The organism is Nonomuraea purpurea (genome assembly GCF_042650645.1).
Classification (GTDB): domain Bacteria; phylum Actinomycetota; class Actinomycetes; order Streptosporangiales; family Streptosporangiaceae; genus Nonomuraea; species Nonomuraea purpurea.
The window spans coordinates 113277-170124 of record NZ_JBHSBI010000012.1 but is presented as its reverse complement, the minus strand read 5'-3'; the positions used below and the strand labels follow the sequence as shown (position 1 = coordinate 170124).

The window sequence follows — 56848 nt, the reverse complement described above, 5'->3', positions numbered from 1 at the left end:
CTATGACGGGCCCTACCGGGAGGCCGTGGTGCGCTCGCTCATCACGTTGAAGGGCCTGACGTACGCGCCGACGGGCGGCATCGTGGCCGCGCCGACCACGTCGCTGCCGGAGGACCTGGGCGGGGTGCGCAACTGGGACTACCGCTTCTGCTGGCTGCGCGACGCGACGATGACGCTCGACGCGCTGATCTCCTCCGGCTACCTGGACGAGGCGGCCGACTGGCGGGCGTGGCTGCTGCGGGCCATCGCGGGCCGCCCCCAGGACCTGCAGATCATGTACGGCGTCAGGGGCGAACGCCGCCTGCCCGAGCTGCGCCTCGACTGGCTCGACGGCTACGAGGACTCCCGGCCCGTCCGCATCGGCAACGAGGCCGTCAAACAGCTCCAGCTCGACGTGTACGGCGAGGTCATGAACTGCCTGTACGTCTCGCGCACCCGCGGCCTGGGCCCCGACGACCGGGCGTGGGCCATCCAGCGCCAGCTTCTCGACTACGTGGCCGAGCACTGGGACGAGCCGGACGAGGGGCTGTGGGAGGTGCGAGGCCCCCGCCGGCACTTCGTGCACTCCAAGGTGATGTGCTGGGCGGCGCTCGACCGGGCCGTCAAGTACGTCGAGGAGTTCGGGCGCACGGGCCCGGTCGAGTCGTGGCGGAGGCTGCGGGACACGATCCACGCCGAGATCTGCGACAAGGGCTACGACGCCGAGCGCAACACCTTCACGCAGTCCTACGGCTCATCAGAGCTGGACGCGGCGCTGCTGGTGATGCCCATGGTGGGGTTCCTGCCCGCCGACGACCCCCGCCTGGTGGGCACCGTGTCGGCGATCGAGAAGGAGCTCATGTCCGACGGGTTCGTGCTGCGGTACCCGCTGGCCGCCGACAACGACGTGGACGGCCTGCCCGGCGGCGAGGGCGCGTTCCTGGCCTGCAGTTTCTGGCTGGTCGAGGTGATGGCCATGCAGGGCCGCAAACAGGAGGCCGAGGATCTGTTCGAGCGGCTGCTGACGCTGCGCAACGACGTCGGGCTGCTGGCCGAGGAGTACGATCCGCGCTACGGCAGGCTTGTCGGGAACTTCCCGCAGGCCTTCAGCCACGTTCCGCTGATCCACGCCGCCCGCGCCCTGTCGTAGGGGCGTCCGCTCACTTCCCCGGGCCGGTCAGGCGGCGTTCGCCGGCCGTGGTGAGGACGAAGACCTGCCAGTTGTAGTAGACGTAGTAGTTCCTGACGTCCCGTTTGATCTGGCGGGCGTGCAGCAGGATCGCATCGACGTAGGCCTGCGACGGGTTGTAGGCGTGCAGGGCCCGCTGGTAGTCGCGCGGCGCGCCGGTGGCGCGCAGGTAGTTGGCCGCCGCCATGATCGCGTCGCGCGGGTCCTGGATGTCGCCGCCCATCCCGTACGCCTTCCAGGTCGCGGGCATGAACTGCATCGGCCCCTGCGCGCCGGCGTGGCTGTCGGACTTGACCCTGCCGAACTTGGTCTCGGCGAACATCACCGCCGCCAGCACCTCCCACTCCACCCCGAAGCGGCGCTCGGCCTTCTTGAAGTGTTTCATGAGCTCGGCCGCCGGGCGGGCCGGCTGGACCTTGAACACGGCCGACGGCTTGATCGGGCGGGCCAGGGCGAGCAGTTCGCGGATGGCGGCCGTGTTGTCCTTGGCCTGCGCGGCCAGGCCGGAGGGCAGGCGGGCGAAGGCGCGGGCGGCCACCTTGGGGTGGCGGGCGGCGTGGCGGTAGGCGCGCTGCTGGTGCAGGGCCAGGAGTTCGACGTTCTCCGGCGGGTCGCCGTCCTTGGGGGTCCAGGCGTCGATGGCGGCGTGCAGGGCCTTGGTGGTCCGCTGGAGGGTTTGCGCGAGCTCACCCGCGTCTTCGGGGATCGGCGCTTCGGGGGCGGGCGGCTTGGCCGCGGACGCCGTCGTGGCGGCAGGCGGCAGGGGCGGCGCGGTGGAGGAGGCGGGGGTCTCGGAGACAGCCGGGGCCGCCGGGGTGCCGCAGGCCGGCGCGCAGACGAGCAGCGCCATGGTCGCCAGGGTCGTGCGGGTGCGGTGTTTCGGGCGTGCCTCCATGGACGGCCAACCTACCCGGAAAGCCGGGCGCCCGCCCTTCGACGGGCCGCCCGGACTGTCAGCCGAGGGGCGTCAGGAACTCCTTCGGCTTCAGGGCTCGCGCGACGATGCGCACGTCGCCGATCCAGCCGTAGTAGCCCTGGCCGTAGCGCAGCGCGAACTGGGTTGCGCCGATCGCGAACGGGCGGCCGAGCGTGGAGATGCCCTTGGACGGCTGCGCCGGGTTGCGGGCGATCTTGGAGCCGTCCACGTACACGGTCGTGCGGCGCGCGTCGTTGACGACCGCCACGTGCGTCCAGCGGCCGACCGGCAGCGCGTGGCTCCACGACGTGGGGTCGGCGTCACGGTCGGTCGGATAGACGACGTACTGCAGGAACCGCTCGGGCGACAGGTTGAGGCTGCAGGTGGGCTCCTCGGGCGACCAGCCGCTGGACTTGCCCGCGTCGCCGCTGCGGCCCTCCCAGCTCAGGATGCCCATCCAGGCGTGGTCGCCCTCGAACGGCTCCGGCAGCTTGATGAACGCCTCGATCGTGTACCCGGACTCGAACTTCATGGCGTTGATCGGCGCGTTCTGGCCGGACCTGAGCACCGCGCCCCGGTCGGGGTTCTTGCCGCCGTCGAAGCGGAGGCTGGCGTGGGCGGGCTGGCCCTCGTGGTGCTCGGCCGACCACTTCAGCGTCTCGGGGGCGCCGGCGTGCAGCAGTTGCACGCTCAGGTCGTTGCCGCCGCCCGTCAGGTCGCGGACCACCGCGCCCGCGGCGACGACCGCGCCGTCGGCGCCCGCGCCGGCGTACCCTTCGGCGTCGAAGCGCCAGTACGCGACCGTGCCCTTCGGCATGACCGCCTTCGCGGGCCTGGACGGGGGCCGGGGGCGCGGGGCGAAGGCGGCGAAGCGCTCGTCGAAGTCGATGTCGATGCTGAAGCGGTCGACGGGTCCTGTCAGTTCGAGGTTCTCGGCCTCCAGCGCGGTGCGCTCCTCCGGGTCGCGCGAGAGCAGCCACGGCGACAGCGTCTCGACGTCGATCACGTTGCGTACCAGGTCGAAGGAGTAGAGGCGGACCATGCCGGCCCCGCCGTAGTAGCGGTCCTGGTAGTTGGCGATGTGCACGTGGACGTCGTGGCCGGCGTCGTTCTTCAGCACCGTGCGTCCCGGCGGCCAGTAGTGGCCGTTCAGGGTCAGGAAGATCTGGTCGTTGCGCCTGATGAGGCCGTCCCACAGCCGCTGCCCGTACTCCGACAGCGCCGCGACCCCGTCGTCGCCGGCCCAGGCCAGGTCGTGGGTGGTGAGGATGGCGGGCAGGCTCTTGTCGGCGTCGAGGACGCCCTGCGCCCACCGCAGGCCCTTGTCGGAGATGCGCCAGTCGAGGGCGAGCACCAGCCAGCGCCGTCCGCCGGCCTCGATCACGTGGTGGCTGTTGTAGCCGTCGGGGGACGCGCCGCGGAAGGTCGGCATCCTGGCGTACCTGGCGGGGCCGAACTCGCGCAGGTACACGGTGTCGCCGCGCTGGTCGTCGCTGCCGGGAACGTCGTGGTTGCCGGCCAGGACGCTGTAGGACAGCCGGCCGTCCAAGGTCTTGAACGCCTCGCCCGCCAGCTTGATCTCGTGTTCGCTGCCGTGCTCGGTGACGTCGCCGAGGTGCGTCATGAACGCGATGTTCCTGCTCTCGCGCTCGCCGGTCAGGAACCTGAACGTCTGGCGCATCGGGGCGGGGTCGGAGCTGTCCTCGTCGAACAGGTACTGCGTGTCGGGCAGCACGCCGATCGTGAAGCGGGGGTTGTCGCGGTCGAATCGGCCGCCGTCCACGGCCGCGTGCGCGGGGGCGGCGGTGATCAGGGGGACCGCGGGCGCGGCGATGGCGGCCTGCAGTAACGTCCTGCGGCCGAGTGCGGGGTTCGTCATGGGTGTGTACTCCGTTTCAGGGTGCCGGGCAGCACCGTGATCGGCGTACGTGGCGGCCTGGTGCCCCGGGCGGTAACGGGCGCCTTCCACCGGCGGAAATCTTGGTCACGGGTGCGCGCGGGCGCGCAGGGCACGGGGTGAGGCGCCCAGTTCTCGCCTGCAGACCTTGTTGAACGCCTGCAGGTCGGAGATCCCCACGGCGGCCGCGATCGCGGGGATGGCCAGCGTCGACTCGCGCAGCAGGTGCAGCGCCCGCGTCATCCGGCGGCGGCGGATGTAGGCGACCACGGTCTGCCCGGTCTGGGCGCGGAAGAGCCGGGTCAGGTGGTTGTGCGAGACCCCGGCGGCGCGCGCGACGGCGGGCACGGTCAGCGGCGCGGCCAGGTCCGCCTCGATGTACTCGATCGCGGCGGCCACGACGGCGTGCGGGCTGCCGGCCACGGGCAGGTTCGCCACCCGCCACAGCACCGTCCACACCTCGGCCGCGGCCCGCGCCCTGGCGCCGGGGACGGCGGCGATGGCCTGGCGCAGCGAGGCGGCGATGATCGGCGCCTGGTCGCCGGCGTCCCGCATCACCGCCACGACGTGCCGGTCGGCGTCGCCGGGCAGGCGGAAGTGCGCGTACAGGTGCTCCGACCGGCCCCGATAGTGGTAGTGGACCTCGGCGCCCGGCGGGATCAGGCTCAGGTGCCCCGGTCTGATCGTGTGCGTGCTGCCTTCGACCACCAGCTCGGCGGCGTAGCCGTACAGGTGGAGCTGCCACAGGTCGGGCAGGCGGAACACGTCGTGGGGCGAGACGACGCCGTGCACGCCGACGCCCGCGCCGCTCACGTACGGGGGTTCCGACAGCGCGATCAGCACCTGGTCCATATGGGGAAAATAGACCAGTAGTAGATGATTCGCGCCCACGACATCGCGCATGTCCGATCTTACGGTGGTCGCATGCGAACCACTCTGCTGACCTCCGTGCAGGTCGCCCGCTTCGTGGCCGCCGGGTACCTGCGGCTCGACGGCGTCATCCCGGACGAGCTCAACGACCAGGCGATCGAGGTGCTGGAGGCGGGCATCCCGCGCCCGCCGTACGGGACGCCGGTCACCCAGGCCTACACCGAGGGGACGTTCGCCCGTCGGCTGATCGAGGTGCCCGAGGTCGCCGGCGCGCTGCGTTCCCTCGTCGGCCCCGACCCCACCGTCGACCACCACGCCGTCCACGTGCGCGAGCCGAAAGGCGGCCACGCCCAGCCGCTGCACGCCGACGCGATCATCGACACCCGCATGGACGCCTTCGACGTGCAGCTCATGTACTACCCGCGCGAGGTGAACGCGGAGATGGGCGGCACGCTGGTGGTGCCGGGCAGCCACCTGCGGCGGACCAACGAGAGCGACACCGGCCGCTACCAGAACCTGCGCGGCCAGACCCGGCTGACCTGTCCCGCCGGGACCGTCATGCTGCTGCACCACGGCATCTGGCACGGCGGGCGGCGCAACGACAGCGATGTGCGGCGGTACATGTTTAAAATCCGCTTCAACCCGACCGTGCCGCAGGTGCGCCTGTGGGACACCTCGGACCTGGACGACCCGGCCGTGGCCGGCGAGCTGGCCCGGCATTTCCCCTGGTACGAGAAGGCCACCGCGCGGCTGGAGGTCCACAACCGGGTGCGGGTGTGGCGGGCGCTGACCGCCGACCCGACCTTCGACATCGACTACTGGACGACTCGCGTGAACAACCGCCCCGGGAGGGTCGCATGAAGCAGCAGGTCCTCGTTCTCTACCTGGCCAGCTCCGCGCTCGACGCCGCGGTGGTCGGCTGGTCCTCCTATGACGGCACCGGCCGGACGAACCCGACCGCGGGCGACGGGGACGAGCCGCCCTACGAGACGGGGGTGGACGCGCTGCGCGACGGCTGGCGGCTGTTCCAGGCCTCGCAGCTCATCCCGCCGTACCCGGGGCACGAATACGACACCTCGTTCCTCAAGCACGAGTTCTTCTTCGAAAAGCTGTCCTGAGCCCTCTCAGCCGGCGACGGCGCGGTCGATGGTGCCGGGTGCGAGTACGTGCTCGACCACCATGACGGCGGCGCCGATGACGCCCGCGCGGTCGCCCAGTTCGCTGGCCCTGATGCCCAGGTGCTGGGTGGCCAGCGGCAGCGACCGGCTGTAGATGGTCTCCCTGACCCCGGCGAGCACCTGCTCGCCCGCCTCGGCGATGTCGCCGCCGATGACGATGACCGAGGGGTTGAAGAAGTTCACGATCGAGGCCATCACGGCGCCGACCTCGCGTCCGGCCTGCCTGATGAGCCGGGTGGCGCGCAGGTCGCCGGCGCGCATCAGCGCCACCACGTCCCTGCTGCCGTGGGCCTCGGTTCCCGCCTCGCGCAGCGCCGCGGCCATGGACGCGCCACCGGCGACCGCCTCCAGGCAGCCGGCGTTGCCGCACCGGCACGGGACGTCGGCGTCGGCCACCCTGATGTGCCCGACGTCCCCGGCGGCTCCCTGCGCGCCACGGTGCAGTTTGCCGCCCGAGATGATGCCGCAGCCGATGCCGGTGCCCATCTTGATGAAGATCAGGTGGTCGACGGCGGGCCCGGCGGCCCAGTGCTCGCCGAGCGCCATGATGTTCACGTCGTTGTCGACCAGCACCGGCGCTTCGAGGCGCGCGCCGAGCCACTCGGGCACGGCGAAGCCGTCCCAGCCGGGCATGATGGGCGGGTTGACCGGCCGCCCCGACCCGTGCTCGACCGGCCCCGGCAGACCGACGCCCGCCCCGCAGACCTGCCCGGGTTCGCGCCCGCTGTCCCGCAGCAGTTCGTCGAACGCGGCCGCGACCGCGCCCAGCGTGCGCTCGGGACCCGCGTCGATGGGCAGCTCCACGGCCCGCTCGGCGAGCACGGTCATGGCCAGGTCGATGACGGCCAGGCGGGCGTGGGTGGCGCCGAGATCGGCCGCGAGCACGACGCGGGCGCCGCCGTTGAAGGTGAACATGGAGGCGGGGCGCCCGCCGGAGGAGATCGCGCCGTCGCCGGCCACGACCCAGCGCTGGTCGATCAGGCCGTCGAGCCGCTGCGACACGGTGGACCTGGACAGCCCCGTGAGCTCGGCCAGTTCGGCCCGGGTGCGGGCGCGCCCGTCCCTGAGGATCGACAACAGGGCTCCCGCCCCCGTGCTGGTCTGGACGTTCGCTCCGGTCGCCATGAGATCAAGCTTACTTCGGACATCGACCGACTTTTGTTGACAAGAATTTGAAGTTGGGAACTTTATTCACGAAATATCCAGGACATATGCCAGAAATCGACATCTGGCACGGCGAGCGGTCGCCCGCCGTGCCGGTCGGTACCGCTCAGCTCCAAAGGTCGCAGTTGTGCTCTGCCTCCATCGTGGCCACCGGCACCGGCGTGGAGCGGCCCCCGGCCCTCAGCGACATCACCAGGGAGGTCCGGTTGAAGTCGGGCCAGCCGGGCTTGCCCGCGCGGGTGAACGAGCCCCAGTACCCCACCATGTCACGCGCCAGCCGCCGCTCCGAGGCGTCGAACGTGGGCGCGATCGGGGTGCCGTTGTCGAAGCTCGGCCACATGTACGCCAGCTCCGCCGCGTGCCCCGCGCCCCATTCGTAGCCGATCGGCTCAGGGGTGAGGCCGGGGCCCGTGCGGTGGTCGAAGCGGTAGCCGTAGACGCGGGTGTGCGCGGACAGCGCCCGCATGAAACGCAGGGTCGGGCAGCCGCCGAGCCCGGCCAGGAAGCCGGAGTCGGTGAAGACGGCCGCCGTCAGGTACGCCGAGGTGAACTGGTCCGGCTCCGCGGGCCACGGGTAGCGGGCCAGGATGGCCTCCGCCCGGTCGGCGAACACGGCGCGGATCCAGCTTTCGTACTGCTCCTTGGTCCAGCCCCTGTTGCCCTGCAGGAACGTGCGGCCCTCGTCGCGGTTGGAGCCCACGACCAGCGGCACCCGCTGGAAGCGGCCCGCGCGCACGGCGGTGTCGGGGTTCTCGGGCAGGGCGGGGGTGTCGTAGAGGAAGGAGGCGAACTGCGGGCCGTCGACCAGCCGGCCGGCAGGCAGCGCCCGCAGGCAGGCGGCGTCGGAGCAGCCGAGGGTGGTCGCGATGTTCGTGCCGGCCTGCTCGCCCTCGGCGTAGGGGCGGCTGGTGCACGAGCCGCTCTGGATGACGGCGCGGGCGAACTGACCGGCGGAGCCGGGGGCGGTCAGGTGGGCGCAGACGGAGAACCCGCCCGCCGACTCGCCGGCGATCGTGACCTGCCGGGGGTCGCCGCCGAACGCGGCGATGTTGCGCCGCGTCCAGTTCAGCGCCGCCTGCTGGTCGAGCAGGCCGTAGTTGCCCGACTGGGCCGCCTCGGCCTTCAGCGACGGGTGGGCCAGGAAGCCGAACACGCCGAGCCGGTAGTTGACGCTGACCACCACGACGTCCTGGCGCTGGGCGATGAACGTGCCGTCGTGCTGGTTGCCCGAGCCGTTCTGCAGGCCGCCGCCGTGGATCCAGAACAGCACGGGCAGCCGGTCGCCCGCCTTGGTGCCGGCCGGGCGGAAGACGTTGAGGTACAGGCAGTCCTCGGCCTCGGAGCGGGGGCCGTTCGAGCCGGCCGCGGCGGGGCAGCGGTTGCCCCAGGTGGCCGCCTCGCGCACGCCCTGCCACGCGGGCGCGGGTCGCGGGGCCCGCCAGCGCAGGTCGCCGACGGGCGGGGCGGCGTACGGGAGGGCGAGGAAGGAGTCGACGCGCTCGGCCCGCGCGCCGCGCACCCATCCGGTGTCGGTACGCGCCGTCGGCCGGTCCCCGGACGCGGACGTGGCCGAGGCGGGTAAGGGCAGCGCGAGTAACGCCATGACCACGATGATCAGGATCCGTCTCATCGGATCGTTACCTCCTGACGTAGCCGAAGATCCCTGGACGAGGAGCCGACCTCCACCGTCCGCCGTCCACCGGCCACCGTCCAGCGGCCGCCGGCCCAGTACTGCAGTGCGCGCCGCGCGACCGTCACGGTGACGCGGCGCCGCTCCCCCGGCGTCAACCGCACCCGGGCGAACCCGGCGAGCTGCCGCCGCGGCATCGGCACCGGCACGTTCCCGGGCGGCGACAGATACACCTGCGCCACCTCCACCCCGGTGTGCCGGCCGGTGTTGGCGAGCGTGAAGGAGACGCTCAGCCCGCCGCCCGACGGGCTCGCCGACAACTCGCCGTAGGCGAAGCCGGTGTAGGACAGCCCGTGCCCGAACGGGAACAGCGGCTCGATGCCGCGGGCGTCGTAGTGGCGGTAGCCGACGAAGACGCCCTCGCTGTGGCGGGCCACGCCGTCCACGCCCGGGTAGCGCTCAGGCCGGGCGGTCGGCGCGTCCTCGGCCCGCCTCGGGAACGTCACCGGCAGCTTGCCGCCCGGGTTGGCGGCGCCGGTCAGCAGCATGGCGGTGGCCTCCGCGCCCTCCTGGCCCGGGTACCACATCTGCAGGATCGACCGCACACGATCCAGCCACGGCATGAGCACCGGGTCGCCGGTGTTGAGGACGACGACGGTACGCGCGTTGGCGGCGGCCACGGCGGAGACGACCGCGTCCTGGGCCTTCGGCAGCGCCAGGGAGGCGCGGTCGGCGGCCTCGGTGCCCTCGTTGAAGGCGAACACCAGCGCGGCCCTGGCCTTGCCCGCCAGTTCCCCGGCCTCCCGCAGCGCCTCCTCACGGCGGGCCGGGGTCACCCAGGCCAGCCTGACCTGCAGCGGCGTGCCGGCCGCGCCGGCGGCGGCCATGGTGATCGGCGTGGCCCGCCCGGCCTCCAGCCGGACGGCCGCGCCGGCGTTGGTCAGGCCGCCCGAGGTCGCGATGAGGCTGCTGTTGCCGCCGAGCAGGGCGCCGACGGAGCCGATCCGGACGCCGTCGAGGGTCAGCGAGATCGACCCGTCGAACTTGGGCACGCCTCCGGCTCCCTGGACGCGCAGGTCGTACTCGCCGCTCTCGGGGGCGGTGATGGTGCCGCTCCAGGTCCAGGACGTGCCGGCGGGCAGGGCGTCCGCGCCGGTGTGGTCCACCTGGGCGACGGCCTGCGGCGTGCCGCCCTGCTGGGTGCGCCGCAGCGACAGGGCGCTCGCGGGCACCGGGACGCCTTCCAGGTCCACACCCGTGGCCCAGCGCACACGGGCGCCGTGCCGGCGCAGGGCGTTCAGCGGGCTGTCCGCGCGGACCGGGATGACGCGGGCGCTGCCCCCGCCGCCGACCAGCGGGCTGGCCGCGGTGGGGCCGATGACCGCCAGGTCGGCCAGGTCGGCGCGGCCCAGCGGCAGCAGGTCGCCCTCGTTACGCAGCAGCACCGCGCCCGCCAGGGCGATCTCCCGCGCGGCCCTGGCGCCGGCCGCGGCATCGAGGAGCGGGCGCGGCCGGCCGGCGCCGAGCAGGCCGAAGCGGTCGAGCTGCGCCAGGATGCGGCGCACGGCGGCGTCGATCACGGATTCGGCCAGCCGTCCCGAGGTGACGGCGGCGACCAGGCCGGAGAAGTTGCCGCCGAAGGGCATCTCCATGTCGAGCCCGGCGGTGACGGCGGGCACGCCGCTGTGCGTGGCGTACCAGTCGGACATCACCCAGCCCCGGTAGCGCCACTGCTCGCGCAGGATCTCGGTGAGCAGGTGCCGGTTCTCCGCGGCGTAGACGCCGTTGACGCGCGGGTAGGCGGCCATGACCGCGCCCGCGCCGGCCGCCACGGCGGCCTCGAACGCCGGCAGGTAGATCTCGCGCAGCGTGCGCTCGTCCACGCGCACGTCCACGGTCTGGCGGTCGTTCTCGAAGTTGTTGGCGGCCAGGTGCTTGACGGTGGCGATGAGGCCCTCGTCCTGGATGCCGCGCACCTCCTCGGCCACGATCGCGGCGGCCAGCAGCGGGTCCTCGCCGAACGTCTCGAAGTTGCGGCCCGCCTGGGGCACCCTGACGATGTTCGTCATCGGCGACAGCAGCACGTCCATGCCCAGCGCTCGGCCCTCGCGCCCGATGACCGCGCCGAAGCTCCTGGCCAGGTCCCCGGCGAAGGTCGAGGCGAGCGCGACGGGGGCGGGCAGCGCGGTGGCGGCGGCGGTCGTCAGGCGCACCCCGGCGGGGCCGTCGGCCAGGCGCAGCTCCGGGATGCCCAGGCGGGGCACGCCCGGCACGTATCCTGCCTGGCCCTTGGAGGCCGGGTCGGGGGTGCCGTGCAGCAGCGAGACCTTCTCCTGCAGCGTCAACCGCCGCAGCAGGTCCTCGACGCCGTCGCGGCGGCCGGCGCCGAGCAGGGGCACGGCGGCGACGGCCGCCCCGAGGAGCTTGGCCGCGTCCCGGCGGGACAGCACGGTGTCGACAGCCATCTGAACAGCTCCTTCGCGGCATTGGTTGCGCCCGACAACATACGAGCGGGACGCGGCTCGCGATAGCGCTTTCACCGCTGAACGGAAGACTTTTGCGCCAAGAACATGAAACGGGCGTCAACGTTGACCCAAGGAGGCAACGGCCATGACCACGACCAGGGGGCACGGGCCGGTCGGTGACCGGCAGGGTGCTCAGCGTCCTGAGCGTGTTCACCGGCGAACGGCCCCGGCCGGTCAGCGCGGCCGTGCGGGACGCGGCCGGGGAGGTGGTGGCGGCGGTTGTGGTGCGGCCGGGCGCGTGGGGTGTCGCGGTGGTGGATGTCCCATCCCGGCATACCGTGATCGATTATGTAATGTCGTGCCGCTTCGTTCTTCGTTTCGAGGAGGCTTTGCGGTGCCGTTCATTGTGGACTTGACCTGCGGGAGCGTGGAGAAGGAGTACCGATCCGCCGAGAAGGGGCATTTCGGCGGGTCGATTATGGGGTTGCGGCTGATGGCGGAGCGGACGCCGGCCGGGCTCAACCCGTTCGATCCAGGGGCGCTGCTGTACGTGGCGGCCGGGATGCTGGGCGGGACGGCGGCCCCCGGGCTGGCCAAGGCGGTGTTCCTGGCCAAGTCGCCGCTGACCGGGGTGGCGGGCGAGGCCCACGCGCTGGGGCCGTTCGCGGCCGGGATGCGGGCGGCGGGGGCAAGGGCGCTGGCCGTCGTCGGGCGGGCCGAGCGGCTGTCGTACCTGCTGGTCGAGGACGGCGAGGTGTCGTGTCACGACGGAGCGGAGCTGCGCGGGCTCGGCGTCGCCGCCACGACCGACGCGCTGCGGGCCCGCCACGGGCAGAGCGCGCACGTCGCGGCGATCGGACCGGCCGGGGAGAACCTGGTCAGGTACGCCAGTGTGATGACGGACTACGCCTTCCCCGCGGGACGGTACGGGCTCGGCGCGGTTTTCGGGGCCAAGAACCTCAAGGCCATCGTGTGCGTCGGCGAGGCCCCCGCGCAGGTCGCCGGCCCCGGCGTGATCGCGGAGCTGGCCGCCGCCTACCGGGACGCGCTGACCACGAACCCGCTTGCCGCGCTGCAGGCGGGCGTGCCCGGATTCGCCGGGTGGGTTGGCGACCCGCTCGACCCCGGCTACGCCGCCGTGCGGAACTTCTCGGTGTCCGGCCCACCGGGACTGCGCGTGCCCGGCGCGGCGGACTACGAGGGGCGGGCGGTGGCGACCACGGGCGGCTGCCCCGGCTGCCCGAACGACTGCCTCAAGGTGTACGCCCCCGCGGGCGCGGCCGAACGCAGGACCGGCGGGCTCGGGCAGGAGGCGTTCCTGTCGCTGGGCTGGAACCTCGGCATCGACGACCTCGACGCCGTCCTCGGCGCCAACGCCCTCTGCCACGACCTGGGCCTCGACCCGGTCTCGTTGGGCGGGACGCTGGCCTTCGCCATGGAGTGCGCCGAGCGCGGCCTGCTGCCGGGCGGGCCCGCGTTCGGGGCCGCCGCCGCGCTGCCCGGCCTGATCAGGGACGTCGCCGCGCGCCCCGGCCCGCTGGGCGACCTTCTCGATGAGGGGTAGGCGCGGGCGGCGGCGAGGCTCGGTCCTGGCGCCGCCGCGTACACGATGACCGTCAAGGGGGCCGAGCTGCCCTGCTTCGACCCGCGCGTGCAGCCGGGCATCGGCCTCGGGTACGCCGTCGCGCCCGGCGGCCCCCGCTACGACGCCATGGAGCACGACCTCGACTTCGACCCCGGCGACGGGCTCCTTTACAGCTTCGCCGAGGCCGAGCGGATCGGGGCGGAGCCCGCGCCGGTCGCCGTGCTGGACGCCGAGCGTGGCCGGCGCAGCGCCCGGCTGCTGCGGTTGTGGAGCGGGCTCGACGCGCTCAACCTGTGCGTCTTCGCCTCCTCCCCCACCAGGCCGCTCACCATCGACCGGCTGAGCGCGCTGGTCGGCGCCGTGCTCGGCACGGAGTTCACCCTGGCGGACCTGCTGGCGGCCGGGCAGGAGCGGCTCGACGCGATGCGGGCCTACGCGGCGCGCGAGGGCGGCGGGCCTGACGAGTTGCCCGCCAGAATGCACGACGAGCCGATCACGGCGGGCCGGCACGCGGGCGCGGTGCTGGAGCGGGAGGCGTTCGAGCGGGCGCGGGCGGCCTTCTACGCCGAACTCGGCTGGCCACCCCGCTGAGCCAAGTTGGGCGAAATTTCCGAATAAAACCGATTGACCTCCCTCTTGTTGGGTTTGTGATGCCGCTGTTATCGTCAAGTCAATCGATTGACCGAACAGAGGGAGACCATCGGGGATGGCTGTCACGATCGACCTGACGGGCCGCACGGCGCTCGTCACGGGCGGTGCGGGAGGTCTCGGATTCGCCTGCGCCCAGGCGCTGGTCGCGGCCGGAGCGGACGTCGTGCTCTCCGACCTGGAGGGCCCTCGGCTCGCCGAGGCGGCGGCCGGGCTGGGCGCGAGCGCGCGGGCGGCCGACCTCACCGACCCGGCCCAGGCGGCGGCGCTGGCCGACGGGCTCGACCGGATCGACGTCCTGGTCAACTGCGCCGGGATCATGCGCACCACCCCCCTGCTCGACATCGAGCCCGCCGAGTGGCTGCGGATCGTGGACGTCAACCTCAACGCCACGTTCTGGCTCACCCAGGCCGTCGGGCGGCGGATGGCGGCGCGGGGCGGCGGCTCGATCGTGACCATCGCCTCGGTCGCCGCCCGCTCGGGCCGCCCCAACGCCGCCCACTACTCGGCCGGCAAGACGGCGCTGCTGTCGCTGACGAAGTCGGCCGCCGAGGCGCTGGCGCCCGTCCGGGTGAACGCGGTCTGCCCCGGCGTCTTCCTCACGGCCATGTGGGACGACATCATCGCCGACCGCGACCGCCGCTTCGGCCCAGGCGCGGGCGCCGCGTACCTGAAGGAGGTCGGCGAGCGCGCGCCGCTGCGGCGGCCGGGGCGGCCCGAGGAGGTCGCCTCGGCGGTGCTGTTCCTGGCCAGCGACCTGGCCTCGTTCGTCACCGGCCAGGCTCTGAACGTCGACGGCGGACTGGAGATGAACTGACCTTGCGCCAGACGTTCAAACTGCTGCCGGAACTGTTCGGCGACACGGCCATGGCCGAGATCTTCTCCGCCGACGCGACCGTGCTGGCCTGGCTGCGCACCGAGGCCGCGCTGGCCCGCGCGCAGGCCGGGGCGGGCCTGATCTCCGAGTCCGACGCGCGGGCCATCGCCGCGGCGTGCGTGCCGGCCTCCGTCGACGTCGAGCGCCTGTGGGAGGAGGCGGTGAACGTCGGCTACCCCATCCTCCCGCTGGTGCGGATGATCGCCGACGCGCTGCCCGACGGCCCCAACGGCCGCGTGCACTACGGCGCGACCACGCAGGACATCATGGACACCGGCCTGGCCCTGCAGATGGGCCAGGCCCTCGACCGGCTGGCGGCGCTGCTCGGCGCGTTCGGCGACGCGCTGGCCCGGCTGGTGTCCGCGCACGCCGGCACCGTCGTCGCCGCCCGCACGCACGCCCAGCAGGCGGTGCCGACGACGTTCGGGGCCAAGACGGCGGTGCTGCTGGCCGAGGTGACGCGCCAGCGTGAGCGGGTCGCGGACGCCGCCCGGCGGGTGCGCGTGGTGTCGCTGTTCGGCGCGGGCGGCACGTCGGCGGCGATGGGCGAGCGCTCCGCCGAGGTGCGCGCGGGCGTGGCGAGCCTGCTGGGCCTGCGCACGACCGCGGTTCCGTGGCACGTGGCCAGGGACGGCGTGGCCGAGTTCGGGGTGAGGTGCGCGTCGCTGGCGGCGACGGCGGCGCGCTTCGCCCGCGAGGTCGTGGACCTGTCGCGGACCGAGGTGGGCGAGGTGCGCGAGGCGGGCGGCCATCACCGGGGCGCGTCCTCGACGATGCCGCAGAAGGCCAACCCGATCGGCTGCGAGGCCGTCATCGGCATGTCGGGCACGGCGGGCGCGCTCAGCTCCGGCCTGTTCCGCGCGATGGAGGCCGGGCACGAGCGGGCGGCCGGCGAGTGGCAGGTCGAGTGGTATGTGGTGCCGCTGCTGGCCGAGCTGGCCGCGGGCGCGCTGGCCACGGCCGCCGACGTCGCCGCCGGGCTGCGGGTCTATCCGGAGGCCATGCGGGCCAACCTGGGCGCGGAGGGCGGCCTGATCATGGCGGAGGCGTACATGATGCGCCTGGCGCCCGCGCTCGGCCGGGAGCGCGCGCACGACCTGGTCTACAAGGCCGCGCACGAGGCCCGCGCGCACGGCAGGGCGCTGGCCGACGCGCTGCGCGACGTGGCAGGGCCCGAGGACCTGGCCGGCCTGGGCGCGCTGCCCATCCCGCCCGAGTCCTACATCGGCGACGCCGAGGCGATCTGCGCCGCGGCTCTGGACGCCTGGAGGAATGAGCGATGAGTGAGAGACGACTGGCGGACCTGCTGGCCATGTGGCGCATCCGCGCCTTTGAAGAAAAGGTGCGCGACCTGCGGGCCGAGGGGCCGATCGTGGGCTCTGTGCACCTGTGCGTCGGGCAGGAGGCCATCCCGGTCGGCGCGTGCGGCGAACTGGAGCCGCACGACGCGCTGTTCGCGACCTACCGGGGGCACGGCTGGGCGCTGGCGCGGGGCGTGCCGGTGCAGCCGCTGTTCGCCGAGCTGATGGGCCGGGCGAGCGGCGTCAACGGGGGCAGGGGCGGCTCGGCCTACTTCACGGCCGCCGAGTACGGCTTCCACGGCGAGAACTCCATCGTGGGCGCGGGCGCGCCGATCGCGTGCGGGGCGGCGCTGGCCGGGCGCTTCGACGGCTCGAACCGGGCGGCGGTGTCGGTGTTCGGCGACGGCGCGATGAACCAGGGCGCGGTGCACGAGGCGATGAACTTCGCCGCCGCCTTCAGCCTGCCGGTGGTGTTCGTCTGCGAGAACAACCGCTACTCGGAGCTGACGCCGATCGCCGACATGGTACGCGGCCCGCGCCTGGCCGACCGCGCGGCGGCGTACGGGATGCCCGGTCACCGGATCGACGGCAACGACGCCGAGGCGGTGCGTTTCCACGTGCGCGACGCCCTGGAGGTCGCCCGCGAGGGCGGCGGCCCGACGCTGCTGGAGTGCATGACCGAGCGGCTGGTCGGCCACTACATCGGCGACGCCGAGGACTACCGGCAGCCCGGTGAGATGGAGCGGATCAGGCGCCGCGAGCCGATCGCCCGGCTGCGCGCGGGCCTGCTCGCCGACGGGGTGTCCGCCGCCGACGTCGACGCGGTGGAGCGCGAGGCGCGCCAGGAGATGGAATCGGCCGCCGCGGCGGCGCTGGAGGCGCCGTTCGCCGACCCCGCGACCGCGAGGGAGCACCTGTATGCGTGAGCTGTCCTACGGCGAGGCCGTCAACGCGGCCCTGCACCGGCTGATGGACGAGTTGCCGCAGACCCTCGTCTACGGCGAGGACGTCGGCGTGCCCGGCGGCGTGTTCGGCGTGACCAGGGGGCTGCGCAAACGGTTCGGCGAGCGCGCGTTCGACACCCCGATCAGCGAGTCGGCCATCCTGGGCAGCGCGGTGGGCGCGGCGATGATGGGCCGCCGCCCGATCGTCGAGATCATGTGGGCCGACTTCTCGCTGGTGGCGCTGGACCAGATCGTCAACCAGGCGGCCAACGTGCGTTACGTGTCAGGCGGGCGGCTGCGCGCGCCGCTGACGATCCGCACCCAGCAGGGCAACGCGCCGGGCGCGTGCGCGCAGCACTCGCAGTGCCTGGAGGCGCTGTTCCTGCACGTGCCGGGGCTGCGGGTGTGCATGCCGAGCACGCCGCAGGACGCCTACGACCTGCTGGTGACGGCCGTGCACTGCGACGATCCCGTGCTGGTGGTCGAGAACCGCACGCTGTACTTCGGCGCCAAGGAGCCGGTCGCGGTGGACGGCCCGGTCCAGCCGATGGGCGGGGCGCGCACCCGCCGCGCGGGCTCCGACGTGACGGTGGTGACCTGGGGCGCGATGACGCACCGGGTGCTGGAGGCGGCGCGGGCGCTGGCGGGTCACGGGATCGAGGCCGAGGTGGTGGAGACGCCGTGGCTCAACCCGTTCGACACCGAGGCCGTCGTGGCGAGCGTGGAGCGCACCCGCAGGCTCGCGGTCGTCCACGAGGCGAACGTCACGGGCGGCTTCGGCGCGGAGGTCGTCGCCCGCGTCGCGGGGGCGGGGGTGCCGCTGCTCGCGCCGCCGATCAGGATCGGCGCGCCGGACGTGCGGATACCGGCCGCGCCGGTGCTGGCGCAGGCCCTGGTGCCGGACGCCGCCCGGATCACCGAAGAAGTCAGACATTTGTCGGGAAAGCCATGAAGGGCGTCTGGCACTTCTCCTTCACGGTCGCCGACCTCGACAGGTCCGTGGCCTTCTACCGCGACCTGCTCGGGTTCGCGCTGGTGCACCGGCAGGTTCAGGACAACGACTACACCCGCAGGCTGGTGGGCTACCCGGACGCCGTCCTGCGCGTCGCCCAGCTCGCCGTGCCCGGACAGCCGCGCGGCGTCTCGACGCACGATCTGGAGCTGGTCGAGTACGTACGCCCGAAGGGCGTCCCCCGCGACCCGGCCCGCCACCTGCCGGGCGCGGCCCACCTGGCGCTCACCGTCGAGGACGCCCGCGCCGAGCACGCCAGGCTGTCGGCGGCCGGGGTGCGTTTCGTCAACCCGCCGGAGGCGATCACGGCGGGCGTCAACAGGGGCGGCTACGCCTGCTACTTCCTCGACCCGGACGAGATCACCCTGGAGCTGGTTCAACCGCCTTTTGACAGGCTCGCCGGGTAGCTCTACCTTGTGCACGCTCAAACGATTGATCAGTGAGGAGGCTGGATGACCGTCGTCGACGCCCACCAGCACTTCTGGAATGTGGAGACGGGCTCGTACCCGTGGCTGACGCCGGAACACGGGCCGATCTTCCGCACCTTCGAGCCGGAGGAGCTGCTCCCCCAGCTCGCGGCGGCGGGGGTCGGCCGCACGGTCCTGGTGCAGGCGATGGACTCCTACGCCGACACCGACGCCATGCTCGCGCAGGCCGACGCCCATGACGTCATCGGCGCGGTGGTCGGCTGGGTGCCGCTGGAGCGGCCCGGCGAGGCGGCCGGGGCGCTGGAACGTTACCGTCGCCACCCCAGGTTCGCGGGGGTGCGGCACCTCATCCACGACGAGCCCGACCCCGACTGGGTGCTGCGCGAGCCGGTGATCGAGGGCCTGAAGCTGCTCGCGGCGGCCGGGCTGCCGTTCGACGTGGTGGCGGTGCTGCCTCGGCACCTGGAGCACGTCCCGGTGCTGGCCGAGCGGGTGCCTGGGCTGCGGATGGTCATCGACCACCTGGCCAAGCCGCCGATCAAGGAGAAGGGCTGGGAGCCGTGGGCGTCGCTGCTGGCCCGTGCGGCCGAGGTCCCTGGGGTGCACGCGAAGGTGTCGGGCCTGAACACGGCGGCCGACGCGGAAACGTGGACGGCCGAGGACCTGCGGCCCTACGTCGAGCACGCGCTGGAGGTCTTCGGGCCCGGGCGGCTGATGTTCGGCAGCGACTGGCCGGTGGCGCTGCTGGCCGGAGACTATGCGAAGGTGTGGCGGGAGACCGGGGCGCTGTTGTCGGGCCTGTCCGCCGCCGACCGGGCTGACGTGCTCGGCGGCACCGCGACCCGTTTCTACGGCATCGGGGAGGATCCGGCGTGATCGACGTGTTCGCGCCCATCGCGGCCGCGGTGGACCTGTCCATCCCGGCCGGGCACCGGCTGCCGATCGCGGTCGTCGGGGCCGGGGCCATCGTGGACGTGGCCCACCTGCCGGCCTACCGGCGGGCGGGCTTGGAGGTGACCGGCCTGTACGACCTCGACGCCGGGCGGGCCGCGCAGGTGGCCGGGCGGCACGGGGTGCCCAGGACGTACGCGACGCTGGAGGAACTGCTGGCCGACGAGCGGGTCGCGGTCGTGGACATCGCCGTCGCGCCCTCGGCGCAGCCCGCCATCGCCCGCGCGGCCCTGTCGGCGGGCAAGCACCTGCTGTGCCAGAAGCCGTTCGCGCCCGACGTGGCCACCGCGCGCGGGATCGTCGACCTGGCCGCGGGCAGCGGGCTCAAGGTCGCGGTCAACCAGCAGCTCCGCTTCGACGAGGGCATCGCCGCCGCCCGCGCCATGGTGCGCGCCGGGTGGATCGGCGAGCCGACGGCGATGACGTTCACCGTCAACATCCTGACCGACTGGAGCGCCTGGGACTGGCTCGTCGCCACAGAACGCCTGGAGATCGTCTACCACTCCATCCACTACCTGGATGCCATCCGCTCGATCCTCGGCGACCCGGAGATCGTCTTCTGCACCGGCAGCCGCACCCCCGGCCAGCTCGCCAAGGGCGAGACCAGGACGATGAGCACGCTCGTCTACCCGGGCGAGCTGCGCGCGCTGGTGCACGCCACCCACGAGAACCGCGCCGGCGACCAGGAGGCGTCCTTCCGCATCGACGGCACGCGAGGGGCCATCAAGGGCACGCTCGGCCTGCTGTACGACTATCCGCACGGCCGCCCCGACACCCTTGAGGTCAACAGCCGGGTGCTGCCGACCGACGGCTGGCTGCCGTACCCGGTGACCGGGCGGTGGCTGCCCGACGCGGTGGCCGGGCCGATGGGCTCGCTGCTGCGGGCGATCGCCGAGGGCGGCGAGCCCGAGACGTCCGGCGCCGACAACCTCGGCACCCTGCGCCTGCTCGACGCGCTCTACCGCTCGATGGACACCGGCGAGAGCCGGCAGCCCGGATCGCCGGCATGAAGCCTCAACGGGTCACCCTCGCCGACGTCGCCGCCATGGCGAGGGTCGACAGGGCCGTCGTCTCGCGCGTCATCAACAAGGACCCCACGCTCAACATCCGGCCGCAGACGCGCGAGCGGGTGCTGGCGGCCATCGACGAGCTCGGCTACCGGCCCAACGTCGCCGCGCGGAGCCTGCGCACCTCCCGCGCGCACATGTTCGGGCTGTTCATCCCCGACTTCGCCAACCCCGTCTACGCCGAGATCATCAAGGGCGCGGAGGCGGAGGCCGCGGCGCAGGGGTACGTGCTGGTCACCGGCAGCGCCTCGGGCACGGGCATGGGGTCGGGCACCGGGCTCGGCGAGTACATGGACCGCATCGGCCAGGGCCGCATCGACGGACTGCTGCTGGCGGGGACGGGCGACGAGCCGGGGCTGATCGAGCAGCTCGACCGGGCGGCCATCCCGTGGCTCATGCTCAACAACCGCAGCAGGGGCGTCAAACGGTACGTCATCCTCGACGACCAGCGGGCCGCCGCGCTCGCCGTGGAGCACCTGGTGCGCCTCGGTCACCGCCGCATCGCCCACCTGGCGGGCCCGTCGAGCGCCGACACGGCCACCCGCAGGTCGGCGGGGTACTCGGCGGCGATGCGTGCCGCGGGCCTGCCGGAGGGCCCGATCACGGCGGCCGACTACACGCCCGCGGGCGGGGCGGCGGCCATGGGCCGGCTGCTGGCCGGGTCAGAGCGGCCGACGGCGGTGTTCGTCGCGAACGTGGCCTCGGCCATCGGCGCGATGGAGGGCGTGCGCTCGGCCGGGCTGGAGATCCCCCGCGACATGTCCATCGTCGCCGTGCACGATCTGCCCCTGGCGAGCTACCTGTATCCGGCGCTGACGACCGTGCGCATGCCGCTGGCCGAGCTCGGCCGCCGCGGGGTGACGCTGCTGGGCAGCCTGAAGCCGGACGACACCGTCGCAGAGGTGATGGCGGGGCCGATCGAGCTGATCCAGCGCCGCTCGACCGCGCCGCCCGGCGAACGGCGATGAGTTGGGGCGTGATCCGCGGTCCATATCTCTGAGCCCTACTCACATGGAGGCGGATGATGAGCAAACTGCTGTATTCGGTGAGCATGTCGGTGGACGGCTTCATCGCCGGGCCGGGCGGCGACATGTCGTGGCTGACGGAGCATCTCGGCCCCAACCCCCTGGTCGACGAGCTCATCGGCGACATTGGGGCGCTGCTGGTGGGCAACCGGACCTTTCGCGGCGATGACCCGCACAAGGACACCGAGAAGGAGGGGAAGGCGTTCGGCGGCGGGTGGAGCGGGCCGCAGTTCATCCTCACCCACCACATCCCGGCCGATTCACCGCCCGGCATCACCTTCGTCGGCGACCTGGCCACCGCCGTCGCCGCCGCCAAGGACGCGGCGGGCGGGAAGTACGTCAACGTGCTCGGGGCGGACGTCGCCCGGCAGTGCCTGGAGGCGGGGCTGCTCGACGAGGTGCTCACGATCGTGGTGCCGGTGATGCTCGGGGACGGGGTCCGGCTCTTCGACCGGCCGGACGGCGCGGGCGTCAGGCTGGAGCGCGTCAGCGTGAGCCACGTGCCGCACGCCACGAACCTCTGGTACCGCGTGACCGGCTGAGCGGTCTCCGCTTGGCCACACAGCGGCGATCACTGCGGCACGGCGGTGAACAGCTCGTAGCTGTGCCCGTTGGGGTCGCGCACGTACACGCCGCGACCGCCGCCGAGGTGGTTGATGTCGCGGTCCCAGCCGTTCATGGGACCGGAGCCGTAGTCGATCGCCGGATCCCGTCTGAGCCGCTCCATGACCGCGTCGAAGGTGTCGTCGTCGACCAGGAACGCGTAGTGGCCGGGCTGGGGCTGGTGGCGGTCGTCGAAGTCGAGGGTGAGGTCGTCGTTGACGCCGACCGGCGCGAACGGCCCGGAGGGCGGGCCGGCTCGCAGGCCCAGCAGGTCGGCGAAGAACGCGGCCGCCTCGTTCCGGTCGGCGGCAGGGACGATCAGGTGGTTCATGAGGATGGCCATGGAGATCCCTTACAACGAAGATGCGTGCGATTCGCACACAATCATATGTGCGTATCGCATGCAAATTGCCGTAGGGTGAGGGCATGAAAGAGCGGCGGGACGACGGAGGGCCCGCGCTGTTCCGCCTGGTGCGCTTCTGGTCACGCAGGTGGGCCGGACGGGCGTCGGAGGAGCTCACCGGCGAGCCGCGCCACATGCAGCACATCCTGGTCGTCGAGGCCGTGGCCACGAACGCGTACCCGGCCGGCGCCGGGGCGCACGAGGCGATCACCGTGGGCACCGTGGCGCACCAGCTCGGGCTCGACCATTCGGGCGCCAGCCGCATGGTGAGAGACACGGTCGAAGCGGGCTACCTCGCCCGCGCCACCTCCGAACACGACCGGCGCCGCGCCTCCCTGCGGCTCACCGAGAGCGGGCAGGAGCTGCTTGCGGGGGCCAGGCGGTGGCAGCGCCAGGCCTTCGAGGAGCTGACCGCTTCCTGGGCCGAGCACGACCGGCGGCAGTTCGCTGGCTATCTCCAGCGCCTGGCCGACGACGTCGGCGCATAGGCGTGCCACGACATGGAACAACTCACCGTGTTGCGATGAGACTGACGCCCCCTGACCATCGATCGTTTGGCCCCACTGTCTATTCATCTTCGATCAGGTTCGATCGGTACGATGGAGATCGGGTATCGAAGGTGGAGGTGTGCGCATGACGGTCTCCGAGGCGCAGGGCCAGTTGCCGGCCGAGCGCCGCGCGCGGCTGATGGAGCTGCTGCGGCGGCGGGGGATCGTGCGCGTGCACGACCTGGCCTCGGAGCTGGCGGTGTCGGCGATCACCATCAGGCGCGACATCACGCTGCTGGCCGAGGAGGGCGTCGTCCGGCGGGTGCGCGGCGGGGCGGCGCTGGCCGAGGAGCCGTCGCGGGCGCCCGCCGTCACCACCGAGGGCGAGGCGGCCGGGCCGATGACCGTGGGCATGGTGGTGCCCTCGCTCGACTACTACTGGCCCGACGTCATCCGCGGGGTGCGCGAGGCCGCCGGGGAGGCCGGGGTGCGGGTGGTGCTGCGCGGGGCCACCTACCAGGTGGCCGACGAGCAGCGGCAGCTCGCCTCGCTGGTCGAGACGGTGGGCGTCGACGGGCTGCTGGTCGCGCCGACGACCGGCAACTCCGAGGGCGAGGCGCTGGTGCGGTGGCTGCAGGCGGCCGGGGTCCCCGTAGTCCTCATCGAACGGGCGGCCGTGGTGGGGCCGTACCGCGAGGCCATGGAGTCCGTGGTCAGCGATCACACGCTGGGGGCGGCGATGGCCGTGCGGCACCTGGCCGAGCTGGGGCATCGCCGCATCGGGGTGATCACCACGCTGACCAGCCCGACGGCGCCGCACGTACGCGCCGGATGGCGGCTGGCCTGCGAGGAACTGGGGCTGGCCACCGACGACGTGCCCGACGTGCGCACCGTCGACCGGCGCGACCCCGGGTGGGCGCGGGCGCTCGACGAGGTGCTCGACGCCTGCGCGGCCTCCGGCGCCACCGCGCTGCTCGTGCACTCCGACCCCGAGGCGATCTCGCTGGTCGAACGGTGCCAGGATCGGGGCATCAGGATCCCCGGCGACCTGGCCGTGGTCACCTACGACGATGAGGTGGCCGAGCTGTGCGACCCGCCGCTCACGGCCATCCGGCCGCCCAAGGCGGCGATCGGGCGGGCGGCGTTCGACCTGCTGACGGCGCGGCTCCACGATCCGAAGCGGCCGGCGCATCGGGTGGTGGTCGGGCCGCAGCTCATCGTCCGGGGGTCGTCATCGTCCTGACGGGGTGAGCAGGGGGCGGACGTCGATGATGTCGGCGGCGCCATCCGGCCAGGTCACCCGGGCGAACGGCCGGGCGGTCGCGGGGTACGGCGGCTCGGTCCCCGTCGCGGCGGGTTCGGTTTCCGTCGTGGCGGGTTCGGTTATCTCGGGGGTGTGCCAGGTGATCGTTGGGGGGCGGCCCTCGTGAGGGTGGCCGGCCAGGTAAACGGCCGCCTCGTACCAGCGGCCCGGCTGCGCCGCCGGGGTCGTCGCACACCAGGGGACGAGCGTCCATGGGGCGAGCGGGGTGGCGTTCTCGGCTGGGGTCACGCCGTGCGCGTCCAGCCCTTCGCCGCCGCGTACCCAGGAGTGGATCCCCTGCTGGAGCTCCGGGGTGGTGGCGGGCAGTGGCCAGCCGCCGATGCGGAGGCGTCCCGTCGCGTCGCCGACCCGGACGAGGCGGACCTCCCACGGGCCGCGTACCAGGCTGGCCACGTGCACCCACGGCCCGAGCCGTACCTCGCCGGCGCGTCCGTTTCCGTGATCGGGCACGTCGGGGTCCGGCTCGACCCAGTGGGCCCGCCAGCGTGACGCCCCGGCGACCGTCCCCGTGTCGAGGCGGTCGAGCAGGAGCGTCTCGAAGCCCGTGCGGTGGCTGGGCACGCCCTGCTCGTCGAGCAGCACCACCGACTGGTCCAGCGGATGGCCGGCGTGTTCTCCGGCGAGCACGGGTGAGGTGGCGGTCGAGTAGCCGAGGCGGGCGTAGAGGGGCGAGTCGGTCAGGTTCGAGCCGGGCAGGGAGTGGTCGGTGCCGTGGTTGGTCACCCGGACGACGCCGTCGTCGCGGGTGCCGCTGACGAGCCAGCCGGGCGCGCGGACGACGAGGTTGTAGTCGGCGGTCTCGACCGGGAGGGGTTCTTCGACGGCCGTCCACACCGGGTGGTCGGCGGGCAGGGCCAGGCCGAACAGGCCCTTGGCCGCCCAGTACGGGGAACCCGGCCCCGAATAGGACTGGGCGATCGGCCGCCAAGGGCCGTGCCAGCCCAGGGTGAGCAGGCCGTCCTCGTCCGGCGCGCCGTGCTCGGTGAAGTGGCGCAGGATGCCGGACGCGGCCCGGCGCAGGAGCCCGGGTGCGGGGGTCGTGAGGCCCGCGCGGGCGCCGGCCCAGAACTGCGCCGCCGCGGCGAACCGGTATGTCAGGCTGCGGCCCTGGACGAGCGGCGAGCCGTCGGCGCCCACCAGGTGGACGGCGTCGTGCAGGTAGCGCCGAAGCCGCTCCAGGTACACCGGCCGCCTGGCCTCGGCCTCGGGCTCTCCCTCGGCCATCTCGGTCCAGAGCAGCGGATAGAAGTGCAGCGCCCAGCCGGTGTAGTGATCGTAGGCGCGTTCCGCGCCGTCGGCGTACCAGCCGTCCTCGCGGACGAAGCCGTCCGACAGGGCGAGCCCGGCCGCGATGTCCTCGCGTGAGAACGGGCCGCCGACGGAGGCGAGGAACTGTTCGACGACGATCTGGAACCAGACCCAGTTGATGGGCGGGTAGCCGGAGCCGATCGCGGGCGCGAGGTAGTCGATGATCTGCTCTTGTACGACGGGCTTGAGCCGGTCCCACAACCACGGCCTGGTCAGGTGGAGTACCAGGGCGATCGAGGCGGCCTCGACCTTGGCCTGGCCGTGCTCGTCCAGACGTACCCAGCGTTCGGGAGAGTGGGGGTCGGTGCCGGTGGCCAGGCCCTCGGCGTACCACTCCATCAAGCCCAGCGGGTCGGCCCCGCCCTCCCCCGCCACCCTGAACCCGGCCGCGAGCAGGGTGCGCGCGAAGCCCTCCAGCCCGTCGACGTCAGGACCGTAGCCGCCGGGACGGCCAGGGAAGGAGACGCGCGCGTGTCCGGGCGAGCCGTGACGGCGGGCCGCGAGCAGGATGCGGTCGGCGATCGCCGCCCAGTGCGCCCTCGTCCAGCCGGTGTACGGCGAGAGCCGCAGGTCGTCGTAGTCGTGCGGCATCCGGACGCCCTTCCCCTGAGATGACCTGATCGTACATGAGCATTTACTGATCGATCGATCCGCTGCACGAGAAAGCTCGCCATGGAGATAGCCGGGATACGATCATATCTGAGCGAATGTGATCGAGGATTGTTCGTTGCCGCGTCGTTCGGCGTCGATGGGAGGCAGCGCCCGCCGCCGCGTGATCTCCGGAAACGCGGTTTTGGGCGCCCGATTCGACGTCATTGACATCTCCGCAAAACGGACCCTAGGTTGTTCGAAACGCTTCGACAAGCCTGGACGGGCGGTTCCGAGCAGGCAGGCGACCCCGGGCGGACGGACGGTGGCGAGGCGGAGTGGGGATGATGGGGCGGCTTGGGATGCGTGCGCTCACCGACGGCCGTGGTCTGCTGTTCGGCGGCGACTACAACCCCGAGCAGTGGCCGGAGCACGTGTGGGCCGAGGACGTCGAGCTGATGCGCGCGGCAGGCGTCAACCTGGTCACGGTCGGCGTCTTCAGCTGGGCGCGGATCGAGCCGGAGCCCGGCGTGCGCGACTTCGCCTGGCTGGACCGGGTGCTTGACCTCATGCACGGGGCCGGCATCGCCGTGGACCTGGCCACCCCGACGGCCTCGCCGCCGCCGTGGCTGGGACACCGCTGGCCGAGCACGCTCCAGGTGGACGAGCGGGGCCACCGCCTCTGGTACGGCTCCCGCAACCAGTTCTGCCCGAACTCGCCGATCTACCGCAAGCGGGCCCTGTCGATCGTGACCGACCTGGCCGAACGGTACGCCGCCCACCCGGCGCCGGCGCTGTGGCACGTGGGCAACGAGTACGGCCAGGTGTGCCACTGCGACGACTCGGCGGCCGCGTTCCGCACCTGGTTGAGGGGGCGCTACGGCGACCTGGACACGCTCAACGAAGCCTGGGGCACCACGTTCTGGAGCCAGCGATACAGCGATTGGGCCGAGATCATCCCGCCGCGCCACGCCCCGTACCTGATCAACCCGTCGCAGCGTCTCGACTGGCGGCGGTTCTGCTCCGACGCCCTGCTAGACCATTTCCGCGCCGAACGCGACATCCTGCGCGAGCACACCCCCGACCGCCCCGTCACCACGAACTTCATGGGCTTCTTCAAACCGGTCGACTACGCCAGGTGGGCCGGCGAGCAGGACATCGTCTCCAACGACTGCTACCCCGACCCCGGCGACCCGCTCTCCCCCGCCAGGACGGCCCTGACCCACGACCTGATGCGCGGCCTGGGCCAGGGGCGGCCGTGGCTGCTGATGGAGCAGACGACCAGCGCCGTCAACTGGCGGCCGCACAACCTGCCCAAGCCGCCCGGCCAGTTCCGGCTGGAGTCCCTGCAGGCGCTGGCCAGGGGCGCGGACGGGCTGTGTTACTTCCAGTGGCGGGCCTCGGCGTTCGGCGCCGAGCGCTTCCACTCCGCGATGCTCCCGCACGCGGGCCCCGGCACGCGCCTGCACGCCGCCGTCCGCGCCCACGGGCGGGAGTTGCGCAGGCTGGCCCGCGTGGCGGGCGAGCCGGTGCCGGCGCGGGTGGCGATGGTGTTCGACTGGGAGAGCTGGTGGGCGCTGGAGGAGCCCGGCCGGCCCAGCGACCGGCTGAACGCCGACGAGCAGCTCCTGCGGTACTACCTGCCGCTGTGGGAGCGGGGGGTGAGCGTGGACGTCGTGCCGCCCTCGGCGGAGCTGGGGGCCTACGCGCTGGTGGTGGCGCCGAACCTGTTCCTCATCAGCGACGAGGACGCCGCGGCCCTGACCGCGTACGCGCGGGCCGGCGGGGTGCTGGTCGTGGGGCCGTTCTCGGGGGTGGTGGACCCTCGGGCGCACGTGCGTACCGGACGGTTCCCCGCGCCGCTGCGCGAGGTGCTCGGCGCATCAGGCGAGGAGTGGCTGCCCGCCCAGGACGGGCCGGTCCCCTGCCGCTGGGCCGGGGGCGGCGCGTTCGAGGCGCACACCTGGACCGAGTCGCTGGCCGCCGAGGGGGCCGAGCCGGTGGCCGAGTTCGCCGAGGGCGACCTGGCCGGACGGCCCGCCGTGCTGCGCCACCGTTTCGGGAACGGCGTCGCCTGGTACGTGGCCACCCTGCCGGAGACGGAGGCGCTCGGGGAGCTGACCGAACGGGTGCTGCGAGACGCGGGCCTAGCGGGAGCGCTCCCATCGGGCGTCCTGCCTCCGGGACTGGAGGCGGTACGCCGGGGCGAGGTGCTGTTCCTGCTCAACCACGGCGACGGCACGGCGACCGTGCCCGTCCCGCACCCGGCGCAGGACCTGCTCACCGGGACGACCGTGACGGACCACGTGACGCTGGCCCCGCGCGAGGTCGCCGCATTACGGGAGAAGCGCCCGCACGAACCGGCTTGAACGACATCGACACCATCGTGAAGGAGCAGCATGACCGCCTTCCCCGAGAACTTCCTGTGGGGCACCGCCACGGCCGCCTACCAGGTCGAGGGCGCGTGGGCCGAGGACGGCCGCGGCCCGTCGATCTGGGACACCTTCTCCCACACCCCCGGCCTGGTCGCGGGCGGCGACACCGGCGACGCGGCCTGCGACCACTACCACCGGCTGGATGAGGACCTCGGCATCCTGACGGCGCTGGGCGTGGGCGCCTACCGGTTCTCGATCTCCTGGCCGCGGGTGCGTCCCGGCGGTCGCGGGCCGCTCAACCAGGCGGGCGTCGACTTCTACGACCGCCTGATCGACGGCCTGCTCGCCAGGGACATCGCCCCCGTGGCCACCCTCTACCACTGGGACCTGCCGCAGGAACTGGAGGAGGCGGGCGGCTGGCCGGAGCGCGACACGGCGCTGCGGTTCGCCGAGTACGCCCATCTCATGGGCGAGCGGTTCGGCGACCGCGTCCGCACCTGGATCACCCTGAACGAGCCGTGGTGCTCGGCCTACCTGGGCTACGCCTCCGGCGTGCACGCCCCGGCCAGGACCGAGCCCGCCGCCGCGCTGGCCGCCGTGCACCATCTGAACCTCGGCCACGGCCTGGCCGTGCAGGCCCTGCGCGCGGTCGCCGACCCGGCCGCGCAGCTCTCGGTGACGCTCAACCTGCACCACGTGCGGGGCGTGTCAGAGGGGGACGCCGACGCCGTGCGCCGGGTGGACGCCGTGGCCAACCGGGCTTTCCTCGGCCCGATGCTGGAGGGCGCCTACCCGGACGACCTGATCGCCGACACCGCCTCGGTGACCGACTGGTCGTTCGTGCGCGACGGCGACACGGCGACCGCCTGCCAGCCGCTGGACATGCTGGGCGTCAACTACTACAACCCCACGCTGGTACGCCAGTGGGGCGGCGGGGGCGGCAGGCAGTCCGCCGACGGGCACCAGGACGGGACCGCCTCGCCGTGGATCGGGTGCGAGGACGTCGAGTTCGTCCGGCAGCCCGGCCCGTACACGGAGATGGGCTGGAACATCGACGAGAGCGGCCTGACGGAACTGCTCCTGCGGCTGCGCCGCGACCACCCGGACACGCCCCTGATGATCACCGAGAACGGCGCCGCGTTCGCCGACGCCGTGGACGCCGACGGGCGCGTCAGGGACGAGCGGCGCGTCGACTACCTGCACCGGCACCTGTCCGCCGTGGCCGAGGCGATCGAAGCGGGGGCGGACGTGCGCGGCTACTTCGTGTGGTCGCTGATGGACAACTTCGAGTGGGCCCACGGCTACGCCAAGCGGTTCGGCATCGTGCGCGTGGACCGGGACACGATGGAGCGCACCTGGAAGGACAGCGCCTTCTGGTACCGGGACGTGGTCGCCGCGAACGCGCTGCCCGCCGCCTCCGCTGCCGCGGGACACGACGGCTGAGCAGCCGCGCGGCCGGTTCTGTCAGAGCTTGCGGCCCACGCCCCCGACGAAGGTGTGGTAGGTGATGCCGGGCGTGGCGTGGTCGCCCTCGTCGGGACGCCACTCCGGCAGCGGCACCAGCCCGGGTTCGAGCAGTTCGAGGCCGTCGAAGCGGGCCCTGCTCTACCAGCGGTCGAGGTGCAGAACTTCGTCGAGCGGTTGCCTCGGCGCGGGCTTGAACGTCTCCCCCGTGTAGTAGGCGGTGGGGATGAGCACGCCCTGGCGGACGTCCGCGGGAATGCCGAGCAGTTCGGCGATCTCACTCTCGTAGGCCAGGTGCAGGGTCGTCCAGGCCGTGCCCAATCCTCGGGCGCGGGCGGCCAGCATGTAGCTCCACGCCGCCGGCAGCACCGACCCCCACAGCCCCGCCTGGTTGCCCTCGGGCAGGCCGGACGCCTGAATGCAGGCGATCACCTGCACCGGCACGTCGCCCATGTGCTCGCCCAGGTAGGCGGAGCTGTCGGAGACGCGCCGCTGCGTGGCCGCCCTGACCGGGTCGTCCTGGAACAGCGAGCCCGCCCCGGTCCCCGACGCGTGGTAGGCCCGCACCGACCTGCGGTAGTAGTCGCCGACCTGCGCGCGCAGCCCGGGGTCGGTGACCACGATCCAGTGCCAGCCCTGCCGGTTGCCGCCGCTGGGCGCCTGCAGGGCGATCTCCAGGCATTCGCGCACCAGCTCCATCGGGACGGGACGGGTGAGGTCGAGGCGCTTGCGGACGCTGCGGGTCGTGGTGAGCAGCTCGTCGATCGTCATCTGCCCATCATGCCAACTGCTCTTGCTCCCCGGGGGTGTCGGTGACGACCGTGACCGCGCCGGGCGCGACGGTGATCGGGCCGTCGTGGCGGACGCCGTCGAAGACGTCCGTGCCGGTCACCCCCTCGACCGTCACGGGCTCGTCGCCGTGGTTGATCAGGAAGGTGTGGCCGCCCCTGCGCACCAGCTCCAGGGTCTCGGGCAGGCCGAGGGGGCGGGCGACGGCGGCGTGGTCGAGCACCTGTGACAGCAGGTCGCGCAGGCCGGTGACGGGGGCGGTGGCCAGGTACCAGGCGGTGCCCGCGCCGAGGTCGTGGCGGGTGAAGGCGGGGTGGCCCGCGTCGGGGCCCGCCGCGAAGTCGCGGACGGCGACCGCGCCGGCCGGGCGGACCCGTTCGGACCAGATGCGCGCGGTGTCGCCGCCGGTCAGGGTGACGGTCTCGTGTTCGCGCAGCGGGTGGAACTCCTCGATCGACAGGCCGAGCAGCTCGCGGAGCGCGCCGGGGTGAGCGCCGGGGTGGATGGTGTCGTGCTCGTCCACGATGCCGGAGAAGTACGACACGAGCAGGTTGCCGCCTGCTTCGACGTACCGGTGGAGGTTTTTGGCGGCGGCCTCGGTGAGGAGGTACGAGCTGGGCGCAACCACCACCCGATATCCCGAAATATCGGCGGAAGGGTGGACGAAATCCACCGTGACGTGTTCCCGCCACAACACCTCGTAGAAGGCGTCCATCCGCTCGCGGAAGGTCAGGTCCACCGACGGCCGCCAGTCCAGCTCCAGCGCCCAGTACGACTCCCAGTCCCACACGATCGCCACCTCGGCCCGCACCCGGCTGCCCCGCAGACCGGCCAGCGCCCGCAGGTCCGCCCCCAGCCGCACCACCTCGCGCCACTGCTCCGAGTCGGTCCCCGCGTGCGGCACGAGCCCCGAGTGGAACTTCTCCGCCCCGAACCGCGACGCCCTGAACTGGAAGAACAGCACGCTGTCCGAGCCTCTGGCGACGTGCGCGAGGCTGTTGCGGCGCATCTCGCCCGGCCGCTTGGCGAGGTTGCGCGGCTGCCAGTTGACCGCCCCCGCGGAGTGCTCCATGAGCATCCACGGCGCGCCACCCGCCACCGAGCGGGCCAGGTCGGCGGACATGGCCAGGTCGATGTGGTTGTCGGGCCGCTCGGCCTTGAGATAGTGGTCGTTGGCGATCACGTCGAGCTCGCGGGCCCACTGCCACAGGTCGGCGGACTTGCAGTTCACGGTGCCGGCGAAGTTCGTGGTCACGGGCACGCCCGGGGTGAGCTCGCGCAGGATGTCGCGCTGGAGGGCGTAGTGCTCGCGGTGCTGGCCGTCGCTGAAGCGGGCGTAGTCGAGCCGCTGGGCGGGGTTGACGACCGTGTGATTGAAGCGCGGGGCGTCGATCTGGGACCAGTCGGTGTAGGTCTGGCCCCAGAAGGTGGCGCCCCATGCCTCGTTCAATGCTGAAATATCGCGGTAGGTGAGTTGGAGCCACGTGCGCCAGGCCGCCACGCTGTGCTCGCAGTAGCACTCGCCGAGCGGCGCCCCGTACTCGTTGTGCACGTGCCACATGACCACGGCCGGGTGGCCGCGGTAGTGCCCGGCCAGCGCCCGCACCAGCCGCGCGGTCGCCTTACGGAAGGCCGGGGCGCTGGAGCAGGCGCTCTGCCTGCCGCCGAACCCGATCCGCGTCCCCTCCCTGGTCACCGGCAGCACGTCGGGGTGGCGGGCGACGAACCAGGCGGGCGGGGCGGCCGTCGGCGTGGCCAGGTTCACCGCGACGCCCGCCGCGTGCAGCCGGTCGATGATCTCGTCCAGCCAGCCGAACGCGTAGCGCCCCTCCGAGGGCTCCATCAGCGCCCACGTGAACAGGCCCAGGCTGACCAGGTTGACCCCGGCCGCGCGCATCAGGGCCGTGTCCTCTTCCAGGACCTCGCGCGGCCACTGCTCCGGGTTGTAGTCGCCGCCGAAGGCGATACCCGCAGGACGCTCCGGATACATCCATCCCCCTTGAAAAGCTCTGTGAACGTGCACAGTAATGCTGGTCACACTGCCAGGGAATCGCTACCTCGAATTTCCCAGCAAATCACGAGAACGTAACACCTCTTGACGGCCGTTTCCGGGCTGTTCCACTCTGTGCGCGTTCACAGAACACTATGGAGGTACGCATGCGCGCCCACCGCCTTGGAGCAGCCCTGGCCGTCGCACTCACGGCCGCACTCGCCAGCTGCGGGTCCAGCGAACCCACGCCAGCCCCCAAGGCGGAGCAGAGCCCGGCGACCGCCGCCCAGGGCCCGGTCAAGCTCACGTACTGGACCTGGGCCCCCAACATGGACAAGATCGTCGCAGTGTGGAACCAGGCCAATCCGGACATCCAGGTGACGGTCAGCAAGCAGGCGGGCGGCGACGACGCGGCGGCCAAGTTCCTGACCGCGGCCAAGGCGGGCAACCCGCCGGACCTGGTGCAGGCCGAATACCAGCACCTGCCGTCGTTCATCGCCGCCGACGCGGTGGCCGACCTCAAGGCCGAGACCGCCGCGGTCAAGGGCGAGTTCTCCGACGGCCTGTGGGGCCTGGTCACGCTCGGCACCGACGCGGTGTACGGCCTCCCGCAGGACAGCGGCCCGATGATGCTCTTCTACCGCGAGGACCTGTTCGACAAGTACGGCCTCGCGGTCCCGAAGACCTGGCAGGAGTACGGCGAGGCGGCCCGCGCCCTGCGCAAGAAGGATCCGAAGGCCTACCTCGGCACGTTCTCCAGCAAGGATCCGGGAGCGTTCACAGGGCTGGCGCAGCAGGCCGGGGCCCAGTGGTGGGCGATCAGCGGCGAGTCCTGGAAGGTGAACGTCGCCGACGAGCCCACCAAGAGGGTCGCCGACTACTGGGGCGCGCTGGTCAAGGAGGACGCCATCGACGACATGCCGTTCTTCACCCCCGAGTGGAACAAGGCCCTCAACGACGACCGGCTGCTGACCTGGCCGTCGGCGGTGTGGGCGCCGGGCGTGCTGTCGAGCAACGCGCCCAAGGGCAAGGGCAAGTGGGCCGTCGCCCCACTGCCGCAGTGGAACGCCGGCGAGAACGTCAGCGGCTTCTGGGGCGGCTCGTCGGTCGCCGTCGCGGCCAAGTCGCCGAACAAGGCGGCCGCGGCGCGGTTCATCACCTGGCTCAACACCGACCCCGCAGCCCTGGACCTGCTGGTCAAGGAGGCCGCGATCTATCCGGCCGCGACGAAGGCCCAGGCGGCGCTGACCCAGGCGCCCGAGTACTTCGCCAACCAGTCCGACTTCTGGCAGCAGGCCGCGGCCGTCTCCGCCGGGGCGCGCGGCTTCACCTTCGGCCCGAACGTCGGCGTGACCTACAACGCCTTCAAGGACTCCTTCGACAAGGCGCTGCAGAACAAGTCGGCCTTCTCCGACGCCGTCCAGGCCGTGCAGGACGCCACGGTCGCCGACATGCGCAAGGCCGGCTTCCAGATCGCCTCATGAAGCGGCCGGAGAGGGGAGCCTGGCCCTACCTGTTCCTGACGCCCGCGATCGTGCTGTTCACGCTCTTCCTGGCGATTCCCATCGGCTACACCGTCTACCTGGCGATGCGCAGGAGCAAGGTGTCCGGGCTCGGTCTGGGCAGGGGCGCGCGCAGGGAGGTGTTCGTCGGGTTCGACAACTTCGCCGCCGCCCTGTCCGACGCCGAGTTGTGGCAGGGCTGGCTGCGGGTGCTCGGCTACGGCGCGCTGGTGCTGGCCGTGATGCTGGGGCTGGCGCTGCTGTTCGCGTTGCTGCTGGACTCGGCGCGGGTGCGGCTGGCCAGGTTCTCACGGATCGCGATCTTCCTGCCGTACGCGGTGCCGGGCGTGGCGGCCACGCTGCTGTGGGGCTTCCTCTACCTGCCCTCGCTCAGCCCGTTCAGGGACATCCTGGACGTCGACTTCCTGGGGGCGACCACGGTCACCTTCTCCATGGCGAACGTGGCGGTGTGGGGCGGGGTCGGCTTCAACATGCTCGTGCTCTACACGACGCTGCGGGCGATCCCGCGCGACCTGTACGAGGCCGCCCGCCTCGACGGCGCCTCGGAGCTCCAGATCGCGATCCGGGTCAAGATCCCGATCCTGACCCCGGCGATCATCCTGACCACCGTGTTCTCGATCATCGCGACGATCCAGGTGTTCACCGAGCCCACGGCGCTGCGCCCGCTGACCAACACGATCAGCTCCACGTGGAGCCCGCTCATGAAGGTCTACCGCGACGCGTTCGTCACCGGCGACCTGTACTCGGCCGCCGCCACCTCGATCGTCATCGCCGCGATCTCGCTCGTCCTGTCGTTCGGTTTCCTGCGCGTGGTCCGCGACCGCGCCTTCGGGGAGGGCTGATGGCCGCCGTCTCGCATCGCAAGCCGCTCGCCGGTCTGGCGCCGACCGCGCTGCTGCTGCTGGGCGCGCTCTACTGCCTGTTCCCGGTGGGCTGGGTGCTGATCGCGGCCACCAAGTCGCCCGGCGAGCTGTTCAGCACGGCCACGCTCGCCTTCGGTACCGGTTTCCTGGACAACGTGGCCGAGCTGTTCGCCTACCGCGACGGCGTGTTCTGGTTGTGGGCGGCCAACACGCTGCTGTACGCGGGCGGCGGCGCGCTGCTGTCGACCGCCGTGTCGGCGGTCTCGGGGTACACGCTGGCGAAGTACCGTTTCCGCGGCCGGAACCTGATCTTCAACCTGCTCATCGGCGGCATCCTGGTGCCGGGCGTGGTGCTGGCGATCCCGCAGTACCTGCTGTTCTCCAAGATCGGCCTGGCCGACAGCCACTGGGCCGTCCTGCTGCCGCAGATCCTGCATCCGTACGGCATCTACCTGGCCCGCGTCTACGCCGCCGCGGCCGTCCCCGACTCGCTGCTGGAGGCGGGCAGGATCGACGGGGCCGGCGAGGGGCGGCTGATGGCGCGGGTGGCGATGCCGCTGATGACGCCCGGCATGGTGACGATCTTCCTGTTCCAGTTCGTGGCCATCTGGAACAACTTCCTTCTGCCGTTCATCATGCTGGGCGACGACGGCAAGTTCCCGCTCACGGTGGGGCTGTTCACGCTGCTGGCCGCCGGGTCGAACCAGCCGGCGCTGTACAACCTGATCCTGACGGGCGCGTTCCTGTCGATCGTGCCGCTGATCGCGCTCTTCCTGTCCATGCAGCGATACTGGAGGACCGACCTGTCCTCCGGAGCCGTCAAATGAAGCGCCCAACGATCCACGATGTCGCCGCCGCCGCCGGTGTCTCACGCGGCACGGTCTCCCGGCTGCTCAACGGGGACAAGTACGTGAGCGCGGCGGCGCGCGTGGCCATCGAGCGGGCCATCTCAGAAACCGGTTACATCGTCAACAGGGCCGCCCGCAGCCTGGTCACGCAGCGGACCGGGTCGATCGTGATGGTGTTGTCGGAGCCGCACGAGAAACTGTTCGAGGACCCCAACTACAGCACGCTCATCAGGGTCGCCATCAGGATGCTGGCCGAGCGCGACCTGTCGCTGGTGATGATGATGGCCGGTGACGAGGGCGACAGGGAGCGGGTGGCCCGCTACGTGCGCGGCGGCCACGCCGACGGCGTGCTGCTGGTCTCGACGCACGCGGGCGACCCGCTGCTCGACGCGCTGCGCACCGGCCCGCCCGCCGTCTCCTGCGGCGCCGTGATCGGCCGCGAGAGCGTCATCCCGTACGCCACCGCCGACGATCGGCTCGGCGCCCGCCAGATGACCGAGTACTTCGTCGGCCTCGGCCGCAGGCGCATCGCCATGATCACCGGGCCGATGGACACACCGGGCGGCATCCAGCGCCTCGAAGGCTTCGCCGACGTGCTCGGACGCAAGGCGACCAAGAAGCTCATCGCCCATGGCGACTGGACGCAGGCCAGCGGCGAGCGGGCCATGACGGAACTGCTGCAGCGCACCCCCGACATCGACGCCGTCTTCGTCGCCTCCGACCTGATGGCGGCGGGGGCGCTGGCCGCGCTGCGGGCCGCCGGGCGCAGGGTGCCCGACGACGTGGCCGTGGGCGGGTTCGACGACTCCTCGGTGGCGATCTCGACGCATCCGCCGCTGACGACGATCAGGCAGCCGCTGGCCGAGATGGCGCAGGAGACGATGCGGCTGCTGCTGGCGCTGATCGACGGGGCCGAGCACGTCGAGCCGGTGGTGCTGCCCACGGAACTGGTGATCCGCGAGTCGGCGTGAGGCCCGCGAGCAGGCCCTGACCGCGCCGGCTCACATCGTGCCCGCGTACACCCAGCGGCCCTCGAGGCGGACGAACCTGCTGTGCTCCTCCATCTCGCACGGCCGGCCGCGCTCGAGGTAGTGGGCGCGGAAGCGCACCGTCCCCTCGGTGTGCACGACGCTGCCGCCGGTGCTCTCCAGCACCTCCAGCCGAACCCAGCGCGTCTTCTTGTCGAGGTCGATGCGGGCCGGGCGGGCGGAGGGGTGCCAGGTGCGCAGCAGGTAGGCCGCGTCGCCGACCCCGAACGCGCTGAACCTGGACCGCATGAGCTGCTCGGCGGTGGCGGCCGCCGCCTCGCCCCGGTGGAACCTGCCGCAGCAGTCGTCGTAGGGGGCGGGCAGGCCGCAGAAACACGAACGAGGCATGCGCCTATTGTGCCCCGGACACCGGCTCGCGCACGTCAACCCGGGCCTGGAGCCGATCGGCGAGTTCGGTCAGCGTCGCGCCCAGCGGGGCGTCGAGGGTGAGCGCGGCCGCACCGTCGCCACCGGTCGGCCCCTGGTTGACGATGGCGATCGGGATGCCGAGCTCGGCGGCCCTGCCGACGAACCGCAGCCCCGACTTGATCATCAGGGACGATCCGAGGACGAGCAGCGCCCGCGCCCGCGTCACGATGCCGAAGCATTCGTCGACGCGGGGCGTGGGCACGTTCTCGCCGAAGAAGACCACGTCGGGTTTGAGCAGCCCGCCGCAGCCCGTGCAGTCGACCACCCGGAACCCGGCCACCTGCGCGTCGGTGAGCACGGCGTCGCCGTCGGGGTTGATCGTCCCGCTGGCCTGCCAGCCGGGGTTCGCCTCGTGCAGGCGGCGCTCCAGCTCGGCGCGCGGGGTGCGCTCGCGGCACGTCAGGCACATGACCCGGTCGAGCCCGCCGTGCAGCTCGACCACCCGGCGCGCCCCGCCGGCCTGGTGGAGGCCGTCGACGTTCTGGGTGACGATGCCGGCCAGCAGCCCGCGCCGCTCCAGCTCGGCGACGGCACGGTGGCCGGCGTTGGGGCGGGCCAGCCCGATCTGCCGCCAGCCGACGTGGCTGCGCGCCCAGTAGCGCTGCCGCGCCTGCGCGCTGGCGACGAAGCGCTGGTACGTCATCGGCTCGGCCTGCCTGGCCCGGCCGGTCGGCCCACGGTAGTCGGGGATGCCCGACTCGGTGGACAGGCCGGCCCCGCTGAGCACCGCCACGTCTCCCCGAGCGACCAGATCGGCCAGCTCCGCGATCGCTGTCACACCCCTATGGTGCCCGATTCACTCACCCGCTCGTTCCCCGGCCTCGGCGACCAGCTCGGCGCTCCACAACCGGCGCATCTCGGGGCAGCCCTCCAGCAGTTCGCCGAGCGGGCCGCGCCCGGCGACCCGGCCCCGGTCCAGGACGACGACCTGGTCGGCGCGTTCGAGCGCCGCCTGCCGGTGCGAGACGACCAGGACCGTGCCGTGGCCGGCGATCCGCTTCCACAGCAGTCGCTCGGTCTCGACGTCCAGCGCCGACGACAGGTCGTCCACGACCAGCAGGTCAGGCGTGCGCACCAGGGCGCGGGCGGCGGTGGCCCGCTGCACCTGGCCGCCGGACAGCCGCACGCCGCGCGGCCCGACGACGGTGTCGAGCCCGCCGGGCAGCTCGGCCAGGTCCGCCTCGAACGCCGCCAGCCGCAGCGCCTCGCGCAGCTCGTCGTCGCCCGCGGGCAGGCCCAGGCGCAGGTTCTCCCGCAGGGTCTCGGAGAACAATCGCGGAACCTGGCCGGCGTAGGCGGCCCGGCCGGGGACGAGGAAGGTGCCGGGGTCGGCGACGCGGACGCCGTTCCACCAGATCGTGCCCTCCTCCAGGGGCAGCAGGCCGAGCAGAGCGCGCAGCAGGGTCGTCTTGCCTGAGCCGACCGCGCCGGTGACGACCGTGAACGAGCCGCGTTCGATCCGCAGGTCGATCCCGTTCACCCCGCCTCCGCCGGGGTGCCGCGCGCTCAGCCCCCGGGCTTCGAGCACGTCGAGCGGGTCGGGGTGCACAGGCGGAGGCTCGATCGGCGGCGCGTCATGGTGGATCCAGACCTCGGCGCCCGTCCCGGGCCGTTCGCCCGGCCTCATCAGGTGCGCGAGCCGTTCGGTCGCGACCGCGGCCTGCGGCAGCCGGGACAGGATCACCCCGATCGACCTGGGCAGGCCCGTCAGCCAGCCGATGTAGGTGGTGAACAGCGCCAGGTCCCCCACGGTGAACTCGCCGGACCGCATCGCCGGCGCGGCCAGCAGCAGCACGAGCCCGACGCCGAGCTCCACCGTGGTGGCGGTGGCCGCGCCCAGCAGGTCGGTCGCCATCCGGTCCCTGACCTCGGCCCGGCGCCTTCGCCGGTTGTGGGCGCGCAGCCGTTCCAGCGCCGCGGCCTCGGCTCCGGCGGTCTTGAGCGCGAGCACGCCGCCGAAGACCTCGCCGACGTAGGCCGTGACGGCCGCGCCGAGTTCCCTGGCCCGCTGGTGCAGCCGCCTGATCGTGTGCCGCATCAGCCGGGTCAGCACGCCGATCGCGATCATCGGCAGCACCAGAACCAGCGTGATGACCGGATCGACGGCGGCCATGATCGTCAGCGCGGCGGCGGCGAAGAGCGTCGTGCCCGCCAGGGTGACGCTCTCGTCGGTGAAGTCGACGACGTCGGCCACGTCGTCGCGCAGCCGCGACACCGACTCGCCGGACGAGTGCGGCAGGCGGGCGGCGGCGGGGCCGCGCGCGGTCATGATCGAGCGCAGCACGTCGGCCCGCAGCAGGGTGGCCGCCGCCATCCACCAGTAGACGCCGTACGTCCACGCGACGACGATCACCAGGCCGCGGGCGATCTCGACCCCCACGAACGCGGCGCAGAGCCAGAGCACCGCCTCCATCCCGGCCACGCGCTGCCCGCTGATCTCGTCGAACAGCCGCTGCAGCACCAGCCCCGAGGCCAGCGGGATCACGTGGACCGGCAGCCAGAGCAGGGCGCCGACGAGGTAGCGGCGGAAGTCGAATCGGACCAGCCACAGAGCCGTCCGCAGCACGGGGCTCATCGGCTCACCCCCGCCAGGTCCAGCAGGCGGCCGAACCTGCTGTGCGGGTCGGCGGCGAGGTCGGCGCGCCGGCCGTACTCGATGATCTTGCCGTGGTCGAGGACGGCGATCTTGTCGACGCGCGACAGGGAGGAGAGCCGGTGCGCGATGATCACGCCGGTCCTGCCGTCGAGCAGCCGGGCGACGCTCCGCTCGATGCGGCGCTCGGTGGCCGGGTCGAGCCGGCTCGACGCCTCGTCCAGGACGACGAGGCCCGGGTCGGCCAGGAACGCGCGGGCGAAGGCGATGAGTTGCGCCTGCCCGGCCGAGACGCCGCGAATCTCGGTGTCGAGCCCGTCGGGCAGGCCGTCGAGCCAGTCGCCGAGGCCCACGCCCACCAGGATCTCGCGCAGTCTCTCGTCGTCCGGCGAGGGCCGGAACAGCGTCAGGTTGTCGCGCAGGCTCGCGCTGAAGAGCCGCACGTCCTGCGTGACCACGCCGATCCGCTCGCGCAGCGAGGCCGGGCCGACCTCGCGCAGGTCCAGCCCGCCGACGCGGACGGCGCCCTCGGACGGGTCCTGCAGCCGCAGCACCAGCCTGGCCAGCGTGGTCTTGCCGCTGCCCGTCCGCCCGACCAGGCCGAGCTTCTCGCCGGGGGCCAGCGTCAGGCTGATCCCCGACAGCACCTGCTCGTCGTCGCCGGGATAGGTGAAGCCGACGCCGTCCAGCCGCAGGCCGAGCGGCCCGGTCGCGGGCAGCACCGCGGGCCTGGCGGGGGCGGGCAGTGTGCGGCGCTCGGCGAGCAGGTCGCCGATGCGGGCCAGGCCGGCCAGCGCCGCCTGGTACTGGCGGATCTGGTCGATCAGCCGCTCGAACGGCGTGCGCACCATCAGGGTGTACTGGAAGAGCAGCACGACGGTGCCGACCGTCAGCGCCCCCGACTGGAGCGTCCAGGCGGCCAGCGCCAGCATGATCGCCGTGCCCGCCGCGAAGGCCACGGACGTGCCCGCCAGCAGGCTGGTCCCGACGCGCGCGTCTTTGACCTCGGCGCGGTACAGGGCGGCGCTGATCTGGTGGAAACGTCTGACGGTGTGCGCGCCCGCGCCGTTGGCCCGAAGGTCCTCGACGCCGGCCAGCCGCTCCTCCAGGTTGCCGAACAGGGTGGCGCTGGCCGCTCTGGAGCGGGCGGCGGACGGCACGGCCAGCCGCTGCGCCCTGACCATCCCGAAGCCGACCAGCAGGCAGTACGCCAGCAGCGCGCACCCGATGCGCCAGTCGACGCCGAACACGATGACGACCACGCCGGCCAGGAGCAGCGCGCTGGCGACGACGTCCAGCAGGAACGCCACGACGAAGTCGGCGACGGCCACCACGTCGCCGTCCACGCGCTCGATCATCTCGCCGGGTGTGTGCCTGCCGTGGTAGTCCATGTCGAGGCCGAGCGCGTGCTCGGTGAGGCGCTCGCGCAGGCGGTTGGTGCCGTCCCAGGCCAGCCGGCCGGCCAGCCAGGCGGTGACCATGCGGGCGGCCTGGCCCGCGACGGCCAGGGCGAGGTAGCCGGCGGCGACGACCGTCAGGTGGTCGGTGCCGGCGCCGCCGATCGCGTCGTCGACGAAGCGGCGGGTGATCTGGGGCGCCGCCAGCGGCAGTGCGGTGGCGGCGATGATGGCCGCCGCGAGCGCGGCGGCCTGACGGGGTCCTGGGCGCAGCAGCCGCAGGACACTGAGGTCATGCGATGGCGTCCCGGGGCGGAACGAGATCAAGAGGCGTCATGCCCTTCGCAGAGGAGGATTCACGGTGCTGGGTGGACATGAACGCCGTCATTCCCGGCCTCCTTGATCGATGGGCTCGCTGCCCCGGGATTACACCAGCCCGCCTCACCCCGTCGCAAACCATTTATCGCCCAACACTCCCCCGGCCGTCAGTTCGGCGGTCAGGCGGCGGCGGGCGGGCTCGGTGAGGTCGTCGAGCGCGCGCGGGTCGTCGGCCGCCATCCGCGTGACCGGCCCCGCCAGGGCCGGGTGGAGGCGCACCGAGCGCCAGGAGCGCAGGCTGACCGCGAACGTCCCCGGCCCGCGCCCGTCGGCCCCCGTCCCGGTGACGACCTCCGCGCAGGGATCCCACACGGGCGGCTCGCCTGCCCCTGAGCCGGAGGCGAACCCACCGCCGCCTGCCCCTGAGCCGGAGGCGAACCCGCCGCCGCGCGCCGCGGGCCGCTCTGCCGTGCCGGAGCGCGGCAGCGGGGCGGCGACCGCGCAGGCGGCCAGGCGGCCGGGCCGGAGTCCCGGCAGGCGGGCCAGCCATTTGTTGATCAGCGCCGTCACCTCGTAGCCGCGCATCGTGTCCGGCGCGTCGAAGTCGATCCACCGGACCAGGTCGTCGCCCATCCGCGGCGGGAAGCGCACGCTCCGCCCGGCCCAGGCCGCGCGGATCCCCATCCGGAACGGCCGCAGCCCCGCGAGACCGACCCCGCCGGCCCCGTCGGCCAGCAGTTCCAGGGACTCCCCGACGACGCCGGCGTCCATGCCGGGCGCGCCCACGACCAGCTCGCACGTCACCGGCACGTCGTCGGGGATGGCGGACAGCACGCGCGGCAGGCTCACGGTCATGCCCGTCACGCCGGTCACGGCGGCCAGGAAGTCGATGCGGGTGACGATGATCGTCAGGCCGCGGCAGCGGGCCAGCGTCTCCTTGGGGAAGGCCGCCGCGACGGTCGCGTCGAGCCGGCCCGCCCACGGCCCGTTCTCGGGCGGCCGGCGGGTGCCGGTCACCCAGCGCACGCGGCCGGCCGGGTCGGTGTCGCGTACGTGCCACATGGCCCTGATCACCCGCTCAGGCGACCAGTCGCTCCACCCGACGCCGGCCAGCTCGGGCACCCGACGCAGCGCCGCGGCGTGGCGTGCCACGAGCCGCCCGCACAGCGTCACGCGCTCCGCGCCCAGGGCGCGCACCAGCGCGAACGCGGCGGGGAGCTGGCGGGCGCCGTCCACCACGACGTGCGCCCGCCGTCCTCTGGCGGCCTGCAGGGCCAGCGCGATCTCGGGGCGGAACAGCTCGCAGCGGCCGGCCGCGCCGAGCACGTCCCTGCTGCTCTGGGTGCTGCCCTCGGCCAGCTCCAGCCCGTCCACGGTGAGCCGGAGGGCGGGGTCGCCGGCGAGCCTGAGCGCCGCGTCCACCGCGCGCAGGTGGGCGTCGTCGAACGCCTTGCGCTCCAGGACGGCCGCCGCCGCCCGCGCGAACAGGGCGGGCCCGCCCGGGAGGGTCTCGGCGGCGGCGCGCAGGGCGGACGGGGCGGCGAGGCGTTCGTGGAGGTGTTCGTTGAGGTCGAGCAGCTCGGTTCGCGGGGGCGGCAGCAGCTCGGCGGTGAAGTCGGTGAACGGAGGAACGACGAGCAGGTCCATCAGCAGCCCTCTCCCGGCCACGGATACGGATGGGGTGCCGGCCGCGGGCCGGCGGAGCGGGACTCGCCCGCCCGTCTCAGGTAGACGCAGCGCAGCTCGGCGGCGAAGCCCTGGTCGCCGTCGCGCAACCAGCACTCCTCCGGCCCCGGCAGCGTCTCGGTGAGCGTCAGGCCCTCGGCGGTGCCCACCAGCCGGGCCAGGCCCTCGATGAGGGCGGGCGAGCGGGTGTCGACGTGGATCGGCGTGCGCCTGCGGGCCGAGGAGGCGAAGAACGTCTCGGGCAGGTCGTGGCTCTCGCGCAGCCGGGCCATCGCGACCAGGAGTTCGCGGTCGCCGCCGGCCTGGCCGAGCGCCTCGAACGAGGTCATCCCGATCCGCCAGCGGCGGCGCGAGAGGACCACGTTGCCCCAGGTCAGCCTGGGCGTTCGGGGCAGCTCGCGCAGGTCGGGCCGCCGGATCCCCGGCAGGGCGAGGGCGGTGTGCAGGGCGGTGTCGTGTTCGCTGTTGTGGAACAGCAGCGGCTCGTCCATGCCCGTGGCGCGCAGGAGAGCCTGTTTGCCGTCGCTGACCACGTACAGCTCGTCGAGCCCGATGCGCCGCCGCCCCGAGTCGGAGGCCACGCCGCCGAACTCCAGCACCGGGCCGGGGAACTCCGGCGGAGGCAGCCCGCCGCCGCGCCTGGAGATGGTGTTCAGCGCGGTGAACCCGGTCAGCGCCCGCCCGATGGCCGCCTCGCGCCCGGCGGCGAGCGCGGCCCCGTCCGGGTGGAACTGCAGCTCCCACGGCGTGAGCAGGGCGGTGTCGTGCAGGTCGCCGAGGATCAGCGGGGTCACCCCCTGCTCGTAGGCCTCCAGCGACCGGGCGGCGACCATGACGTCGGCCGAGCAGAGCACGGGCGCGGCCGGGGCGCAGGGTCGTTCCAGGAGCCCCGCGAGGTCGAGGCGGACGGTTCCCCTCGGCGCGGCGCGGACGAGTTCGGCGATGCGCCCCGCGAGGCGGTCGCCGTAGTGGATGCGCAGGTCGCCGGCCGTCCGCAGCACCTCGGATATGCTGAACGCGCCGGCGCCGAGCCGCTGCGCGAGCAGCCGGTTGGTGCGCAGCCTGGTCAGCTCGGCCTCCTCGGCGAGCAGGTCGAGAACCTGCGGCACGCCGTCCTCCAGGTCGGCCTTGAGCGCGTCGCCGAGCGTGACCCGCAGGGTGCCGGCGGCGGCCTCGTGCACGATGACGCGCTCGTCGCAGCGGCCGTCGCGCCGGCCGATGCCGGCCAGCGCCTCGATCCGGCTCTGGACGGCCAGTTTCACATCGGGCGAGGCGGCGGGGTAGCGCTCGAGCAGGTCGGCGATCTCGCCGACGCGCCGGCTCATCGGCAGGTCGGCGCCTGACGCGGGCCGCAGCCCGGCCGGCGCGCGCCTGCGCTGCACGGGAACGTCCACGGAGGAGACGACACCGCGTCCAGAGCTTCCGGGGGACCCGGCGCCCCCGCGCCCGGGCCCCCCGGAAGCGACGCCGGCCGTCCCACCCGGGGGGCGCGGCGGGCTCTTTTCGGCAGGCAGACGTTCGCGCAGCCAGCCGAGCGCGTCCATGATGCCGGCGGGCGGGCACAGGTCGTGGGTGAGCAGCCCGCGCCGCACCGCCACGGCCAGCGCGGCGGAGGCGCGGTCCATCCCGGTTCCCGAGTCGGCGGCGATCTCGGCCAGGGTGCGGCTGCCGTCGCAGGCCCCGACGAACGCGGCCACGTCCACGGCGGTGCCCGACCATGTCCTGCGCCGCGGCACCAGCCGGGCCACGAGCGCCGGGTCGGCCAGGATGCGCTGCTGGAGCGCCTCGCCCACGCGCGCCGCGGGGAAGGCGACCCGCCGTGTGCGGTCGTGGTGCCCCGACCAGGTGTAGCCGCCGTCCCGGCCGGGTGAGATCCGCCCGTAGTTGATCGGCCCCGACCGGCAGGCGGTGCCGAGCCGCTGCACGTGCGCGGCGACCCGCCAGCGCAGCTTGAGCTCTTTCGTCCCGCGCCGCAGGTCGCGGTAGAGGTCGGGCGAGGAGCCGACGACGGCGTCGAGGAAACGTTCATCGGCCACGATCCCGGCCATGGCCGCCCGTGAGAGCGCCGCGTCGCCCGCGACCACGCCCGACAGGGTGAGCCGCGCCTCCTCCAGCAGGCCGGTCACCTCGTTCCAGCGGGCCAGCCAGTCGTCCGGCGCGGGCGCGTCGGGCGGCAGCGGGCGCAGGTTGCGCAGGCGGCTGCGCAACCCGCGCGGCAGCCGCCCGCTTCCCGCCCGGCCGCCGGGCCCACTGACCGGGCGGGCGCCGGTGTCCGCGGCGCCCCGGACCGAGGCGTCGGCAAGCAGATCGAGCGCCTGCCGCTCCAGCCGTACGACGTCGGCGGCGGCGTCGGCGGCCCGCGGGTAGACCAGGGACAGGACGAGTTCCCATGGGAACCCGGCGCTCCGGACGACCACGGCCGGCAGCAAGGTCCAATCGTGCGGGCTCACCCTGTCACCTTTCTCCGCGGGAATTGCGCGAGAACTTCTCAACTCAGATGCTTACAAGATCATTTTTTTCTGTCAATGCATTCTTTGATGAGAAGCAAATGAGACCCATCACCCAGGGACATGCAGTTCACAGGGAAGATCCCCGGCCAACACCAGCAAACCCCGCCATAAAGGACAGGGCTGTTTACTTTCCGTAGTCGGCGACCTATCCTGCCTGTACAGCGCCGCCAGAAGGGCGTAGTCACCAATAACGTCGAGGCCGGGCGACGGCCAATTCAAGGACGCCGGAAAATCGGATTCATTCTTTACCCGGCGACCGCGTGCATAATCGCGGCCTTTTTCACAGGCGAAACCGAGGGCGAAGCGGCACGCCCGCCGCCTGATTAGCCGGGTGGCCCACGGGAAAGTGATAGCCGTGACGGATGACGGACAGCGGCGGCGCGGGCTGAGTTTCCTCTCGACACCCGTGTTCGTGGTGGGGCTGGCCGTCGTCACCGTGGCCGTGGTGGGGCTGGACGCGCTCACGCACACGTCCGTGCGCCTGCTGCCGCTGCTGATCTTCCTGCCGTCGATCGTCTCGGGTCTGGGCACGGTGTGGCAGACCTTCATCGCGTCGCTGTGGACGCTGGCGGTGGTGACCACGACCCTCGTGTACGTCGACACGGCGCCCGCCGACACCGTGCTGGCCGCCGGGTTCACCGCGATGTTCGGGACCCTCAGCCTGGTGGGGTGCCGCTACCGGGTACGGCGCGAGGAGGAGGTGCACCGGCTGCGCTCGGCGGCGGCGGCCCTGCAGCGCCTGATCGTGCGCCCGCTGCCGCTGCGCACGGGCGACACGGTCGTCGACGGCCTCTACCAGCCGGTCGAGGAGGACGCGATGGTCGGCGGCGACCTGTACGACGTCGCGCCCTCCCCGTACGGCACCCGCCTGCTCATCGGCGACGTGCAGGGCAAGGGCCTGCCGGCGATCGGCACCGCGCTGGCCGTGCTGGGCTCCTTCAGGGAGGCGGCCTACCGCGAGACCACGCTCACCGGCCTGGTCGAGGCCCTGGAGAAGGCTGTGGTCAGGCAGAACGCCTTCGCCGCCCACACCGGCGAACCCGAGCGCCTGGTCACCGCCCTCGTCCTCGGCATCGGCCGTGGGCTGGGCGTGGAGGCGGTCAACTGCGGGCACATCGCCCCGTACCTCATCCGCGACAGCCAGGCCCGGCAGGTGGACCTCGGAGAGCCCGGCGTGCCCCTCGGCATCGCCGGGCTGGCGCCGGAGCCGCGCCGGTGCGTGCGCTTCGCGTTCCCGCTGCGGGCGACGCTGCTGCTGTGCACCGACGGCGTCACCGAGGCCCGCGACCAGCGCGGCCGTTTCTACCCGCTCGAAGAGCGGCTGTGCGCCTGGGCCGAGGAGCCGCCGGAACGGCTGGCCGCGGCGCTCGACGCCAACCTGCGCGACTTCACCAGAGGGGCACCGCGCGACGACATCGCGGTCCTCACGCTGCGCAGGGCCGAGACCGATCACCACGGCGGGTCGTAGGACGAGCGGACATCCCCGGACGCAGCGCACTTTCATGAACCACTCGGCCGATCGGCACGTACCTCCACTCGTCGAACAGGTCCATGGAGGTGTCGTGGAGCTCAGCGTCTTGCGGGCACAGGCGCACAGCCCGTCGTTTTTCTCACTCATGCGCAACTCCCCAGGAGAGCGCGCTCCGGTGGACTTCTGCATCCCGTGCAACCCATATTTTCCGACTCCGGAGATCTTCGAGCACCTCGGGAGAAACCTGGAGACGATCCTGAAGTTCTATCCGAGCGACGCGGGGACGATCACCGAGGAGCTCTGCTCGACCCTCGGCCTCCACCCCAAGACGGTCGCCATGGGCAACGGCTCGACCGAACTGATCACGTGGATCGACCACCTGCTGGTCCGCGAGAGCCTGGCGGTGCCGATCCCCACCTTCGGCCGCTGGACCGACCAGCCGCTGGAGACGGGCAAACGGGTGGACATGTTCCCGTTGATGGAGAACCGCAACTTCGCGCTGGACGTCAGCGAGTACGTCTCCTTCATCCGCATGCGCGGCTCCCGGGTGGCGGTGATCTGCAACCCGAACAACCCCGACGGCGGCTACCTGCCCAAGCACGAGGTCGTGCGGCTGCTCGACGAGCTCATCGACCTGGACCTGGTGATCGTGGACGAGTCGTTCGGCGAGTTCGTGGACGCCGAGCCCTACCCCGGGGTGGCCGCCGAGGCCGCGGTCAGGCCGAACGTGATCGTGCTGCGCAGCCTCGGCAAGAACTTCGGCCTGCACGGCATCCGCTTCGGCTACATGGTGGCCAACCCGGCGCTGGCCGGCCGCGTCCGCGACGCGCTGCCGAAGTGGAACCTCAACTCCTTCGCCGAGGTCATCGTGTTCATGATGCGGCAGTTCATGTCCGACTACCACGACAGCCTCAGACAGCTCGGCAACGACAGGCGGGCGATGTTCCAGCAGCTCAGCACCATGCCGGGGCTGTCGGTGTTCGCCTCGCAGGGCAACTTCATCCTGGTGAAGCTGCCCCCGGGCTACGACGGGGTGGGGCTGCGCGACCACCTGCTCACCGAGCACGGCGTGTACGTGCGCGAGTGCGGCAACAAGCTCGGCACCTCCAGCCAGTTCCTGCGGCTGGTGGTCCGGCCGCAGGACGACGTGCGGCGGCTGCTGATCGGGATGACGCAGTTCCTGTACTCGGGCAGTCTGCACGAGATCCCGGTGATCGGCGTGCACCACCGGCGCGTCGACCCGCTGTCGGCCTGAAGGAGCCCCAGTGGTCAGGTGCGTCGGGCGTAGGCGGGGGCGTGTTCGGGACGCGGCCCGTACGCGATCAGCAGGGACGGGATCCTGCGCAGGATGGGGAAGCGGCGGGCCAGGTGGACCACCGGCTTCGGGATGCCGGACCCGCGCCCGGTCAGGACCGGCAGGAACACCACGCGGTGCAGGAACCTCTGCGCCCGCTGCACGATCACCGTCGGCCACAGCCTGCGCCGCTGCACCCTGGCCAGGTCGGCGGCGCGCACGGCGCCCCTGCGCAGCGGCCCGGCCAGCAGGGTGGCGGCGGCGACCGCGTCCTGGATGGCCAGGTTGATGCCCACGCCCCCGGCCGGCGACATGGCGTGGGCGGCGTCGCCGATGAGCAGCAGGCCGTCGAGGTGCCAGCGGTCGAGCCGGTTCAGCCGCACGTCGAGCAGGTGCAGGTCGTCCATGGTGTGGATGTGGCCGACGCGGTCGGCGTACTGGGGAAGCAGGCGGGCGATGCGCTGCCTGAAGCGCTCGACTCCTTCGGCGCGTAGCCGGGGGTCGGCGCCTTTCGCGGTGAAGTACGCGATCTGGTAGTAGTCCTCGCGGGTGAAGCTCAGCGCGATCTCCTCGCCGCTGAATTCCGCGATCAGCCGGGCGATCTGGTCGCGCTCGCCGTCGAGCCGCGGCAGCCGGAACCACCAGGTGTCGAACGGCACGGGGAACTCCCTGGGCCGCAGCCCGGCCCGCGTGCGCAGGATCGAGCCCCGGCCGTCGCAGGCCACGGTGAGTTCGGCCCGCAGTTCGCCCTCCGCGCCGTCGGCGGTGCGGTAGCGCACGCCGCTCACCCGGCCGCCGTCCCTGAGCAGGTCGGTGGCCTCGGTGTTCATGCGCAGCGTGAAGGTCGGCTCCTTGGCGGCCTCCTCGGCCAGGAAGGTGAGCAGGTCCCATTGCGGGACCATGGCGACGTAGCCGTACTTGCCCGGCAGGTGCTCGAAGTCGGTCAGGGTGACCCGGCCGCCGCCGCCCGGCAGCGGCACCGCGATGTTGCCGAGCCGGCTCTGCGGCAGGGCATGGAACTTCTCCCCCAGGCCGAGCTCGTCCATGAGCCGCATGGTCGAGGGGTGCACGGTGTCGCCGCGGAAGTCGCGCAGGAAGTCACCGTGTTTCTCCAGCACGGTGACCTCGACCCCGCCCCTGGCCAGCAGCAGCCCGAGCACCATGCCCGCCGGTCCGCCCCCGGCGATGACGACGCTCATGACGGACCTCCTTTTTCTTTGGTTGATGAAATCCTACTGAATAGGCTACCTGACACGGTGTCAGATGTGAAGGATTACGATGTACCGATGCACGACCTCGTACGGGCGGCACTCGTGGCCGCCGATGAACGCGGCCAGCACGTGGCCGACGTCCCGCTGACGGCGATCGCCGCCAAGGCCGGCATCTCCCGCAGCACGCTGCTGCGCCGGCTCGGCGGCTCGCGAGCGGCGCTCGACGAGGCCGTGCGCCGCTCGGGCGTGGACCCGGGCGGCCGTGCCCCGGTGCGCGAGCGGGCGATCGAGGCGGCCGGGCGGCTGATCGCCGAGCGCGGGCTCGGCGCGGTCACGCTGGACGCGGTCGCCGAGGCCGCGCAGTGCTCGCTGCCGAGCCTGCACGCGAGCTTCGAGGGGCGCGACGGCCTGCTCGCGGCCGTCTTCGACCGCTACCGCCCGATACCCGACCTGGAGGCGCTGGCCGCCGACCCGCCCGGCAGCCTGGAGGAGACCGTGCGCACGATCTACCAGGCCATGATCACCGCGTTCGGCAGCGAGCCCCGGATGCTGCCCGCCGTGTTCGGCGACCTGTTCAGCAGGCCCGACGGGCCGGCCGCGCGGATGGCGGCCGTCATCGTGCCCCGGGTCCTGCACGGCCTGGACCTGCTGCTGACCCCGCAGATCCGCGCCGGGCGGCTGCGCGACCTGCCGTTGCCGCTGATTCTGCAGTATCTGCTGGCGCCGATGGCCATCCATCTGATGCTGCGGCCCACGCTGGAAGGCGGGGCAGGGGTGGAGCTGCCCCCGGTGGAGGAGGTCAGCGAGACCTTCACCGCCGCCTTCCTGCGCGCGATGGCGCCGTGAGCTACTGCTTGCCGCGGGGGCGGTACTGCTTGGGCAGCTTGAACCCGCGCTCGGCCATGATCGTGCGCAGCCGGTCGGGGTAGTCGGTGATGATGCCGTCGACGCCGTCGTCGATGAGCTTGTTCAGGGTCGGCTCGTCGTCGATGGTCCAGGGGATCACCTTGAGTCCGAGGGCGTGGGCCTGGTCGACCATCTCCTTGGTGACGTACGGCTCATAGCCGGGGTCGGTCACCTTGCCGTTCTGCGGGAAGCCGTGCACCGGTGAGAACGCCTGCGCCCCGAACGACTTGACCGCCTTGAGCGGGTCGCCGCCGAAGTCGTCGATGTCGATGCCGCCCAGCCACGGGGAGGCGCCCGGCTGCCCGGTCTGGAGGAAGTCGCGGTTGGTGAGGGCGACGAGCGGCAGGCGCGGCTCCAACTCCCGCATCCGCATCAGGGCGCCCCAGTCGAAGCTCTGGATGGTGACCTGCCGCAGCAGCCCGGCCCTGCGGATCTCGCGCAGCGTCACCTGCGCGAACTGCTCCCTCGGCGCCGTCTCGCTCGGCGCCCCCGCCTCGACCTTGGTCTCGACGTTCAGCTTGACACCGCGGGCCCGGTAGCGGTTCACCAGGTCGAACACCTCACGCAGCGTCGCCATCGGCGCTCCCGGCACGGCCCGCTGCCCGGGGAACTCCGCAAGGGTCTGCGAGCCGCAGTCCATGGTCCTGACCTGCTCAAGGGTGAGCGTGTTGATGTACTTGCCGACGTAGGGGAACTCGGGGTCCCCCGGCACGACCGCGGCCGTGTCGCGGCACTTCCTGTCGCTGATCCTGCGGTCGTGCGTGACGACCGCCTGGCCGTCCTCGGTGATCTGCACGTCCAGCTCCAGCGTGCTGACGCCCAGCTCCAGCGCGTTGGCGAAGCCCGCCAGCGAGCTCTCCACCACGAGCCCGAGCCCGCCGCGGTGCGCCTGCAGGTCCAGCTCCCGCCGCGCGTCGGCGGCGGCCACGCCCGGCATGGCCGCCAGCGCCACAGCAGCCGACGCCACGACCGCGTGCCATTTCCTCATGTCCTCATCCATCCATGGTCCGGTATCTGATCAGGGAAAAGATCCGGTATGCGGGGGACGGGCGGGCGTCCAGGAGATGAGCGAGAGACGAAGTCTCTGATCCGCACGCCGTACGGTACGCTGTACGGTAACGCTGTGAAGGACAGCCCCGTTGTAGGCTGTCCCGGCTATCCCCTTACGCCATAAAAGATCAGACGATGGAAGGATTCCGTGGTCGTCTCCAGCCGTCAGGCCAGCACCGTCCCCCACCGCGATCACACCGCCGCCGACAGCCATGACCTCATCCAGGTCCGCGGCGCCAGGGAGAACAACCTCAAGGACGTCTCCCTCGACATCCCCAAGCGGCGCCTGACCGTCTTCACCGGAGTGTCCGGCTCCGGCAAGTCCTCACTCGTCTTCGACACGGTCGCCGCCGAGTCGCGCCGGCTGATCGACGAGACCTACACGGCCTTCATCCAGGCGTTCATGCCGAGCCTGGCCCGCCCCGACGTCGACACGCTGCACAACCTGAGCGCCGCCATCATCGTCGACCAGGAACGCATGGGCGCCAACGCGCGCTCCACGGTCGGCACGGCCACCGACGCCCACACCATGCTGCGCATCATCTTCAGCAGGATCGGCGAACCCCAGATCGGCCCGCCCTTCGCCTTCAGCTTCAACACCGCGGAAGGCATGTGCCCCGAGTGCGAGGGGCTGGGCAAGGCGTCCGACATCGACGTGGACGAGCTGCTCGACCGCGAGCTGTCGCTGAACGAAGGGGCCATCAAGGTTCCCGGGTACCCGGTCGACAGCTGGCCCTGGCAGGTCATCGCCGGCTCCGGCCTGTTCGACCCGGACGCCAAGCTGAAGGACTACACCCCCGAGCAGTGGCAGGACCTCCTCCACAAGCCCGCCACCAAGCTCAAGTACGGCTCCAACAACTTCACCTACGAGGGCCTCATCCTCCGGGTGAAGCGCACCTACCTCGCCAAGGACCGCGAGTCGATGCAACCGACGGCGCGGGCCTTCGCCGACCGCGCGGTCAAGCTCGCCACCTGCCCGTCCTGCGGCGGCTCCCGGCTGAACGAGGCGGCGCGCTCGTCGAGGGTCGCCGCTAACGTGCGCAACGGACTGCAGAGCGTCACCATCGCCGAGTGCTCGGCCATGCAGATCAGCGACCTGGCCGATTTCGTGCGCGGCATCGGCAACCAGGCGGTCGGGCCGGTGCTTGAGGGGCTGCGCTCGACGCTGGACTCGCTGGTCGAGATCGGCCTGGGCTACCTGAGCCTCGACCGCGAGTCGTCCACGCTGTCGGGCGGCGAGGCGCAGCGGGTCAAGATGGTCCGCCACCTCAACTCCAGCCTCACCGACGTCACCTACGTCTTCGACGAGCCCACGGCCGGGCTGCACCCGCACGACATCCAGCGGATGAACAACCTGCTCCTGCAGCTGCGCGACAAGGGCAACACGGTGCTGGTCGTGGAGCACAAGCCGGAGACGATCGCCATCGCCGACCACGTGGTCGACCTCGGGCCGGGCGCGGGCACGGAAGGCGGCCGGATCTGCTTCGACGGCGACCTGGAGGGGCTGCGCGCCTCCGGCACGCTGACGGGCCGCTACCTCGACCACCGCGTACGGCTGCGCGAACAGGTCCGCCGCCCGTCCGGGCACCTCCAGATCAGGGGCGCCACGCTGCACAACCTCAAGGACGTCAGCGTGGACGTGCCGCTCGGCGTGCTCACCGTGGTCACCGGCGTGGCCGGGTCGGGCAAGAGCTCGCTCATCCACGGCCACGTCTCGGGCAGGGACGGCGTGGTGGTGGCCGACCAGTCGCCGATCAGGGGCTCGCGCAGGAGCAACCCGGCCACCTACACGGGGGTGCTCGACCCGATCCGCGCGGCCTTCGCCAAGGCCAACGGGGTCAAGCCGGGCCTGTTCAGCGCCAACTCCGAGGGCGCCTGCCCGGCGTGCAAGGGCATCGGCATGATCTACACCGACCTGGCCATGATGGCCGAGGTGGCCTCGGTGTGCGAGGAGTGCGAGGGCAAGCGGTTCACACCCAAGGTGCTGACGTACACGCTGCGCGGCAAGAACATCAGCGAGGTCCTGTCCATGCCGGCGGCCGAGGCCCGCGAGTTCTTCACCACCGGGCAGCCGAGGGTGATCCTCGACCGCATGGTCGCCGTCGGCCTCGGCTACGTGGGCCTCGGCCAGCCGCTGACCACGCTGTCCGGCGGCGAGCGGCAGCGGCTCAAGCTCGCCATCCACATGGCCAAGAACGGCTCCACCTACGTGCTGGACGAGCCCACCACCGGCCTGCACCTGGCCGACGTGGACAAGCTCCTGGCCCTGCTCGACCGCCTGGTCGAGGACGGCAACACGGTCATCGTGATCGAGCACCACCAGGCCGTCATGGCGCACGCCGACTGGATCATCGATCTGGGCCCCGGCGCGGGCCACGACGGCGGGCAGGTCGTCTTCTCCGGCACCCCGGCCGAACTCGTCGACTCTGGCACCTCGCTCACCGCGATCCACCTGCGCGAGTATGTGAACAGGTCATAGCACTGCGAAAGGTGCGATGTGAAGATCGGGCAGGTGGCCAGGGCGGCCGGGGTGAGCGTCGACACGGTCCGCTTCTACGAGCGGCGCGGCGTGCTCCCGGCCGCGCCGCGCCGGCCGTCCGGATACCGCGAGTTCGGCGAGTCGGCCGCCGAGCGGATCAGGATGGCCAAGTCGCTGCAGGCGCTGGGGCTCACGCTGGACGAGGTCGTGGACATGCTGCGCGCCCACGACGCGGGCGGGGCCACCTGCGAGAGCGAGCGGTGGCGGCTGGAGGCGGTCGTCACCCGGCTCGACGACAGGATCGCCGAGCTGGAACGCGTCCGGCGCGAGGCCGTCCAGGCCGTCGAGGACTGCAGGGCGGGCTGCTGCCGTCTGCTGTCGGAGTGAGGTCTCAGACGGCCAGGCGGGCCAGGACGCGGGCGAACTCCGGCGGCGGCGCCACCACGAGCCTGGTGTGGCCGCGCTGTGTGACGATGTCGGCCCTGATGTGGGTCAGCCGCTCCCCGTTCCACCAGTAGACCTGCGAGCTGAGGCCCTCGGTCCTGGCCGCGTGCACCCGCAGGCGCTCGATGGCGCGCACGACCCCGATCCCGTGCACGGGGTGCAGCAGCAGCGTGTACGGGTCGGGCAGCACCACCAGCGTCCCGTCGGCGGGCAGGGGCAGGTATTCCTCCAGCCAGCGCAGGTGGGTGGCGGCGGACGGGCCCGTGCTGGTCAGCCGCGTCACCGGCGTGCCGGACAGCTCGATGTTCTCGACCGACAGGCGTTCCTGCCCGCGCACGTTGGCGACGGCCCGGTCGAGCGCCTGCCCGGTGGGCAGCGGCCAGCAGCCGGCCTCCTCGGGCCGTACGGCGCGGGTGCCGACCGTCAGCAGTTCGACCAGGTCGGCGTTGAGGTGGCGGCCCACCACCCGGGTGAGGTCGCTCACCTCGTCCACCGACTCGACGCGGGTGCGCATCAGGGGCCCGGCCTGCTCCAGGTCGCACACGTCCAGCCGTTCTCCGGCGGTGGCCACGGCGTGCGCGAGGTGCTCGGAGACCAGCATGGGCCAGTCTTCTCTGGCCCTGCGCCCGGCCTCGCGTCGCAGCCCCGTGAGCCGCACGACCAGGTCGGGGCGGTCAGGCCCGCCGCCGAGCGTCACGGAGGAGCCGTCATGGGCGAACTCGAACGAATATCCGAGGGACTCCGCGACGAGCGCGAGCAGCGAGTCGAGATCGACGTCCTCGACCGGCCGGCGCGAGGGCTCGCGATCACGCCGGAACAAGTTCACGCGCCGTGTCCCTTTCTGTCGGATTCGTCCCTCCTACCTTGCCTGCTCCGTATTGCTGAACGAGCCAGCTAGCGAGCACGATTCGGTATCGATAACCCCAAGTCTCCCCAGCCACACGCTCATCTGGGGTGACCCGTGTCCCACGGGAAGCCCCGCCAGAATCGGCACTCCGAGCGGCTTGAGCCGGTCTTCGAGCACGGGGTAGGGGTCGCCGCAGTCCACCCACGAGCCGAGCGCGATCCCGCGCACCCCGTCGAAGGCCCCCGCGGCCAGCAACTGGGTCAGCATCCTGTCGATCCGGTACGGCTCCTCCCCCACATCCTCCAGGAAGGCCAGCTTCCCCTCGAAGGCGGGCTGCCACCGCGTGCCGCACATCGAGGCCAGCAGCGACAGGTTGCCCCCGCAGAGCACGCCCTCGGCCCTGCCGGGAGCCAGCACCCGCTCGCCCCGTACCGCCTCGGCCGTGCCGAACAGGGCCGAGCGCAGGCTCTGCCAGCTCAGCGGCTCGGGACCCGGCTCGGCGGCCATGATGTCGCAGGCGGCCATCGGCCCGTGCAGGGTGGGCACGCCGAGCTCGACGGCGAAGGCGTTGTGCAGCGCCGTGATGTCGCTCGACCCGAGCAGCACCTTGGGCCCCGCCGCCCGCATCGCGTCCCAGTCGAGCAGGCCGAGCAGCCGGCCGGCGCCGTACCCGCCCCTGCAGCAGAACACCGCGGAGACCGCCGGATCGCACCAGGCGGCCTGCAGGTCGGCGGCGCGGGCGGCGTCGGCGCCCGCCAGGTAGGGCAGCTCCTGGCGGTCGAGCACGTGTGCGCCGAGCACCACTTTCAGCCCCAGCCCCTCCAGGCGCTCGACGCCGCGCCGCAGCAGCGCGGCGTCGGGCGGGCCCGACGGCGAGACGATCGCGACGGTGTCACCTTGCTGCATCGATCAACTCCTGTACCAGTGCGGGCAGTGCCCGGCCGATCGGCTCGCCGACGACCTGATCGGCGAACCGATCGTAGGGGGTGGGCTCGGCGTTGACGATGACCAGGCGGGCGCCCGAGTCGAGGGCCTGGCCGCACAGCCCGGCGGCTGGGTGCACGGTCAGCGACGTGCCGACCGCCACGAACACCTCGCACGAACGGGCCGCGCGCACCGCCGCCTCCAGCACCTCGGGCTTGAGGTTCTGGCCGAAGGAGATCGTGTTCGACTTCTGGATGCCGCCGCAGCGCGGGCAGGGCGGGTCGGCCTCGCCCGCCTCCACCCTGGCCAGCACCTCGGGCATGGGCGTGATCAGGTCGCAGGACAGGCATTCCACGCGGTGCACCGTGCCGTGCAGCTCGATGACCTTCTCCGGCGAGGAGCCCGCGCGCTGGTGCAGCTCGTCGATGTTCTGGGTGATCAGAGCCCGCAACAGGCCGGCCCGCTCCAGGTCGACCAGCGCCAGGTGGGCGGCGTTGGGGGCGGCCTTCCAGACGGGATGCTCCAGCCTGGCCCGCCAGGAGTCGCGCCTGACCTCGGGGTCGGCCAGG

46 protein-coding genes and 2 pseudogenes (2 of these 48 only partly in view) are annotated in these 56848 nt (G+C 72.5%); 26 read left to right on the top strand and 22 right to left on the bottom strand.

Annotated features, from left to right (window positions below):
* Positions 1–1129, top strand: partial view of a glycoside hydrolase family 15 protein gene (locus ACFOY2_RS24375; protein ID WP_379530390.1) — the 3' portion only. It extends 626 nt beyond the left edge of the window; the window shows 1129 of its 1755 coding nt (coding positions 627–1755); its start codon lies off the left edge, out of view; it ends in the stop codon at positions 1127–1129.
* Between the two features lie 10 nt (positions 1130–1139).
* On the opposite strand, the gene ACFOY2_RS24370 is transcribed toward ACFOY2_RS24375, so the two are convergent.
* From ACFOY2_RS24370 to ACFOY2_RS24360, 3 genes are all read right to left on the bottom strand, one after another.
* A complete protein-coding gene (locus tag ACFOY2_RS24370; RefSeq protein ID WP_379530389.1) occupies positions 1140–2063 on the bottom strand; it encodes a lytic transglycosylase domain-containing protein in 924 nt (307 codons plus the stop codon).
* A 58-nt stretch (positions 2064–2121) separates the two neighbouring features.
* Entirely contained in the window at positions 2122–3963 is a 1842-nt protein-coding gene (locus ACFOY2_RS24365) for a LamG-like jellyroll fold domain-containing protein (RefSeq protein ID WP_379530388.1), read from the bottom strand.
* 105 nt (positions 3964–4068) lie between these two features.
* Positions 4069–4833, bottom strand: coding sequence for a helix-turn-helix transcriptional regulator (locus tag ACFOY2_RS24360; RefSeq protein ID WP_379530387.1), 765 nt, complete (start codon positions 4831–4833; stop codon positions 4069–4071).
* A gap of 72 nt (positions 4834–4905) precedes the next feature.
* Here ACFOY2_RS24360 and ACFOY2_RS24355 point away from each other — a divergent pair, with 72 nt between their 5' ends.
* Positions 4906–5712, top strand: coding sequence for a phytanoyl-CoA dioxygenase family protein (locus tag ACFOY2_RS24355; RefSeq protein WP_379530386.1), 807 nt, complete (start codon positions 4906–4908; stop codon positions 5710–5712).
* On the top strand, positions 5709–5969 hold the full coding sequence (locus tag ACFOY2_RS24350) for a hypothetical protein (protein ID WP_379530385.1): 261 nt from the start codon (positions 5709–5711) through the stop codon (positions 5967–5969). The genes ACFOY2_RS24355 and ACFOY2_RS24350 overlap by 4 nt, the downstream gene beginning before the upstream one ends.
* Positions 5970–5975: 6 nt before the next feature.
* On the opposite strand, the gene ACFOY2_RS24345 is transcribed toward ACFOY2_RS24350, so the two are convergent.
* The 3 genes from ACFOY2_RS24345 to ACFOY2_RS24335 all read right to left on the bottom strand — a co-directional run bounded on the left by ACFOY2_RS24345 (position 5976) and on the right by ACFOY2_RS24335 (position 11288).
* Positions 5976–7154: an ROK family protein gene (locus tag ACFOY2_RS24345; RefSeq protein WP_379530384.1), complete on the bottom strand. Its 1179-nt coding sequence runs from the start codon at positions 7152–7154 to the stop codon at positions 5976–5978.
* 145 nt (positions 7155–7299) lie between these two features.
* Positions 7300–8823 (bottom strand): carboxylesterase/lipase family protein, encoded by a 1524-nt coding sequence (locus ACFOY2_RS24340; protein ID WP_379530383.1) that lies wholly within the window; start codon positions 8821–8823, stop codon positions 7300–7302.
* Positions 8820–11288, bottom strand: a complete 2469-nt coding sequence (locus tag ACFOY2_RS24335; protein WP_379530382.1) for a beta-glucosidase — start codon at positions 11286–11288, stop codon at positions 8820–8822. The genes ACFOY2_RS24340 and ACFOY2_RS24335 overlap by 4 nt, the downstream gene beginning before the upstream one ends.
* A gap of 145 nt (positions 11289–11433) precedes the next feature.
* Here ACFOY2_RS24335 and ACFOY2_RS24330 point away from each other — a divergent pair.
* The 10 genes and pseudogenes from ACFOY2_RS24330 (at position 11434) to ACFOY2_RS24285 (ending at position 21668) form a co-directional block, all read left to right on the top strand.
* Positions 11434–13464: pseudogene (locus tag ACFOY2_RS24330) on the top strand (aldehyde ferredoxin oxidoreductase C-terminal domain-containing protein).
* Positions 13465–13579: 115 nt separating this feature from the next.
* Positions 13580–14338: an SDR family NAD(P)-dependent oxidoreductase gene (locus ACFOY2_RS24325; protein ID WP_379530381.1), complete on the top strand. Its 759-nt coding sequence runs from the start codon at positions 13580–13582 to the stop codon at positions 14336–14338.
* Between the two features lie 2 nt (positions 14339–14340).
* Positions 14341–15681 (top strand): class-II fumarase/aspartase family protein, encoded by a 1341-nt coding sequence (locus ACFOY2_RS24320; RefSeq protein ID WP_379530380.1) that lies wholly within the window; start codon positions 14341–14343, stop codon positions 15679–15681.
* Positions 15678–16625 carry a thiamine pyrophosphate-dependent dehydrogenase E1 component subunit alpha gene (locus tag ACFOY2_RS24315; RefSeq protein ID WP_379530379.1) on the top strand — a complete coding sequence of 316 codons (948 nt, stop codon included), beginning with the start codon at positions 15678–15680 and terminating at the stop codon, positions 16623–16625. Before ACFOY2_RS24320 ends, ACFOY2_RS24315 begins: the two co-directional genes overlap by 4 nt.
* Complete coding sequence (locus tag ACFOY2_RS24310; protein WP_379530378.1) at positions 16618–17595, top strand: alpha-ketoacid dehydrogenase subunit beta; 978 nt, start codon at positions 16618–16620, stop codon at positions 17593–17595. The genes ACFOY2_RS24315 and ACFOY2_RS24310 overlap by 8 nt, the downstream gene beginning before the upstream one ends.
* A complete protein-coding gene (locus ACFOY2_RS24305; protein ID WP_379530377.1) occupies positions 17592–18062 on the top strand; it encodes a VOC family protein in 471 nt (156 codons plus the stop codon). Before ACFOY2_RS24310 ends, ACFOY2_RS24305 begins: the two co-directional genes overlap by 4 nt.
* Positions 18063–18107: 45 nt before the next feature.
* Positions 18108–18959 carry an amidohydrolase family protein gene (locus ACFOY2_RS24300; RefSeq protein WP_379530376.1) on the top strand — a complete coding sequence of 284 codons (852 nt, stop codon included), beginning with the start codon at positions 18108–18110 and terminating at the stop codon, positions 18957–18959.
* Positions 18956–20044, top strand: coding sequence for a Gfo/Idh/MocA family protein (locus tag ACFOY2_RS24295; protein ID WP_379530375.1), 1089 nt, complete (start codon positions 18956–18958; stop codon positions 20042–20044). Before ACFOY2_RS24300 ends, ACFOY2_RS24295 begins: the two co-directional genes overlap by 4 nt.
* Positions 20041–21069 (top strand): LacI family DNA-binding transcriptional regulator, encoded by a 1029-nt coding sequence (locus tag ACFOY2_RS24290; protein WP_379530374.1) that lies wholly within the window; start codon positions 20041–20043, stop codon positions 21067–21069. The genes ACFOY2_RS24295 and ACFOY2_RS24290 overlap by 4 nt, the downstream gene beginning before the upstream one ends.
* A 53-nt stretch (positions 21070–21122) precedes the next feature.
* Entirely contained in the window at positions 21123–21668 is a 546-nt protein-coding gene (locus ACFOY2_RS24285) for a dihydrofolate reductase family protein (RefSeq protein ID WP_379530373.1), read from the top strand.
* 29 nt (positions 21669–21697) lie between these two features.
* On the opposite strand, the gene ACFOY2_RS24280 is transcribed toward ACFOY2_RS24285, so the two are convergent.
* Complete coding sequence (locus ACFOY2_RS24280) at positions 21698–22072, bottom strand: VOC family protein (RefSeq protein ID WP_379530372.1); 375 nt, start codon at positions 22070–22072, stop codon at positions 21698–21700.
* 83 nt (positions 22073–22155) lie between these two features.
* Between ACFOY2_RS24280 and ACFOY2_RS24275 the strand changes: the two genes are divergently transcribed.
* Positions 22156–22620, top strand: coding sequence for a MarR family winged helix-turn-helix transcriptional regulator (locus tag ACFOY2_RS24275; RefSeq protein ID WP_379530371.1), 465 nt, complete (start codon positions 22156–22158; stop codon positions 22618–22620).
* A gap of 145 nt (positions 22621–22765) precedes the next feature.
* The gene (locus ACFOY2_RS24270) at positions 22766–23863 is read left to right on the top strand and encodes a substrate-binding domain-containing protein (RefSeq protein WP_379530370.1); all 1098 of its coding nucleotides are present in this window, start codon (positions 22766–22768) and stop codon (positions 23861–23863) included.
* On the opposite strand, the gene ACFOY2_RS24265 is transcribed toward ACFOY2_RS24270, so the two are convergent.
* Positions 23852–25843, bottom strand: coding sequence for a DUF2264 domain-containing protein (locus ACFOY2_RS24265; protein WP_379530369.1), 1992 nt, complete (start codon positions 25841–25843; stop codon positions 23852–23854). The two genes, ACFOY2_RS24270 and ACFOY2_RS24265, sit on opposite strands and share 12 nt — an antisense overlap.
* A gap of 359 nt (positions 25844–26202) precedes the next feature.
* On the opposite strand from ACFOY2_RS24265, the gene ACFOY2_RS24260 reads away from it, so the two are divergent.
* Both ACFOY2_RS24260 and ACFOY2_RS24255 read left to right on the top strand, forming a co-directional pair.
* On the top strand, positions 26203–28209 hold the full coding sequence (locus ACFOY2_RS24260) for a beta-galactosidase (protein ID WP_379530368.1): 2007 nt from the start codon (positions 26203–26205) through the stop codon (positions 28207–28209).
* 30 nt (positions 28210–28239) lie between these two features.
* Positions 28240–29658, top strand: coding sequence for a GH1 family beta-glucosidase (locus tag ACFOY2_RS24255; RefSeq protein WP_379530367.1), 1419 nt, complete (start codon positions 28240–28242; stop codon positions 29656–29658).
* Between the two features lie 21 nt (positions 29659–29679).
* Here ACFOY2_RS24255 and ACFOY2_RS24250 read toward each other — a convergent pair.
* The 3 genes and pseudogenes from ACFOY2_RS24250 to ACFOY2_RS24240 form a co-directional block, all read right to left on the bottom strand.
* Positions 29680–29796: pseudogene (locus tag ACFOY2_RS24250) on the bottom strand (SAM-dependent methyltransferase); the annotation flags it as partial.
* 24 nt (positions 29797–29820) lie between these two features.
* Positions 29821–30450 carry a nitroreductase family protein gene (locus ACFOY2_RS24245; RefSeq protein ID WP_379530366.1) on the bottom strand — a complete coding sequence of 210 codons (630 nt, stop codon included), beginning with the start codon at positions 30448–30450 and terminating at the stop codon, positions 29821–29823.
* Positions 30451–30457: 7 nt separating this feature from the next.
* Positions 30458–32458, bottom strand: coding sequence for a beta-galactosidase (locus tag ACFOY2_RS24240; protein ID WP_379530365.1), 2001 nt, complete (start codon positions 32456–32458; stop codon positions 30458–30460).
* A 167-nt stretch (positions 32459–32625) separates the two neighbouring features.
* Here ACFOY2_RS24240 and ACFOY2_RS24235 point away from each other — a divergent pair, with 167 nt between their 5' ends.
* Genes ACFOY2_RS24235 through ACFOY2_RS24220 form a run of 4 tightly spaced genes read left to right on the top strand, consistent with a single transcriptional unit; the run spans position 32626 to position 36663 of the window.
* Complete coding sequence (locus tag ACFOY2_RS24235; RefSeq protein WP_379530364.1) at positions 32626–33942, top strand: ABC transporter substrate-binding protein; 1317 nt, start codon at positions 32626–32628, stop codon at positions 33940–33942.
* Positions 33939–34823: a carbohydrate ABC transporter permease gene (locus ACFOY2_RS24230; RefSeq protein WP_379530363.1), complete on the top strand. Its 885-nt coding sequence runs from the start codon at positions 33939–33941 to the stop codon at positions 34821–34823. Before ACFOY2_RS24235 ends, ACFOY2_RS24230 begins: the two co-directional genes overlap by 4 nt.
* The gene (locus tag ACFOY2_RS24225) at positions 34823–35671 is read left to right on the top strand and encodes a carbohydrate ABC transporter permease (RefSeq protein ID WP_379530362.1); all 849 of its coding nucleotides are present in this window, start codon (positions 34823–34825) and stop codon (positions 35669–35671) included. The genes ACFOY2_RS24230 and ACFOY2_RS24225 overlap by 1 nt, the downstream gene beginning before the upstream one ends.
* On the top strand, positions 35668–36663 hold the full coding sequence (locus ACFOY2_RS24220) for a LacI family DNA-binding transcriptional regulator (RefSeq protein ID WP_379530361.1): 996 nt from the start codon (positions 35668–35670) through the stop codon (positions 36661–36663). The genes ACFOY2_RS24225 and ACFOY2_RS24220 overlap by 4 nt, the downstream gene beginning before the upstream one ends.
* A gap of 30 nt (positions 36664–36693) precedes the next feature.
* On the opposite strand, the gene ACFOY2_RS24215 is transcribed toward ACFOY2_RS24220, so the two are convergent.
* The 6 genes from ACFOY2_RS24215 to ACFOY2_RS24190 all read right to left on the bottom strand — a co-directional run bounded on the left by ACFOY2_RS24215 (position 36694) and on the right by ACFOY2_RS24190 (position 45593).
* A complete protein-coding gene (locus tag ACFOY2_RS24215; RefSeq protein WP_379530360.1) occupies positions 36694–37068 on the bottom strand; it encodes a YchJ family protein in 375 nt (124 codons plus the stop codon).
* 4 nt (positions 37069–37072) lie between these two features.
* Entirely contained in the window at positions 37073–37927 is an 855-nt protein-coding gene (locus tag ACFOY2_RS24210; RefSeq protein ID WP_379530359.1) for an NAD-dependent protein deacetylase, read from the bottom strand.
* Positions 37928–37945: 18 nt separating this feature from the next.
* Positions 37946–39724, bottom strand: a complete 1779-nt coding sequence (locus ACFOY2_RS24205; protein WP_379530358.1) for an ABC transporter transmembrane domain-containing protein — start codon at positions 39722–39724, stop codon at positions 37946–37948.
* Complete coding sequence (locus ACFOY2_RS24200; RefSeq protein WP_379530357.1) at positions 39721–41466, bottom strand: ABC transporter ATP-binding protein; 1746 nt, start codon at positions 41464–41466, stop codon at positions 39721–39723. Before ACFOY2_RS24200 ends, ACFOY2_RS24205 begins: the two co-directional genes overlap by 4 nt.
* Before the next feature lie 114 nt (positions 41467–41580).
* Entirely contained in the window at positions 41581–43104 is a 1524-nt protein-coding gene (locus tag ACFOY2_RS24195; protein WP_379530356.1) for a hypothetical protein, read from the bottom strand.
* Entirely contained in the window at positions 43104–45593 is a 2490-nt protein-coding gene (locus tag ACFOY2_RS24190) for a lantibiotic dehydratase (RefSeq protein ID WP_379530355.1), read from the bottom strand. The genes ACFOY2_RS24195 and ACFOY2_RS24190 overlap by 1 nt, the downstream gene beginning before the upstream one ends.
* Positions 45594–46008: 415 nt before the next feature.
* Here ACFOY2_RS24190 and ACFOY2_RS24185 point away from each other — a divergent pair, with 415 nt between their 5' ends.
* Both ACFOY2_RS24185 and ACFOY2_RS24180 read left to right on the top strand, forming a co-directional pair.
* On the top strand, positions 46009–47121 hold the full coding sequence (locus ACFOY2_RS24185) for a PP2C family protein-serine/threonine phosphatase (protein WP_379530354.1): 1113 nt from the start codon (positions 46009–46011) through the stop codon (positions 47119–47121).
* 94 nt (positions 47122–47215) lie between these two features.
* Positions 47216–48379 carry a pyridoxal phosphate-dependent aminotransferase gene (locus tag ACFOY2_RS24180; RefSeq protein ID WP_357812484.1) on the top strand — a complete coding sequence of 388 codons (1164 nt, stop codon included), beginning with the start codon at positions 47216–47218 and terminating at the stop codon, positions 48377–48379.
* Between the two features lie 14 nt (positions 48380–48393).
* Here the strand turns inward: ACFOY2_RS24180 and ACFOY2_RS24175 are convergent, their stop codons facing one another.
* Entirely contained in the window at positions 48394–49617 is a 1224-nt protein-coding gene (locus tag ACFOY2_RS24175; protein WP_379530353.1) for an FAD-dependent oxidoreductase, read from the bottom strand.
* Between the two features lie 87 nt (positions 49618–49704).
* On the opposite strand from ACFOY2_RS24175, the gene ACFOY2_RS24170 reads away from it, so the two are divergent.
* Positions 49705–50475, top strand: coding sequence for a TetR/AcrR family transcriptional regulator (locus ACFOY2_RS24170; protein ID WP_379530352.1), 771 nt, complete (start codon positions 49705–49707; stop codon positions 50473–50475).
* A 1-nt stretch (position 50476) separates the two neighbouring features.
* On the opposite strand, the gene ACFOY2_RS24165 is transcribed toward ACFOY2_RS24170, so the two are convergent.
* Positions 50477–51523 carry a glycerophosphodiester phosphodiesterase family protein gene (locus ACFOY2_RS24165; RefSeq protein ID WP_379530351.1) on the bottom strand — a complete coding sequence of 349 codons (1047 nt, stop codon included), beginning with the start codon at positions 51521–51523 and terminating at the stop codon, positions 50477–50479.
* Positions 51524–51733: 210 nt separating this feature from the next.
* On the opposite strand from ACFOY2_RS24165, the gene ACFOY2_RS24160 reads away from it, so the two are divergent.
* Positions 51734–54064 carry an ATP-binding cassette domain-containing protein gene (locus tag ACFOY2_RS24160; protein WP_379530350.1) on the top strand — a complete coding sequence of 777 codons (2331 nt, stop codon included), beginning with the start codon at positions 51734–51736 and terminating at the stop codon, positions 54062–54064.
* 18 nt (positions 54065–54082) lie between these two features.
* Positions 54083–54451, top strand: a complete 369-nt coding sequence (locus ACFOY2_RS24155) for a MerR family transcriptional regulator (protein ID WP_379530349.1) — start codon at positions 54083–54085, stop codon at positions 54449–54451.
* Between the two features lie 4 nt (positions 54452–54455).
* Here the strand turns inward: ACFOY2_RS24155 and ACFOY2_RS24150 are convergent, their stop codons facing one another.
* The 3 genes in view from ACFOY2_RS24150 to ACFOY2_RS24140 are tightly spaced (at most 33 nt apart) and all read right to left on the bottom strand, a layout consistent with a single transcriptional unit that may run on beyond the window.
* Positions 54456–55334 carry a hypothetical protein gene (locus tag ACFOY2_RS24150; RefSeq protein ID WP_379530348.1) on the bottom strand — a complete coding sequence of 293 codons (879 nt, stop codon included), beginning with the start codon at positions 55332–55334 and terminating at the stop codon, positions 54456–54458.
* A gap of 33 nt (positions 55335–55367) precedes the next feature.
* Positions 55368–56261: a S66 peptidase family protein gene (locus tag ACFOY2_RS24145; RefSeq protein WP_379530347.1), complete on the bottom strand. Its 894-nt coding sequence runs from the start codon at positions 56259–56261 to the stop codon at positions 55368–55370.
* On the bottom strand, positions 56248–56848 hold the 3' portion of the coding sequence (locus ACFOY2_RS24140; protein ID WP_379530533.1) for an SIR2 family NAD-dependent protein deacylase. The gene runs 125 nt beyond the window's last position; the window shows 601 of its 726 coding nt (coding positions 126–726); its start codon lies off the right edge, out of view — the gene reads right to left on this strand; it ends in the stop codon at positions 56248–56250. The genes ACFOY2_RS24145 and ACFOY2_RS24140 overlap by 14 nt, the downstream gene beginning before the upstream one ends.

What these genes read in the sequence shown, in the direction of transcription:
- ACFOY2_RS24370 (WP_379530389.1), bottom strand. Translation starts at nt 2,063, where the DNA reads ATGGAGGCACGCCCGAAACACCGCACCCGCACGACCCTGGCGACCATG.
- ACFOY2_RS24365 (WP_379530388.1), bottom strand. Translation starts at nt 3,963, where the DNA reads ATGACGAACCCCGCACTCGGCCGCAGGACGTTACTGCAGGCCGCCATC.
- ACFOY2_RS24360 (WP_379530387.1), bottom strand. Translation starts at nt 4,833, where the DNA reads ATGGACCAGGTGCTGATCGCGCTGTCGGAACCCCCGTACGTGAGCGGC.
- ACFOY2_RS24355 (WP_379530386.1), top strand. Translation starts at nt 4,906, where the DNA reads ATGCGAACCACTCTGCTGACCTCCGTGCAGGTCGCCCGCTTCGTGGCC.
- ACFOY2_RS24350 (WP_379530385.1), top strand. Translation starts at nt 5,709, where the DNA reads ATGAAGCAGCAGGTCCTCGTTCTCTACCTGGCCAGCTCCGCGCTCGAC.
- ACFOY2_RS24345 (WP_379530384.1), bottom strand. Translation starts at nt 7,154, where the DNA reads ATGGCGACCGGAGCGAACGTCCAGACCAGCACGGGGGCGGGAGCCCTG.
- ACFOY2_RS24340 (WP_379530383.1), bottom strand. Translation starts at nt 8,823, where the DNA reads ATGAGACGGATCCTGATCATCGTGGTCATGGCGTTACTCGCGCTGCCC.
- ACFOY2_RS24335 (WP_379530382.1), bottom strand. Translation starts at nt 11,288, where the DNA reads ATGGCTGTCGACACCGTGCTGTCCCGCCGGGACGCGGCCAAGCTCCTC.
- ACFOY2_RS24325 (WP_379530381.1), top strand. Translation starts at nt 13,580, where the DNA reads ATGGCTGTCACGATCGACCTGACGGGCCGCACGGCGCTCGTCACGGGC.
- ACFOY2_RS24315 (WP_379530379.1), top strand. Translation starts at nt 15,678, where the DNA reads ATGAGTGAGAGACGACTGGCGGACCTGCTGGCCATGTGGCGCATCCGC.
- ACFOY2_RS24310 (WP_379530378.1), top strand. Translation starts at nt 16,618, where the DNA reads ATGCGTGAGCTGTCCTACGGCGAGGCCGTCAACGCGGCCCTGCACCGG.
- ACFOY2_RS24305 (WP_379530377.1), top strand. Translation starts at nt 17,592, where the DNA reads ATGAAGGGCGTCTGGCACTTCTCCTTCACGGTCGCCGACCTCGACAGG.
- ACFOY2_RS24300 (WP_379530376.1), top strand. Translation starts at nt 18,108, where the DNA reads ATGACCGTCGTCGACGCCCACCAGCACTTCTGGAATGTGGAGACGGGC.
- ACFOY2_RS24290 (WP_379530374.1), top strand. Translation starts at nt 20,041, where the DNA reads ATGAAGCCTCAACGGGTCACCCTCGCCGACGTCGCCGCCATGGCGAGG.
- ACFOY2_RS24285 (WP_379530373.1), top strand. Translation starts at nt 21,123, where the DNA reads ATGATGAGCAAACTGCTGTATTCGGTGAGCATGTCGGTGGACGGCTTC.
- ACFOY2_RS24280 (WP_379530372.1), bottom strand. Translation starts at nt 22,072, where the DNA reads ATGGCCATCCTCATGAACCACCTGATCGTCCCTGCCGCCGACCGGAAC.
- ACFOY2_RS24275 (WP_379530371.1), top strand. Translation starts at nt 22,156, where the DNA reads ATGAAAGAGCGGCGGGACGACGGAGGGCCCGCGCTGTTCCGCCTGGTG.
- ACFOY2_RS24270 (WP_379530370.1), top strand. Translation starts at nt 22,766, where the DNA reads ATGACGGTCTCCGAGGCGCAGGGCCAGTTGCCGGCCGAGCGCCGCGCG.
- ACFOY2_RS24265 (WP_379530369.1), bottom strand. Translation starts at nt 25,843, where the DNA reads ATGCCGCACGACTACGACGACCTGCGGCTCTCGCCGTACACCGGCTGG.
- ACFOY2_RS24260 (WP_379530368.1), top strand. Translation starts at nt 26,203, where the DNA reads ATGCGTGCGCTCACCGACGGCCGTGGTCTGCTGTTCGGCGGCGACTAC.
- ACFOY2_RS24255 (WP_379530367.1), top strand. Translation starts at nt 28,240, where the DNA reads ATGACCGCCTTCCCCGAGAACTTCCTGTGGGGCACCGCCACGGCCGCC.
- ACFOY2_RS24245 (WP_379530366.1), bottom strand. Translation starts at nt 30,450, where the DNA reads ATGACGATCGACGAGCTGCTCACCACGACCCGCAGCGTCCGCAAGCGC.
- ACFOY2_RS24240 (WP_379530365.1), bottom strand. Translation starts at nt 32,458, where the DNA reads ATGTATCCGGAGCGTCCTGCGGGTATCGCCTTCGGCGGCGACTACAAC.
- ACFOY2_RS24235 (WP_379530364.1), top strand. Translation starts at nt 32,626, where the DNA reads ATGCGCGCCCACCGCCTTGGAGCAGCCCTGGCCGTCGCACTCACGGCC.
- ACFOY2_RS24230 (WP_379530363.1), top strand. Translation starts at nt 33,939, where the DNA reads ATGAAGCGGCCGGAGAGGGGAGCCTGGCCCTACCTGTTCCTGACGCCC.
- ACFOY2_RS24225 (WP_379530362.1), top strand. Translation starts at nt 34,823, where the DNA reads ATGGCCGCCGTCTCGCATCGCAAGCCGCTCGCCGGTCTGGCGCCGACC.
- ACFOY2_RS24220 (WP_379530361.1), top strand. Translation starts at nt 35,668, where the DNA reads ATGAAGCGCCCAACGATCCACGATGTCGCCGCCGCCGCCGGTGTCTCA.
- ACFOY2_RS24215 (WP_379530360.1), bottom strand. Translation starts at nt 37,068, where the DNA reads ATGCCTCGTTCGTGTTTCTGCGGCCTGCCCGCCCCCTACGACGACTGC.
- ACFOY2_RS24205 (WP_379530358.1), bottom strand. Translation starts at nt 39,724, where the DNA reads ATGAGCCCCGTGCTGCGGACGGCTCTGTGGCTGGTCCGATTCGACTTC.
- ACFOY2_RS24195 (WP_379530356.1), bottom strand. Translation starts at nt 43,104, where the DNA reads ATGGACCTGCTCGTCGTTCCTCCGTTCACCGACTTCACCGCCGAGCTG.
- ACFOY2_RS24175 (WP_379530353.1), bottom strand. Translation starts at nt 49,617, where the DNA reads ATGAGCGTCGTCATCGCCGGGGGCGGACCGGCGGGCATGGTGCTCGGG.
- ACFOY2_RS24170 (WP_379530352.1), top strand. Translation starts at nt 49,705, where the DNA reads ATGCACGACCTCGTACGGGCGGCACTCGTGGCCGCCGATGAACGCGGC.
- ACFOY2_RS24165 (WP_379530351.1), bottom strand. Translation starts at nt 51,523, where the DNA reads ATGAGGAAATGGCACGCGGTCGTGGCGTCGGCTGCTGTGGCGCTGGCG.
- ACFOY2_RS24145 (WP_379530347.1), bottom strand. Translation starts at nt 56,261, where the DNA reads ATGCAGCAAGGTGACACCGTCGCGATCGTCTCGCCGTCGGGCCCGCCC.